Origin of the sequence: Bifidobacterium sp. M0353, assembly GCF_016100645.1 — a bacterium.
Classification (GTDB): Bacteria; Actinomycetota; Actinomycetes; order Actinomycetales; family Bifidobacteriaceae; genus Bombiscardovia; species Bombiscardovia choladohabitans.
Map to the genome: position 1 here is coordinate 347,235 of NZ_JACFSB010000001.1, position 44,289 is coordinate 391,523.

The following is a 44,289-nucleotide window of genomic DNA, read 5'->3' on the forward strand; positions in this document are numbered from 1 at the left end:
TTTTTTTTTTAAGTATATATGCAAAACCCCGGCACCGTTGGTGCCGGGGCAGACGATCAGGTGTTCGGCCTCTTGCCGTGGTTGGCGGCCTTCTTGCGGCGATCCCTGCGCTTGCGTCCGCGCATGCCCATGATTGGACTCCTTTGCTACTGATGAACCTATAAGCCTTGCCGATTATCGCACACCGGGCTGACCTTTGTCGACCAGCTCGGTTGCTCAGACTCTGCTCAGACCTCTTGTGCCCGATACCCCACCTGGGTGGTGTAGACGGCGGCAGGCTGCAGAATGACCAGGTTCCGGCCGGTTCGGAAAGCGTTGGCATAGGCGGTCATGGGCTCCACGGCAACGCCGGCCGGGCGCATGCCTGCGTCGAAGCCGGTCCCGGTGCAGACCTGCCATGAGGTGATGGTCTCATCGCCCCAGAGCTGAATGCGGATGCCGTCCGGCCGGGTGAACCAGGCCGAGCAGGTGCCGTCGTCGTCCCGCTCCACATCGGTCCAGGCATCGTCGAAGTTCGCATCCTCGCCCAGCACAGGACCCTGGCGCAGATCGGTTCGCCCCTGGACGGGTTCGGTGCCGGTGGGTAGCAGCCTGTCCGGATCGACCACCACATGCGTGCGGCAGGGGATGGACAGGGTGCAGGGGGCGTTGTCCTTCTGGATCTGGTCACCTACACCCTGCTTGCCGTTGGCCAGCCAGGGGTGGATGCCGAAGGCCCAGGGTGCTGCATCGTCGCCCAGGTTCAGGGCCCGGGTGGTCATGGTGAGCCCCTGGTCGTCCAGGGTGTAGGTGACGGTGACCACCACGTCGAAGGGGTATCCGCCCATGTCCGGCACCCGCCAGGAAAGGCTGACGGAGTCCTCGGTCAGGGCTTGCAGCCGCCAGTAGGCCCGGTATCCGTAGCCGTGGATGGCGGTGTTCCGGTCGTGTTCGTCGATGGGCAGGGTGTAGGTGTGGCCCTGGAATTCGTAGATGCCATCCTCGATCCGGTTGGGGAAGGGGACCAGCACGTTCCCGTTGCTGCAGGGTACGGTTCCATCCGGGTCAAAGGAGGCCAGCAGGTCCTTTCCCTGGTATTTCAGAACGCGCAGGATGGCTCCCAGCTCGGTCACCACCGCCTCGTAGTCCCCGTGACGGATGCTGTACTGCTGTCCTGTCCGGGGCACGGCCCCGCCCATCATCTCGTTCGTATGCATGCTCCCACTTCCATAGTGCCGTTGATGCTTGGTACGCCACCATCCTAGCGCCTGGGTGGTCTTGGCTTCTTGGTGAAAGAGTGGCGGATGGACTACCGGGGTGCTCTTCGGCTTTCTACCATGGACTTGCATTGTCCGGTACCGTCCGGATTGACATCGATAAGGAGCGGCAGTGGCAGGATTTCGGACCACCGTGTGCGAACAGCCGACCCCACAGGGGCACGGGCGAGTCATCCTGGCCGATCCGCGCGGGTTCTGCGCGGGGGTGGACCGTGCCATCCAGACTGTGCAGACCATCCTGGATGCGGACAACCCCCACCAGAGTCAGGGTCTGCCCCCGGTCTACGTGCGTCGGCAGATAGTCCACAACCGGCATGTGGTCGAGGACCTGGCCCGGCGAGGAGCCGTATTCGTGGATGAGCTGGACCAGATTCCCGACCAGGCCGTCCGTGCCGGGGTGCCTGTGGTCTTCTCGGCCCATGGAATCGCTCCCTCGGTCGTCAAGGAGGCCCAGCGGCGTGGGATGCGTGTGGTTGATGCCTCATGCCCCCTGGTCAGCAAGGTCCACCGGGAGGTCCACCGCTTCGTTCGCGACGGCTACTCGATTATCTACATAGGCCATCGGGGGCATGACGAGGCTATCGGAGTCATGGGGGAGGCCCCGGACCGGGTTCATCTGGTGGAGCATGAGGATGATATTGAGGCTTTGGACTTCGGACCCGACACCCCGCTGGTCATGCTGACCCAGACCACTCTGAGCCTTGATGAGACCGCCGACCTGGCTGCGGCCCTGCGTCGACGGTTCCCCTGGATCCAGGAGCCACCGGGCTCGGACATCTGCTACGCCACCCAGAACAGGCAGCAGGCGGTCAAGCTGGTGGCCGGTCAAGCAGACTGCATGATTGTGGTGGGTTCGGCCAATTCCTCCAATTCGGTGCGTCTGGTCGAGGTGGCCCGTCAGGCCCTGGATGCGCGCTTTCCTGGTCAGGGCGAGATGAGGGCCCACCGTGTCGACGATGCGGGCGAGCTGGACCCGACCTGGCTGCAGGGCATGGATTCGGTAGGACTCACCTCGGGTGCCTCGGTTCCCGAAAATCTGGTTCAGGGGGTGCTGGAGACCCTGGCTGCCCGAGGGTTCACCCAGGTGACCCGGGAACGAGCAGTCGACGAGCACATGCACTTCGTCCTGCCTGCCGCACTTCGTTCAGCACGCGCATCAAAGAAAGTCCCGCAACCACGGGGCTAAGGCCACCGCTCAGATCTTTCAGTCGGTGGCTAAAGGTGCGGTCTTGGCCTTGAGGACACGGATCAGATCCCGAGGGTCCAGACCTAGACTGATGCCGCGCTTGCCGCCGGAGACCATGATGGTGTCGAACTCCAATGCGCCTTGGTCCAGCACGGTCACGTGTTGGGTGCGCTGTCCGAAAGGCGATATACCGCCTAGGACGTATCCGCTCTCTCGTTCGGCCTGGGCCTTGTCGGCCATTTTTGCTTTCTTGGCACCTACAGCGGCCGCCAGGTGCTTGAGGTTCAGGTGGCCGGTCACCGGTACTATGCCGATGACCCGCTCCTTGCCCGTGTCGGCCATCAGGGTCTTGTAGACCGTGCGCGGGTCCAGGCCCAGCTTTTTGGCGGCCTCGATGCCGTACCCCTGGTCCATGTGGTCCGCATTGTGTTGATACTCGTGGATGGTGAAGGGAACCCCCAGACGCTCCAGCTGGGCCATGGCCGGAGTCGCGGCATCCGAGTCTGCCCGCTTCTTCTTGCTCATGACTCCATGCTAAGGTACTGACCGTTCAGGTAGGCTGAGGGGTGTCTTTGGTGCCATTGCGCGGAAAGGGTAGTCCATGACTGCTGTCAATGCCTGGCTGCTCGATGCTGTGACAGGCGGCTGGGGGCTGGCCGTGCTGTTCCTGGCCGCCTTCCTGGATGCCTTGATCATCCCCATACCCACGGAGCTTATGGTTTTGGCCACGGCTTCGGCCTTTCGGGCCTCGGGGCGACCCCTGCCCGTCCTGGTCTTTCTGGTATGTGCCCTGGCCTTCGCGGGCGGCGATGCCTGCACCTATGGGCTGGGGCGGCTGGTCCCGCTGAATCGGCTGGCCGTTTTCCGTGGCGCCGCAGGCAAGGCTGTGACCTCATGGGCCCACCGGGCCCTGCTGCAGGGAGGCGGATTCTTCACACTGGCCTCGCGCTTCGTACCCTCGGGCCGGACCGTGGTCAATCTGACGGCAGGTGCGGCGCGGTATCCGCTCAGCCGTTACCTGCCCCTGTCTGCACTGGCCGGTCTGCTCTGGTCGATTTATATGTGGACCCTGGGGTACCTGGCCGCCTCCTGGCTGGAGAACAACCCTCTGGCCGTCATGGCCATCGGTTTTCTGGCGGGCATGGTCGTCGGGCTGGTCTGCGACCTGGCCATGCGGGCGCTCACCCGGAGGCGCTGAATACAAACAAGGGGCCCGCCCCGTAGGGAGCGGACCCCGTAATCGCTATGGCCGGAGGAACCGGCCGGATGCTCAGTCGCCCAGCTTGGCGAAGTAGAGCAGGGTGCGGATCATGTTACTGGTGAAGCCGTACTCGTTGTCATAGAAGGCAACGGTGCGGACCATCTGATCGTCACCGTAGGTGTTGACATCGGTCTGGGTGGGGTCGAAGATGCCACCGTGGGTGTCGCCGATCACGTCGGAGGAGACGATGCCCTCGTCGTTGTAGCCGAAGTAGTCCTTGCCCTCGAAGGCCTTCTTGGCGGTGTCGTTGATCTCGTCGACAGTGACCTTCTTGTTCAGGATGCAGAACAGTTCGGTGACAGAGCCGGAGGGAACGGCCACACGCTGTGCATGGCCCTGCAGCTTGCCGTCGACGGAGGGAACGACCTTGCCAATGGCCTTGGCGGCACCGGTGGAGTGCTCGATGGTGTTGAGGGCGGCGGCGCGGGTGTTGCGCGGCTTGTTGCCCTTGGGGCCATCCAGCAGCATCTGGGAGCCGGTGTAGGCGTGGATGGTGGTCATGTAGCCGATGCGGATGCCGAAGTTGTCATCCAGCATCTTGACCATGGCGGCCAGGGAGCCGGTGGTGCAGGAGCCGGCGGAGATGATCTTGTCGGAGGGCTTCAGGGTCTCCTCGTTGACGCCGTAGACCACGGTGGGCGTGGTGTCGTCCTTGGCGGGAGCGGAGATCAGAACCTTCTTGGCCCCGGCGTTCAGGTGGGCCTGGGACTTCTCGGAGGAGGTGTAGAAGCCGGTGCACTCCAGCACGTAGTCCACGCCGTCGTTCTTGACCCAGGGGATGTTGTTGGCATCCTTCTCGGCGTAGACCGGGATCTCTTTGCCGTCCACCACGATGGCGGTGTCGGTTGAGGTGACCGACACATTGGTGCCGTCGTCGTGACGGAAGGTGCCCTGGGTGCTGTCGTACTTGAGCAGATAGGCCAGAATGGCCGGGGTGGTCAGATCGTTGATGGCGGCAACCTCGATGTTGGAGGCGTCGCCGCCACGGGCCTGGAGCTCAAAGATGCGCCGGAAGGCCAGACGACCGATGCGTCCGAATCCGTTGATGCCAATCTTTACTGTCATTCAATTCTCCCTTGGAGATTGGCCGTATACAGCACAAAAAATACCGGACCGTATATGGCCGATTACTGATAACATCTCATAGTTTATAGAACCCTGTGTACTTATAGCAAGCGATTACGCGGGTTCTGCCAAGGAAAAAACGAACAAAAAAATTGGTAGGTTTTGTTGTTTGTTTGCGCAACAAAACGATCAGGAATTGTGAGGATTTTCGTTCGTATCGGCCAGCCAATCCTCCCACTGCTGCTGGTGGAATCCGACCAGGACATGCCGGCCGTCCAGCAGGATGGGACGCTTGACCAGCATGCCGTCGGTCGACAACAGTTGCAGAGCCTGCTCCGTATCCATCTGCGGCAGGCGCTTGCTCAGGCCCTGGCTGCGATAGGCCTGACCCGAGGTGTTGAAGAATCGCCGAACGGGCAGGCCGCTCATGTTCAGCCATTCGGTCAGTTCCTCCTGGGTGGGGTGGTCCCCCTTGATGTCTCTCTCGGTGAAGTCCACATTGTGGTCACGCAGCCAGGTGCGGGCCTTGGCGCAGGTGGAGCAGCGGCTGTAGCAGATGAAGAGTGGGTGTTCGGGTGTAGGTGATGCTGTCATAGTTTTCCTTTCCAAGTAGGATTTCAAGTCAAAAGAGGCTCAGGCCAGCCGTCGGGAGGGCCGGGTCTCCAGCGAGCCCAGGTCGGCCTTGGGCACCAGGCTGGTGCTCCAGATCGGCTCGGGCGCCGAAGTGGGGTAGGTGACGAACACGGTTCCCTGCTTCAAGGCTATGTGTGCGGGCTTGCCGGGCAGAAACTCGTTGCTGACGCCGGTCACCTGCTGGTTGGTCATGGTCATGCCGTCCGTCTGGTATTTGAGACCCTGCTCGACCACGCCCAGGGCCTGGTCGTCCGCAGCCAGGACGGAGACCATGGACCTGGGCGGGCAGTCCCAGGCGGGGAAGTCCAGGTTTCCGGGGCCAAGTGCCGTGACCAGCATCCCCTGGCCCCAGAGTTCGGCCCGGCCCCCGCTGGCGGCGATCAGATGGATCAGATTCAGGTTGGCCAGCGTGTGGTCCATACGCCCGCCCAAGCCACCATATATAAGGAATCGTCGGCAACCCCGCTGCCAGCCCACCTTGACTGCGGCCAGCAGGTCAGTGTCGTCCTTTTCGGCGGGCAGGACCCGGCGGGGAATGTCTGTTCGCAGCTTTCGGCTGCCGGCGGGTAGGGAGTCGAAGTCACCCACGACCAGTTCGGGCTCGTCCCCGTGCTCCAGGGCCGGCTCCAGTCCGCCGTCCGCTGCGATGACCAGGGCCTGTCCGCCGCGTGCCGTCTCTTCGCCAAAGTACTGTCCGGCGCCCCAGATCCGGCAGAGCGGCGCCTGGGCCGATTGACCGTCATCCTGCATAAGAGTCTTCTTTCTGCGCTCGCCCATTGGACGCGCCCCCATCATCCCAGACCAACCAGACCGATCAGGAAGGTCAGCCACCCTTGCACCAGGGCCATGTAGGTCAGGGTGCCGCAGGCGATGCTGACCATCATGTTCCGCCAGCGCAGGTGGACCAGGGCTGTGACCAGCAGAGCCAGGGCTTCATAGAGCCCGTGGTCGCCTCCCATCAGGTTGGTGTGCCTCAACGAATAGACCACCAGCAGTCCCATGACGGCGGCGGGCAGCAGGCGTCCCAGCCTGGTCACCAGGGCCGGCGGCCGGCGCCCCTCCGGCCAGATTATGAAGGGCAGGAATCTGGTGGCCATGGTTCCCAGGACCACAATGCCTATGGTGATCAGTTGCTCTGCAGTGGTCATGAAGCCTCCCTTTGGCTGTGGAAGTCCAAGAGGATGAAGATGGCCAGGATGACCACCATGGATGGAATGATGAACCGGTCGGGTCCGAAGATCAGCAGGCAGGCCAGAGAGGCCAGCAGACCGATCAGGGCCGGCAGGCGGGCCTCGGCCTGACGCCACTGCTCCAGGAAGAGGACCAGAAACATGGCGGTCAGCACGAAATCCAGCCCCCTGGTGTCGAAGTTCGCCAGGTTGCCCAGTACGGCACCCAGGGTGGCGCCGCCCACCCAGTAGATCTGGTTGAGCAGGGTTACGAAGAAGAGGTACCAGCCCTTGTCGGTTCCGGCAGGATGAGGATCGGCAGACTCCAGAGCGAAGGTCTCATCACACATGCCGAAGATCAGGTAGGGCTTCTTCCGGCCCGTCCCTCGAAAGACCGGCAGCATGGCCAGGCCATAGAAGAGGTGCCGTGCATTGACCATCAGGGTCAGCATCAGCGCGCCCCAGGGATTGAAGGTGGACATGAGCAGGTCCACGGTCACGAACTCCATGGACCCGGCGTAGATCAGGGCGCTCATGGCCAGAGGGTAGATCACCGGGAACCCGCGGCTGGTCATCAGAAAACCGTAGGAGATTCCCAGCACCAGGAATCCGGCCATGATGGGCAGGGTCCGTGGGAAGGCCGCAGCCAGGGAGCCCAGAATGGTCCCGGCGGACCTCGCGTCTTTGTCGGCATCTTCCTGCGCTCGCTGCATGACCCGCCTCCTGACTTCGATTTGGAGATGGTCATATGATAATCGCCTCTTACGCTGCTGGGGCAAGCCGGTCGACAATGTGAGAAGGCTGTCAAGACGCGACAGGGGCGGAATAGGCGCTCTCCTGCTCCTGTTGAGCCTAGCGAAGGCACAGGCATGCGAGGAGGAATCATGGACAAGAACAAGATTTCAGCCAACAACCCTGCCGCGGTCGTCCTGGCGGGGGGTTGCTTCTGGGGCATCGAGCGGTTCTTCCAGGAGGTGGACGGGATTGTCGACACCCAGGTGGGATACGCCCAGTCCACAGTGCCCAACCCCAGCTATGAACAGGTCTGCAGCGGTGTCACCGACGCCGTGGAGAGCGTGCGGCTGACCTATGATCCCCAGACGGTCAGTCTGCGGACCCTGACCCTGCTTCTGCTGGATCTGATCGACCCCTTCTCGGTGGATCGGCAGGGTAACGACCGGGGTCGGCAGTATCGGAGCGGCCTCTACTGGGATCCCGAGCATCGCGAGCAGGAGGAGCCCGTCTTCCGGCGCGCCTTGGAGGAGCTGGAGCACAGGACCGGCCGTCATCCCGCTGTGCAGGTGGAGGCTCTGATCAACTTCTACCCGGCGGAGGAGTCCCACCAGGACTATCTGCTCAAGAACCCAGGCGGATACTGCCACATCCCGCTGGAGGCCATCGCCAACGCCGCCTCCCGCCAGCGCTACATCGAGCGCATCTGGTCCCTGGACCCTGAGAGCTACGAGGTGACCCAGCACGCGGCCACCGAGCGGCCCTTCGCCAACGCCTACGACGGGGAGTTCCGCCCCGGCATATATGTGGACGTGGTCAGTGGGCAGCCGCTCTTCTCATCCGCGGACAAGTACGATTCCGGATGCGGCTGGCCCGCATTCACCAAGCCCATCGGTCCCGACCTGCTGGTCAACCGCAAGGACTACAAGCTGCTGGGTCGGCCTCGTATCGAGGTGCGGACGGCACAGACCGGCATCCATCTGGGACACGTCTTTGACGACGGTCCGGCCGACCGTGGCGGGCAGCGCTACTGCATGAACTCCGCCGCCCTGCGGTTCGTTCCACGTGACCGGATGGAGGAGGAGGGCTACGGCGACTACCTGCCTCTGGTGGACGGAGCAACCGCCTGACCAGGCCCGGTCCTGAGGACTGTGCTATACTGCTACTCGGCTTGAGAAATCAAGAAAGCGGATGATCCCACCTGGGAGCCTTCCATGGCTTCGGGTTCGACCTGCGCCGGTGACGGTTGGCCGTCATCATGTACGGTGCAGGTATTGGCGGTTTCGTTGCCATATGGCTGTGGCGGCCATGTTCGAAACCTATGGGTTCTTCGCAGGGCAGTGGATGTTGTGGTATTTGAGAAGGAGTCATCATTAGCGACGAACCAAGGATTAACGACGATATACGAGTGTCTCAGGTACGCCTGATCGGGCCCAACGGCGAGCAGGTGGGAATCATTGCGACCTCCGTCGCCCTCAACCTGGCCAAGGAGGCCAACCTTGACCTGGTCGAGGTTGCACCCAAGGCCAAGCCTCCGGTCGCCAAGCTCATTGATTACGGCAAGTTCAAATACAACGAGAAGATCAAGGCTCGTGAGGCGCGCCGCAACCAGAGCATGTCGGAGATTAAGGAGATCCGCTTCAGATTGAAGATCGACGACCACGACTTCGAGGTCAAGGAGGGGCACGTGCGCCGCTTCCTGTCCGCAGGAGACAAGGTCAAGGTCACCATCATGCTGCGTGGGCGTGAGCAGTCCCGACCCATCGGCGGCGTGGAGCTCCTGCGCAAGCTGGCTGATGACGTTGCGGATCTGGGCTCCATCGAGTTTGCCCCCAAGCAGGAGGGGCGCAACATCATCATGACCCTATCGCCCAAGGGCAAGAAGGTCCACACCCAGTCCGAGCAGCGTCGGCGGGGCGGCCAGGCCCGTGCCGAGCGCAAGGCCCGTCAGGCGGCCCATCTGGCTGCCAAGGCCGACAACAATACTTCTCCCAAGCAGATGAAATCCAAGGAGGGCAGCAATGCCGAAGATGAAAAGTAACTCCGCCGCATCCAAGCGCGTCCGGACCACGGGTTCGGGCAAGCTCATGCACGCCGGGACCGGTATGCGCCACAATCTGGAGCACAAGTCGGCCAAGAAGCGTCGTCACCTGTCCACTGACGAGGTGCTCGCTCCGACCCAGTCCAAGAACATGAAGAGGATGCTGGCCCGCTGAGCGGGTGCAGTCGCGTCGAGTGAGATTTTAGAAAGCTGAGGAATATCTATGGCACGAGTCAAGCGGGCAGTCAACGCGCATAAGAAGCGTCGGGTCGTCCTGGAGCGGGCGTCAGGCTACCGTGGCCAGCGCTCCCGTCTCTACCGCAAGGCCAAGGAGCAGCTGCTCCATTCATATACATACAACTTCCGGGACCGCAAGGCCCGCAAGGGCGACTTCCGCAAGCTGTGGATCCAGCGCATCAACGCCGGATGCCGCGCCCAGGGAATCACCTACAACCGCTTCATCCAGGGGCTGCGCCTGGCCGGGATCGAGCTGGACCGCCGTGCCCTGGCCGACCTGGCCGTCAACGACATCGACACCTTCAACGCCATCGTGGCCGAGGCCAAGAAGGCCCTGCCTGCCGATGTGAACGCTCCGGTCGCTGCCTGATCAGCGGACCTGAACACCGTATTGCAAGAACCTCGCCTTTCGCGGGGTTCTTTGCATATTTGACCATTCCCCAGCTGGACGGTAAGTTGATTGACGACAATGATGCCGGGAGCCGCCATGAATGAAGATCACAGCCTAGACGCTTCGGCTGTCTCGGCAGAATCAGCAGGTCAAGCCAGTGCATCTCGTGGTAGCGGTAGATCCAGGCCAGCCAGAATCATTAAGTCGCGCCCTATTCTGCGGTCGCGGGTTTTTCTCTATGTGACGGAGTTCTTCTCGGGGATGGCCGTCATGGCCGCCGAGCTCGGGGCCTCCCGTCTGCTGGCTCCTTACTTCTCGTCCTCCCAGATCGTGTGGACCATCATCATCGGGACCATCATGATCGCCCTGGCCCTGGGCGCCGTTGTCGGCGGTCGCTGGGCCGATAGAAACCCTGACCCGGACAGGCTCTACCTGTGCATCATGGCCGCGGCCGTCTGGATTGCCCTGATCCCCCTGGTCGGCAAGTATCTGATAATCCTGATCTCTGGACTTCTGATTGTGGCTGTCTCCACCAACTTCCTGGTCCTGGCGGCCTTCATCTCCTGCCTGATCATCTTTGTTCCGCCCCTCTTCCTCCTCGGCACCATCACCCCCGGCCTGGTCAAGAGCGCCACCGACTCCCTGGACGACAACGCTTCGGTGGTCGGTCGACTCAGCGCCTGCAACACCGTAGGATCCATCCTGGGCACCTTTCTGCCCACCTTCGTGACCATCCCTGCCGTAGGGACCTTCGTAACCTTTCTGATCTTCTCCGGGATACTGCTCCTGGTGGCCTTGGCCTATTTTCTTTCCTCACAGGTGCACCGCCTGGCCTGCCTGATCGCCACGGTGGCCTTTGTGGTCTCGGCCGCCCTGTCGCCGATGACGGGGTTCGCCTTCTGGGAGAAGGGCCTGACCTACGAGGGCGAGTCCATCTACAACTACCTGCAGGTCAAAACCCTGGCGGACAGAACCATCCTTTCCACCAACGTTCTCTTCGGCGTCCAGTCGGTGACCATGAAGCATCCCGGGATGACCGGCATGTACTACGACACGGCCCTGGCGGCGCCGCTCATGGCTGATCAGGCCCGCTCGGCCTTGATCCTTGGCATGGGGACCGGGACCTACGCCCGGCAGCTGAGGCGGTACTATCCTCGGATGGCCATCCAGGGGGTTGAGATCGATCGGACCATCAGCGACCTGGCCATCAAGTATTTCGATCAGCCCAGCGATATTCCGGTTTCCACCTACGACGGGCGAGCCTGGCTGGCAGCCAGTGGGCAGCGCTACGATCTGATCATGGTCGACGCTTATCAGGACATCACCATACCCTTTCAAATGAGCTCCACCGAGTTCTTCGGCCTGGTCAGGAAGCACCTGAATCCGGGTGGGGTCATGGTGGTCAACATGAACATGATCGACGACGGCCAGGGGTCCATCAATGCAGCCCTGACCAACACCATCACCAGGGTCTTCGGATCCGACGCCATTCTGACGGCCGACGTGCCTCGTACCACCAACCGCGAGCTCTTTGCTCGTCGCCCAGTTTCCGAGGCTTTTGCGGAATCTGGGGGACCCAGGAAGGCGGCGATGCGGGACTATCCTGGTTCTGACCTGCTGGCGGAGGCTGCCTCCAGGGTCAGTCCTGATCCGGATCTGTCCCAGATGATGGAGCAGGTCAGCTCCCGTTTGAGCATGGTTGGGAATGCAAAGGGGAGGGTATTGACCGATGACAATGCACCGGTGGAGTTGCTGGGCATGCACGCCATCGACGGCATCATCAGCAGGGAGGCCGGCCCCTACCGACGCATTCTTCAGCAAGAGGTGATTCAAGGGCTGATCCGTGAGGTCTCCTAGGCGGTTGTCTCAATCCCAAGCGCGTTGGAAGCATGGAAACAGGGGAGCGTAGCGTTACTATGGCCTGAGACCAGCACTGATGAAAGAGAACCGGAGGTTAAGCGGTAGTGGACGGTGATCATCAGGAGGGGCTGACCGCATTGTTGGACCAGTTCCTGGCCTACACCGGTCTGGAGCGGGGTCTTGCACCCGCCACGGTCAAGGCTTATAAGTCCGATCTGACCATGTATATCAACTGGTTGTCCGGCCGCGGCATCACCAGCCTGGAGCAGATCCAGACCGCCGATGTGGAGGGCTTTTTGGCCCATCTGGCCGACGAGAGCCCAGCCAGCCGCTCGCGGAGGATGGCCGCCGTCCATGAATGGCACCGGTTCGCCCTCAAGCAGGGGGTGACCGACCGGGATGTCTCCCGTACCGTCAAGGCTCCTAAGGGAACCTCGGCCCTGCCGGATGTGCTGGACGTGGACCAGGTGACCCGGCTGCTGGATGTGGCCGCCATGGGCGGGTCCAAGGATCCGGTGGTCCTGCGGGACAAGGCCCTGCTGGAATTCATGTACGCCACCGGCTGCCGGGTCTCGGAGGCCGTCGGCACCGATCTGGAGGACATGGACCTTAACGAACGAGTGGTCCGTTTGACAGGCAAGGGCGACAAGCAGCGTCTGGTGCCCATGGGATCCTATGCCTGCCAGGCCATGCAGACTTACTTGAATCTGGGGCGGTCCAGTCTGTGTAATCGGGCCACCAAGGGCAGGGAGCTGCGGGCCGTCTTCCTCAACAAGCGGGGTAAGCGGCTGACCAGGCAGACGGTCTGGCAGGTGGTCAGGGATGCGGGCCGCCGGGCGGGACTGAACAGGCCCCTGCACCCTCACACCCTACGGCACTCCTTCGCCACTCATCTGCTGGAGGGGGGCGCCGATGTGCGTTCGGTCCAGGAGCTGCTGGGCCACGCTTCGGTGACCACGACCCAGATTTACACACACGTCAGCCCGCAGGCCCTGATGGAGACCTACCAGACGGCCCATCCTCGCGCTCGCTGACCCGCCAACCCGCGAATGCGGTCGGAAACTTGATAGGGTAGAGGCATGCCTACGGATTTGTTAGGGCGCGAGTATGAGACGTTCGCTGCCCCGGAGCCTTTGAAACAGCACGGCCCGGCCCGTGTCCTCGCCATGTGCAACCAGAAGGGCGGCGTGGGCAAGACCACCTCATCGATCAACATCGCTGGGGCCATGTGCCAATATGGGCGACGGGTGCTGATTGTGGACTTCGATCCCCAGGGCGCGGCCACCGTGGGTCTGGGCATCAATGCCAACAGCGTGGACAACACCATTTACACCGCCATGTTCGACACCTCCCTGGATGTTCACGAGGTGGTCCGGCACACCCGTTTTGACGGTCTGGACATCATCCCGGCCAACATCGATCTGTCAGCCGCAGAGATTCAGCTGGTCACCGAGGTCGGCAGGGAACAGGCCCTGGCGGCCACCATCCGGCCCCTGCGGCAGGAGTATGACGCCATCATCATCGACTGCCAGCCCTCGCTCGGTCTGCTGACCGTCAACGCGCTGACCGCAGCGGATGGGGTCATCATTCCCGTGGCGGCCGAGTTCTTCGCCCTGCGTGGCGTTGCCCTGCTCATGCAATCCATAGAGAAGGTCCGCAGCCGCATCAACCCAGACCTGCAGGTTTACGGAGTACTGGTCACCATGTACACCAAGACCCTGCATTCGGATGAGGTGCTTCAGCGCATATACGAGGCCTTCAAGGACAAGGTCCTGCACTCCATCATCAGCCGGTCCATCAAGCTGCCCGACGCCACGGTGGCCGGCGAGCCCATCACCATGTTCGCTCCCGAGCACAAGACCGCCAAGGAATATCGGGAGGTCGCCCGGGAGCTGATCGCCCGCGGCATCGTGGCGTGAGCGGATCAGCGGACGGCTTCGCCGTCGACCTGGATGTCTACCAGGGGCCCTTCGACCTGCTGCTGGGCATGCTGGCTAACCGGAAACTCTCCCTGACGGAGGTTTCGTTAGCCTCCATCACCGGGGAGTTTCTGGACTATGTGCGCACCTTGGACTTCAGTCAGGGACTGGACCAGGCCAGCGCCTTCCTGGATGTGGCCTCGGTGCTGGTGGAGGCCAAGAGCGCCGCCCTCCTGCCTGTGGAGGACGAATCCATGCGCGACCAGGCCTCCATGGACGCCCTTCGGGAGCGTGATCTGCTCTTCGCCAGGCTGTTGCAGTATCGGGCTTTCAAGCAGGCTGGACAGGACTTTCGAGCCAGGCTGGCCGCCAACTCGGGCCGCTACCCGCATCCCGGCCATCTGGAGCCCCAGCTGGCTCATTTGCTACCTGATCTGGTCTGGACCTTGAAGCCGGAGGATCTGGCCCTGCTCTGCGCCAACGCCCTGGTCAACGCTCCGGCCTCAGAAGTTCGGCTGGACCAGCTGCACGTGCCTTTGGTTGATCTGAACAAGGAGGCTGACCAGGTTCGCCAAGCCTTGCTGGCAGAGCCCGGTCAGCCTGTGGCTTTCGCCGATCTGGTCGCTTCCTCCAAAGGCCGGGCGCAGGTGGTGGCCCGATTCCTGGCCGTGCTGATTTTCTTCAGGCAGGAATTGATCCAGTACCGTCAGGATGGTCCATACCAGCCGCTCTACCTGCGCTGGATAGGGCCGACCCAGGAGCCGGAAAAGGCCTTGATCAGTGAGGGGGACTTCGCATGAGCCAATCCTCGGCTCCCGACACCCGTCCCGAATATGTGGACTTCGATGTGCAGGACTTTCCCGGCGGGCTGGCCGCCTGTCTGGAGGCCATCTTGGTGGCTACGGACCGGCCGCTGACCGCAGAGGACTTCTCCCGGGTGCTGGCCGTGGACCCGGCACCTGTCAATGCCGCCCTGGAATCGCTGGCCGAGTCCTACAGCGACCGAGGATTCGAACTGCGTCGGACCGCCCGGGGCTGGCAACTGACCAGCCGGGCCGCCTACCAGCCCGTTGTGGCGGCCTTCGTCAAGGACGGTCAGACGGCACGTCTCTCCCAGGCGGCCCTGGAGGCCCTGGCCATCGTGGCCTACCGCCAGCCCATGACCCGTGCCCAGGTGGGTCAGATCCGCGGGGTCAACTCGGACGGGGTCATCCGGGCCCTGCTGGTGCGCGGCCTGGTTCGCGAGGAGGGCCTGGACGAGCAGACCCATGCCGCGCTCTTGGTCACCACCGACCTCTTCCTTGAGCGGATGGGTCTGCAATCCTTGGAGGATCTGCCCTCCCTGGCCCCCTTCCTTCCCGACGAGGACTCGGCCCTGGCCCAGGCCCGCCAGGAGTTGTCCGGCCAGCTTCAGTCCCCGGATCCGGCCCAGGGTTCGCCCCAGGGCAAGGAGCAGTGATCGTCTGTCACACAAGGCGGTTACACTTGTCTCTGTTTGTCCAATTCCTGGACCACGCCAACCGGCAGACAGGCCGGTGGGGGCATGGATAGCATTCACGAGAATGAGGTTTTGATGGCGGTACGCGGCGATATACGAAATGTGGCGATTGTGGCACACGTTGACCACGGCAAGACCACCCTGGTCAACGCCATGCTGCAGCAGTCGCACGTCTTCTCCGAGCGGGAGGAGGTGCCCGACCGGGTCATGGACTCCAACGACCTGGAGAAGGAGAAGGGCATCACCATCCTGGCCAAGAACACCGCCGTCAAGTACACCGGCCCCCTGGCAGCCAAACTGGGCCAGCCCGACGGCATCACCATCAACGTGGTGGACACCCCCGGCCACGCCGACTTCGGAGGCGAGGTGGAACGCGGCATCTCCATGGTCGACGGGGTGGTCCTGCTGGTGGACGCCTCCGAGGGGCCCCTGCCCCAGACCCGCTTCGTCCTGCGCAAGGCCCTGGAGGCCAAACTGCCCGTCATCCTGGTCATCAACAAGACCGATCGGCCCGATGCCCGCATCTCCGAGGTGGTCTCCGAGTCCACCGATCTGCTCCTGGGTCTGGCCCAGGACGTGAGCGAGGAGGGAGTGGACCTGGACCTGGATTCCCTCCTGGACCTGCCTGTGATTTACTGTGCAGCCAAGGCCGGCAAGGCCTCCGTCAATCAGCCCGCCGACGGCGCTGTGCCCGACAACGACGATCTGGAGCCCCTCTTCGAGGCCATCCTGAACAACATCCCCGCCCCGGAGTACGAGGAGGGCGCCCCCCTGCAGGCCCACGTGACCAACATCGACGCCTCCGACTACCTGGGCCGTCTGGGCCTGGTGCGCATCTACAACGGCACCCTGATCAAGGGCCGCCAGTACGGCCTGTCGCGCGTGGACGGATCCATCGAGAACTTCAAGCTGACCGAGATTCTGCGCACCAAGGGCCTGCAGCGTTCCCCGGTGGACGAAGCCGGCCCCGGCGACATCGTGGCTGTGGCCGGTGTGGAAGACATCATGATCGGCGAGACCATCGTCGACCAGGACGATCCCCGCCCCCTGCCCTTGATCCACGTGGACGACCCGGCCGTCTCCATGACCTTCGGCACCAACGATTCGCCCCTGGCCGGCACCGAGGGCAAGGACCACAAGCTGACCGCCCGCATGCTCAAGGACCGTCTGGACCGCGAGCTGATCGGCAACGTCTCCATCAAGGTGCTGCCCACCGACCGGCCCGACGCCTGGGAGGTTCAGGGCCGTGGCGAGCTGGCCCTGGCCATCCTGGCCGAGCAGATGCGCCGCGAGGGCTACGAGCTGACCGTGGGCCGCCCCCAGGTGGTCACCAAGACCGTGGACGGCAAGCTTCAGGAGCCCATGGAGTCCGATACCATCGACGTGCCCGAGGAGTACATGGGCGCGGTCACCCAGCTCATGGCCGATCGAAAGGGCCGCATGGAGACCATGACCAACCATGGCTCCGGCTGGGTCAGGATGCAGTTCACCGTGCCCTCCCGTGGCCTCCTAGGCTTCCGCACCGCCCTGCTGACCGCCACCCGCGGCACCGGCATCTCCTCGTCGATCTCCGCAGGCTATGCCCCCTGGGCGGGCGACATCAAGACACGGCAGAACGGATCCATGGTCTCCGACCGCTCGGGCAAGGCCAGCCCCTACGCCATGCAGAAGCTCCAGGCCCGCGGCGAGTTCTTCGTCAAGCCCCAGTCGCCCGTCTACGAGGGGCAGATCGTGGGCATCAACAACAAGCCCGGCGACCTGGACATCAACATCACCCTGGAGAAGCACATGACCAACATGCGTTCCTCCACCGCCGACGTGCTGGAGACCCTGACCCCGCCCATCGACATGAGCCTGGAGGAGTCCCTGGACTTCGCCAACGATGACGAGTGCGTGGAGGTGACCCCCGAGTCCATCCGCGTGCGCAAGATCATCCTGGACAGGGATGCCTGGTACAAGTGGAACGCCCGTCAGCGCAGGGCCAACAAGAAGTAAACCTTTTCTCACAATCAGCCTTGGTCCGACCCGGCCGCCCCACGGTGACCGGGTCGGACTAGTCTTGAACCCATGAAGTCTCAGGTTTCCAAATCCAAGGACCAGACCGCCTCCCGTTCGATGGGGGAGTCCGGCAAGGTGAGTCCCTTCCGTTGCCTGCTGGGTCTGCCCATAGGCCTGGCGGTGGGCGTGCTGGGAACCCTGGTCCAGCGCTCCGGGGCCGCCCAGGGTCTGCCCTGGGGGATGGTCCTGGCCTATCTGCTGGTGGCCCTGGCCTCCTGGTGGGTCCGCTGCGACAGCGGCACCATGGGTCTGGCCCTGCATCTGGTGGCCTCGACGGTCACGGTCTGGCTGCTCTCCATGCGGGGGCCGGGCGGCGACGTGCTCATGCCCTATGCCAACTTCCCTACATTCTTTGCCAAGTATGCGGTCTTCCTCTGGATGGGCGGGCTGGTCCTGATACAGACCCTGGCCATCTGCCTGCCTGCCTCCTGGTTTGCTGACGGCCCCCTGCGTCGTCAGGGGCGATCGGCATGAGCCAGGTTCCGTCAGTATCACCGGCGACTCCGCCCGATCGTATTCCCCTGCACTTCCTGGGTCCCGAGGGGACCTTCACCCACCAGGCCGCCCTTGAGGCCGCCAACCTCATGGCAACAAGGCTGGGTTGCCAGACGGATCTTAAGCCCTGCACGGATGCGGCTGCCATTGTGGCCGCCGTGGAGGAGGGCCGGGGCTGGGGGGTGCTGGCCTGGGAGAACAACGTGGAGGGCCATGTGGTGCCCAACATGGACGCCCTGATCGACGCTCAATCGGTAGCGGGCTTCGGCATGGTCCGTCTGCCCATCGTCTTCGATGCCTTCGTCCGGTCCGACCATGGCCCCCTGCGCCAGGTCGGCGCCCACCCCCACGGACTGGCCCAGTGCAAGGGCTTCATCAAAGAGACCGGCCTCAATCCAGTCCCGACCAACTCCAACGCTGCGGCCTGCCGTGATTTGGGCCCCGATCAGGTGGCTCTGGGGCCGCGCATCTGCGGGAGCCTCTACGGTCTGGAGACCTACCGGCGTGAGGTGCAGGACTATCAGGGGGCCCGCACCGACTTTCTTGTGCTGGCTCCCCGGGATCAGGCCGCCGGGCTGGCGCGCCGCCTGGCACCGGGCGGGGATTTCGAGTCCATTGTCACTTTTATCCCCCTGAATACCGGGCCGGGCGTGCTGGCCAACCTGCTGGACCGTCTGCGTGATGCGGGCCTTAACATGACCTCTTTCATGTCCCGGCCCATCAAGGGGCACGACGGGACCTACAGCTTCGTAGCCAGCATCGACGCCGCACCGTGGCAGAAGGGTCTGCATCAGGTGCTGGCCGACCTGCTGGAAGGGGGGGACTGGCTCAAAACCCTGGCGGTCCATCCGCGCACCCCGCATCCAGCGCCCCCCATCCGTGAATGGATGCTGCCCAGGGCGGGGGCCTTCCGGGGTGAGGACCCCGATTCCGAGACGATCAGCAAGGAGTTGTTATGGTAGATGAATCCGCGCCCTTCCCACACATGGACCTGTCCGGGCCCGAGCACATGCACCCGATAGCGGGCATGGCCGCCTCGCCGGTGCTGACCTCGGCCCACAAGATCGCCGTTGCGGGACTGGGTCTGATCGGGGGATCGTTGGCCCGCCGCCTGGCCGCCCGGGGTCGGTTCGTGATCGCCTGGAACCATAACGACCGTCCCTATGAGCAGGCCCGCAGCCAGGGAATCCATTGCGTGGACACTCTGGAGGAGCTGGCCAAGGGCAAGGCGGACGTGCTGGTGCTGGCCACCCCCTTGCGGGCCATGCCCGACGTGCTCCAGGCCCTGGCCCCGGTACTGACCCGTGGCACCACCCTGACCGACGTGGGCAGCGTCAAGGGACCTGTCCGCAGGCAGGTCGAACAGGCCGGTCTGGCCGATCGTTATGTAGGCGCCCATCCCATGGCCGGCAGCGAGGGCTCCGGCTATGAGGATTCGGACCCGGCCCTCTTGGAAGATGCCCTCTGGGCCCTCTGCGTCGATGAGCATACGGATTACAGCCGCTTCCTGACCGTGGCCGATATGGTCACCCAGGGGCTGGGCAACCGGCTGATCGCCCTGGACGATGCCACCCACGACCGGGCTGCGGCACTGATTTCGCACATGCCCCATGTGGTGTCGACCGCCCTGGCCAATATGCTGACAAGGTCGCCCGACCGTCGTGTGGCCTCGGCTCTGGCGGCCGGGTCCTGGCGGGACATGACCCGTGTGGCCCTGACCGATCCGGAAAGGACCCGGGCCATGGTGGAGGAGAACGCCGACCAGGTGGCCGACCTTCTGGATGCCCTGGTCAAGAATCTGCAGGGCATGTCTTCCCTTCTGCGGGACCAGGAGCCGGAGGCCGACGAAAAGCGTCGGAGCTTCTTCCTCCAGGCGGACCCCTTCCGACGCTACAAGGCGGCCCTGGGCGACCGGGAGCAGATGCCCACAACTGATCTGGAACTGGATCCGCAGGGGGGCAGGTGGCGGCAGGAGCTGCTGGATTCAGCCCTGCGCGGCGAGCAGGTCTCGGCCTTCCTGACGACCAGCCGGGCCCGGGTGCTGCACCCGCCGGTCATCGACTGAAATTCGGAGGGTCCGGTCTGGGCGAGCGGCGTTCCGGGACCGGCTTCAGCGCCACCATGTCTGCCGCCTTAAGGGTCACGCGCTCCCCGGGACGCGACCCATTGGCCGCCGGATCCCTGTCCAGGATCAGCCGATGCCCGTCCCAGTCGACCACATGCCCTACGTAGTCGCGGAACTTGGGCCTTCCGTCTTGCGGGTCCTGTCCCAGGGCAATCCTGACCACCAGCCGTGCCCCGGCCGGTATGGTTGCTGGCAAACGCATGGCCATCCACCTCCTGGGTCAGTATCGCCTGCGGCTGCGACGAGGGTGTAAGCGCCTAGACTGTATTGCACAGCCAAGTGAAGGGAGTGTCCGTAGTGGACCAGGATCTGCAGGACTTCACCGACTATCTTTCCCGGGTGGCAGGCAAGAGTCCCAACACCGTGCGTTCCTACCGGGCCGATCTGGCGGGCTTTCTGCACCTGATGCACCTGCATGGCATCGATGACCCAGCGCAGATCGACCTGGCCACCATCAGGTCCTGGCTGGCTCACGAGGCAGCCACTCACGCCCGCTCGACCATGGCCCGGAAGACGGCCGCACTGAGATCCTTCTTCGGTTGGCTGAGCAGGCATGGCCGGATTGAGACCGACCCCACCCTGGCCCTGAGCAGTCCCAAGCAGTCCGAGCACCTTCCACGGATCCTGACGCACGACCAGGCCCGCACCCTGATGGATACTGTCGACCAGGATCCGGTCGAGCACCGGGAGGACGAGAAAGTTCAGGCGGCCCTGCAGGTGCGGGACGCGGCCATGCTGGAGCTGCTGTACGCCACGGGCATGCGTGTGGCCGAGCTGTGCGGGCTGGACCTGGATGACGTGAACAGGCGCAGCCGCACTGTAAAGGTCCTGGGCAAGGGTTCCAAGGAGCGGGTCCTGCCCTATGGCCTGCCCGCCGATCGAGCCCTGGATCGCTGGCTGGGGGAGGGGCGGCCGGTCCTGGCGGGCGCAAGGGCCAAATCGGCCCGCAAGGCAGGTCAGGCCCTCTTCCTGGGTCAGCTGGGCGGCAGGGTTGGCCAGCGCCAGGTCCGCAAGGTGGTCCATCAGGCGGCCGGTCAGGCCGGTGTGCCCGACATCGCCCCCCACGCCCTGCGGCACTCGGCCGCCACGCATATGCTGGATGGGGGAGCCGACCTGCGCGAGGTTCAGGAGATGCTGGGCCACTCCTCCCTGCGAACCACCCAGCGCTACACCCACGTCTCCATCGAGCAGCTGCGGGCCCGGTACAGGCAGGCGTTTCCCCGGGCCTGAGATTCGGCAAGTGAGACGAGACCTGTCCTGTGAAACATACTGGTATCAGAATGTGGCGTATCGCAGCCTACACGTCGGTCAAGGAACGGCGGTCAAGAACCTTCCAAGTGTATGCGCGAGAATGAGAGTCGGCTAAGGGGGGAGCAGCAGCAATGAAAAAGGGATCACAGCTTACGCTCGTATCCGCGACCATCTGTGCCTTGGCGCTCTTGGCAAGCGGCTGCGGCAGTGGCAGCGGCACCAACACCGAGGGTGCCGAGCAGTCGTCCGGCAGCCAGGCCAGCAACAACGCCGTGGTCTCGGTCCATGGATGTGAGCCCGCCCAGCCGCTCATTCCCAGCAGCACGGCGGAGAGCTGCGGCGGGCAGGTCGTAAACGCCATCAACTCCAGACTGGTCCGCTTTGACGACCAGGGCAAGGCCCGCAACGATCTGGCTTCGGAGATCAAGGGCAACGACGACATGTCCCAATACAAGATCACTTTGGCTGATGGGCGCAAGTTCTCGGACGGCACCCCCATCACGGCCAAGTCCTTCACCAAGGCCTGGTCCTGGAGCGCCAACGTGACCAACGGTCAGCTGAACGCCAGCTTCTTCGCCAACATCAAGGGCTTTGAGAACCTGCAGAAGCAGGGCGTGCCTGCGGATGCCCAGTTCTCCGGATTGAAGGTCATCGATGACAAGACCTTCACCGTGGACCTCAGCTCGCCCTCGTCCACCTTCCCCATCCAGGTGGGCTACATGGCCTTTGCGCCCCTGCCCGAATCCTTCTACAGGGATCCCAAGGCCTACGGGGAGAACCCGGTCAGCTCGGGTCCCTACAAGTTTGAGTCCTGGCAGCACAACGCCCTGATCAAGCTTGGCAGGAACAGCGACTACGACGGGGAGGTCAAGGTCCAAAACGGTGGCATCGACTACAAGGTCTACACCGACCTTGGTTCCGCCTATTCGGATGTGCAGGCGGGCAACCTGGACGTGATCGACAGGATCCCCACCTCTGCTGTCAAGACCTTCATGACCGACAGCATGGTGCAGAGCTACAACAAGCCCGGATCCGGTCTGCAGATGTTCACCATCCCCACCGCCATGGAGCACTTCGGCCAGGATCAGGAGGGTCATCTGCGCCGCCAGGCCATCTCCATGGCCATTGACCGCAAGATGCTGATCGACAAGGTTCTGGGCGGCCTGGGCGTGCAGCCCACCGACTTCACTGCACCTACCATCCCGGGCTATGCCAAGAGCCTCAAGGGTTCGGACAACATCAGGTACAGCGCCAAGAAAGCCAAGGAGTACTGGTCCAAGGCCGACGCCATCAGCCAGTGGCCGGCCGACAGGACTTTCAGGATGCTCTACAATGCAGATGGCGGCGCCAAGGACTTCTATGACGGCATGGCCAATTCCATCAAGAACACGCTTGGAATCAAGGCCGAGGCCACACCTGTACCCACCTTCAGCGAGTTCCGAGGCAACATCAAAAAGCGCCTCTACAAGGATGCGGCCTTCAGGTCATCCTGGTCACCTGACTATCCATCGCCTGAGACCTACCTGATGAGCAACTTCGCGAGCTCTGCGGCCGACGGCAACGGGTCCAACGACGGCGACTACAAGAATCCCAGGTTCGACGCCTTGCTGCAGCAGGCAGCCAAGGCCCAGGACACCAATGAGGCCAACAAGTTCTTCCAGCAGTCGGAGGAGATCCTCCTGAAGGACATGCCGGCGGTGCCGCTCTACTACGCCAACAACACCGGCGCCTCCGCCAAGAGGGTCCACGGTATGCGTCTGGGTTGGGACGGTTTCCCGATCTTCGCGGAGCTTTCCAAGGACCAGTGATGTCGAATAGCTGCGGCCCCGAGACCGGCAAATGAGATGAGACTTGCTTTACGAAACATCTTCGTACCAGAATATGGCGTATTGTGGCTTACACGTCGGTCAGGGATCCTTGAGGTTCGGTCATCCCGGTGTCCTTGGTTGCAGACGTGATGTTGACACTCGGTAAATATATAAACATAGGAGCAGCAGCAATGAAGAAGGGTTCACAGCTTACGCTTGTATCCGCGACCATCTGTGCCTTGGCGCTTTTGGCCAGCGGCTGCGGCGGTGGTTCAGACACCAAGGGCGCTCAGCAATCGTCCAGCAGCCAGTCGAGCAACAATACCGTCGTTTCGGCCCATGGGTGTGAGCCGGCCAAGCCGCTCATCCCCAGCAACACAGTCGAGAGCTGTGGCGGGCAGGTGGTGGACGCCATCAACTCGAAGCTGGTCCGCTTCGACAACCATGGCAAGGCCCACAATGATCTGGCTTCGGAGATCAAGGGCAACGACGACATGGATCAGTACAAGGTCACCCTGGTCGATGGGCGCAAGTTCTCGGACGGCACCCCCATCACGGCCAAGTCCTTCACCAAGGCCTGGTCCTGGGCGGCCAATGTGAACAATGGCCAGCTGGGATCCAGCTTCTTCGCCAACATCAAGGGTTATGACGATCTGCAGAAGCAGGGCGTGCCTGCGGATGCCCAGCTGTCCGGCCTGAAGGTCATCGATGACAAGACCTTCACCGTGGATCTGAGCTCGCCCTCGTCCACCTTCCCCATCCAGGTGGGCTACACCTCCTTTGCGCCGCTGCCCGAGTCCTTCTACAAGGACACCAAGGCCTTCGGGGAGAACCCGGTCAGCTCGGGTCCCTACAAGTTCGATTCTTGGCAGCACAACACCATGATCAAGCTTCGCAAGAACACCACCTACAAGGGTGATGTCAAGATTCAGAACGGCGGCATCGACTATAAGGTCTACACGGATGTCGCCTCGGCCTACGCCGATGTGCAGGCAGGCAATCTGGATGCAATCGATACCGTCCCCACCTCGGCCCAGAAGACCTTCATGAAAGACAGTCTGGTCAAGGGCTACAACGAGCCCGGCTCCGTCCTGCAGATGTTCACCATCCCCACCACCATGGAGCACTTCGGCCAGGACGAGGAGGGCCATCTGCGCCGTCAGGCCATCTCCATGGCTCTGGATCGCAAGATGCTGATCGACAAGGTTCTGGGCGGTCTGGGCGTGCAGCCCACCGACTTCACCGCACCGACCATCCCTGGCTACTCCAAGAATCTCAAGGGGTCCGATAACCTGAAGTACGATGCCAAGAAGGCCAAGGATGCTTGGGCCAAGGCCGATGCCATCAGCAAGTGGCCCGCTGACAAGAGCTTCCAAATGGTCTACAACGCCGATGGTGGTGCCAAGGACTTCTATGACGGCATGGCCAACTCCATCAAGAACACACTGGGGATCAAGGCCGTGGCCACCCCTGTGCCCACCTTCAGCGAGTTCCGTGGCAACGTCAACAAGCGCGCCTATAAGGATGCGGCCTTCCGGTCGGCCTGGTCGCCCGACTACCCCTCTCCCGAGAGCTACCTGCTGAGTAACTTCGCCAGCTCGGCGGCCGACGGCAACGGGTCCAACGACGGCGATTACAAGAACCCGAAGTTCGACGATCTGCTGAAGCAGGCTGCCAAGGCCAAGAACACCGACGAAGCCAACAAGCTTTTCCAGCAGGCCGAGGAGATCCTCCTGCAGGACATGCCTGCGGTGCCGCTCTACTACGCCAACAACAAGGGTGCGTCAGCCAAGAATGTGCAGGGATTGACTCTGCGCTGGAACAGCTACCCGAACTTTGCGGAGTTGTCCAAGAAGCAGTGATGATCGTGCCGGAAACGGCATAATCCGTCGTCGCTGACCCGGCCGGATCCGCACCAAAGCGGATCCGCGCCCGGGTCTTATGCACTGGCGGCGGATTCGGGAAACCAACCAAAGGAAAGAGCAGTATATATGAAGAAGCAATCGGCCCTGACCATTGCTGGCGCCGGACTGTGCGTCATGGCGCTCACGCTGGGCGCCTGCGGGGGATCCGGCGGATCCGACTCCTCTGCCAAGGGGACCAACGGCGGCAGCTCGAACGCCGTCATCTCGGTCTTCAACCCTGAGCCGGCCAATCCGCTCATCCCCAGCATGACCAACGAGGTGGGCGGTGGCAACCCCATCGACATCATGTTCTCCAAGCTGGTCCGCTTCGACGACAAGGGCAAGCCGGCCAACGAGATCGCCAAGCAGATCAAGGCCAACGAGGACAACACCCAGTACACCGTGACCATCAACGACGGCTGGAAGTTCTCGGATGGCACCCCGGTCACCGCACAGTCCTTCACCAAGGCCTGGTCCTGGGCGTCCAACATCGCCAACAAGCAGCTGGGTTCCAGCTTCTTCGCCAACATCAAGGGCTATGACGACCTGCAGAAGGAAGGCACCCCTGGCGATGCGCAGCTGTCCGGCCTGAAGGTCATCGATGACAAGACCTTCACCGTGGATCTGACCTCGCCATCCTCCACCTTCCCCATCCAGGTGGGCTACACCGCCTTTGCGCCCCTGCCCGAATCCTTCTACAAGGACACCAAGGCCTTCGGCGAGAAGCCGGTGACCGTGGGACCCTACAAGTTCCAGTCCTGGGAGCACAACAAGGCCATCAAGCTGGTCAAGGATCCTTCCTACAAGGGCGGCATCAAGGTCAAGAACGGCGGCATTGAGTTCCGCGCCTACACCGATGCCACCGCAGCCTACCGTGATGTGCAGGCCGGCAACCTGGATGTGCTGGACACCCTGCCTGCCTCGGCCCGCAAGACCTTCCAGACCGACAACACCGTCCAGGCCATCAACGACCCGGGCTCGGTCATCCAGATGTTCACCATCCCGACCTACATGAAGCACTTCGGCCAGGATCAGGAGGGCAAGCTGCGTCGCCAGGCCATCTCCATGGCCATCGACCGGCCGACCATCATCAAGAAGGTGCTGTCCGGAACCGCCAAGGAGGTCCACGACTTCACGGCCCCTGTCATCCCCGGCTATTCAGCCAGCATCAAGGGATCCGACGTGCTCAAGTACAACCCGTCCAAGGCCAAGGAGCTCTGGGCCGAGGCCAACAAGATCTCCCCCTGGGGTGAGGGCGACACCTTCAAGATCGCCTTCAACGCCGATGGCGCCCACAAGGAGATCTACGACGCGGTCACCAACTCCATCAAGAACGCCCTGGGCATCCAGGCTGCGGGCAACCCTCTGCCCACCTTCAGCGAGTTCCGCTCCAACGTGCAGAACCGCAAGTTCACCGACTCGGCCTTCCGCTCCGGTTGGCAGCCTGACTACCCCTCGCCCGAGAGCTACCTGTCCAGCAATTTCGCCAGCTCGGCAGCCAACGGCAATGGGTCCAACGACGGTGACTATAAGAACCCCGAGTTCGATGAGCTGATGGACAAGGCGGCCTCCGCCAAGAGCATCGACGAGGCCAACAAGATCTACCAGCAGTCCGAGGAGATGCTCTTCCGCGACCTGCCCGCAGTCCCGCTTTACTATCAGAACTCCAACGGCGTGGCGGCCAAGAACATCAAGGGATTCTCCTTCACTTGGAAGGGAACCCCCGCCTACTACAACCTCAGCAAGTGAGGTGACGGGAGTCTGAATCCCGCACCTTGAAACTGACACCGCCCGGGCCGGCGCGGAAGGATCCACTCCGCGCCGGCCTTGGTGTTCCTGCACCCCTGTTGAGGTGTGCTGGTAGACTCAAACAAGAATTTTTGCGGCGGCCCCGATCCCCATGCCGATCTCGGTCGCGGATGACAAAGGAGAATAGCCGATGGGAAAATATCTTCTGCGACGTATTCTGCAGATGATCCCCGTCGTTCTCGGTACGACACTGCTGATATACGCGCTGGTCTTCGCGCTTCCAGGCGACCCCGTGGCCGCCATGTTCGGGGACAAGCCGGTCAACCAGGCCGTTGCCGCACAGATACGCTCGGAATACAATCTCGACAAGCCCTTCATCGTGCAGTACGTGCTCTTCCTGAAGAACGCCCTGACCTTGAACTTCGGTAACACCTTCGCCGGCCAGCCCGTCATCAGCGTGATCGGCAGGGCCTTCCCGGTGACCATCAAGCTGGCCCTGATGGCCTTCGTCTTCGAGGGCGTCTTCGGCGTGATTTTCGGCATCATCGGCGGCCTGACCAAGGGCAAGTGGTCGGACAACATCATCCTGGTCCTCTCCCTGCTGCTGATTTCGGTGCCCACCTTCGTCACCGGCTTCATCCTGCAGTACCTGTTCGGCGTCAAATGGCATCTGCTGCCAGCCACGGCCGGGGCCAATCCGGGCTTCATTGACCTGCTCATGCCGGCCATCGTGCTGGGATCGGTTTCCATGGCCTCCATCATCCGTCTGACCAGGACGGAGATCACCTCCAACATTTCCGAGGACTACGTGCGCACGGCCCGGGCCAAGGGCATGAGCAACCGGTCCGTCATCGTGCGGCATGTGCTGCGCAACTCCCTGATCCCCGTGGTCACCTACCTGGGCGCCGACATCGGCGGACTGATGGGCGGGGCCATGATCACCGAGCGCATCTTCAACATCCAGGGTGTGGGCAACACCCTCTACCAGGCCATCCTCAGGGGCGAAGGCACCCTGGTGGTCTCCATCGTGACCATTCTGGTCCTGATCTTCGTCATCACCAGCCTCCTGGTCGACCTGCTCTACGCAGTGCTCGATCCGCGGATCCGGTATGCGTGAGGGAGAGGGACCGACTATGAGTGAAACGGCAATGAACGAGTCAAGCGAACAGAACGAAAGCCAGGCCCGCGTCTACTTCCCCGACCCCTTGCCGGGGCAGGAGCGGTTCGTGGCCCCCATCGACGAGACGCCCCTGCGCGAGGTGGACTCGGTGGATGAGGACGTGCCGCCCACCAGCATGTGGGCCGATGCCTGGAAGACCCTGAGGCGCAACCCGCTCTTCATCATCTCCGCAATCCTGGCGATTGTGGTCATCCTGGTGGCCCTCTTCCCCAACTTCTTCGCCAAGCAGGACCCCATGGCCTGCAGCCTGTCCAACTCCCTGGAACCGGGGAGGGCCGGTCACCCCTTCGGCTTCGACCTGCAGGGCTGTGATGTCTACAGCCGCGTCATCCACGGGGCCCGGACCTCGGTGGCCATCGGCATCATGACCACCATCCTGGTCACCGTCTTGGGCGGCCTCGTCGGCGCAATCGCCGGATTCTTCGGGGGCTGGGTCGACGCAGTGCTCAGCCGCATCACCGACATCTTCTTCGCCATCCCCATGATCCTGGGCGCCATCGTGCTCCTGCAGATGTTCCGTACCTCCACCTCACTGTGGAAGATCATCCTGACCCTGACCCTCTTCGGCTGGGTCAACATGGCACGTATCACCCGAAGCGCCGTCCTGGAGGCCAAGAACCTGGAGTTCAACACCGCATCCACGGCCCTGGGCTCCACGCCCCTGCGCAACCTCTTCCGGCACATCATCCCCAACTCCCTGGCCCCGGTCATCGTCATGGCCACCATGTCGCTGGGCACCTACATCGTCTCTGAAGCCACGCTGAGCTTCCTGGGCATCGGACTGCCCTCCACCGTGGTCTCCTGGGGCGGGGACATCTCGACGGCCCAGAATCTCCTAACTACCAACCCCTCGGTCCTCTTCTATCCCTCCGCAGCCCTGGCCATCACCGTGCTGGCCTTCATCATGATGGGCGACGCGGTCAAGGATGCATTGGATCCCAAGAGCAGAACGGCCTGAGTGGAGGAAGCATGACTGAAGCAGACAAGAACATGACCACCAATCAGGAGAATCAACCCCTGCTCGACGTGCGGGACCTGCAGGTGGATTTCACCGCCGATGGGCGCACCGTCCACGCGGTTCGCGACGCCTCCTTCAACGTCTACCCCGGCCAGTGGGTGGCCATCGTGGGGGAGTCCGGCTCGGGCAAGTCCACCTCGGCCATGGCTGTGCTGGGTCTTCTGCCCGGTACCGGCAAGGTGACCGGTGGCAGCATCCGGCTCAAGGGCCGCGAGCTGGTGGGCCTGGACCGCAAGGACTACGAGGCGCTGCGAGGCTCCCAGGTGGGCCTGGTCCCGCAGGACCCCATGAGCAATCTGAACCCGGTCTGGCGCATCGGCTCCCAGGTCAAGGAGGCGCTGATCGCCAACCACATGGACGTCTCCCGGGAGAAGCGCTCCCGGCTGGCCAAGGCCCTGGCCGGCGACGAAGAGGTGAAGGTAAAGAAGTCCGACGACGAGCTCTTCATCTCCTCCAAGGACCTGCCCGGTCTGCTCGAGGCCGCCCGTCAGGCCCTGAGCGATGCCGGGGTCGCCGACGTGGACAAGACCATGGAGGCCATGAAGGCCGAGTGGGATGTGGGCTCCGAGACCCGCTGGGGCGTGGCCAAGTCCCTGATCGACGCCGGCGTGGATGACGACGCGGCCTGGGCGCTGGCCAAGGAGCATGTGACCGGCTCGGATATGGACGACCGCATCGCCGGCCTGCTGTCGGAGGCCGGGCTGCCCGAGGCTGCCACCAGGGCCCGGCAGTATCCGCATGAGTTCTCCGGCGGCATGCGCCAGCGCGCCCTGATCGCCATCGGCCTGGCCTCCCGGCCCGACCTGCTGATTGCGGACGAGCCCACCAGCGCCCTGGATGTGACCGTCCAGAAGCGGATTCTGGACCACCTGCGCAGCCTGACCGAATCACTGGGTACCGCCGTGCTTTTCATCACCCACGACCTAGGTCTGGCGGCCGAGCGCGCCCAGCACATCGTGGTCATGTACCGGGGCCAGGTGGTGGAGTCCGGGCCCAGCCTGGAGGTCCTGCAGCACCCCCAGCACCCCTACACCAAGCGGCTGGTCCAGGCCGCGCCCTCGCTGGCCTCCCAGCGCATCATCTCCGCCAAGCAGCGAGGTCAGGATGCCGAGGGCCTGCTGGAGCACCATGTCAAGGGCGAGGGCACCCTGGAGCGCAGCGAGCACGTCATCACTGTGGAGCACCTGACCCGCGAGTTCAGGCTGCCCCGGCGCAAGGAGATGTTCAAGGCCGTGGACGACGTCTCCTTCTCGGTCAAGCGGGGGACCACCCTGGCCATCGTGGGGGAGTCCGGCTCGGGCAAGTCCACCGTGGCCAACATGGTCCTGCACCTGCTCAAGCCCACCTCGGGCCGGGTGACCTACGAGGGCCAGGACATCGCCGGTTTCGGCAGCCGTCAGCTCATGGAGTTCCGCCGGCACGTGCAGCCGGTCTTCCAGAACCCCTACGGTTCCCTGGACCCCATGTACTCCATCTACCGTTCCATCGAGGAGCCCCTGCGCATCCACAAGATCGGCAACGCCAAGTCCAGGCAGAAGCGGGTCAAGGAGCTGCTGGACATGGTGGAGATGCCCGAGTCGGTCATGGGACGCTACCCCAACGAGCTCTCCGGCGGACAGCGTCAGCGCATCGCCATCGCCCGGGCCATGGCCCTGAATCCGGATGTGATCATCTGCGACGAGGCCGTCTCCGCCCTGGACGTGCTGGTCCAGGACCAGGTGTTGCGGCTGCTCAACGACCTGCAGGCCGAGCAAGGGCTCAGCTACCTGTTCATCACCCACGATCTGGCCGTGGTCAGGCAGATTGCGGACGAGGTGGTGGTCATGCAGCACGGCAGGCTGGTGGAGCATGCCACCACCGACGAGGTCTTCGACCACCCACAGCGCCAGTACACCAAGGATCTGCTGGACGCCATTCCCGGCGGTAAGCTGCGCCTGGGTCTTGACTAGTCATCCTTTGCACAGACTCACAAGGAAATGAGGCATCATGGGATTGTTCGGTTTCGGCAGGAAACACGCCAAGCAGCGGGCCGAGGAGGACGCCGGGGATCAGAAGGACCAGTCCAAGGAGCTCGACAAGTCCGATCAGACCTCTCAGGAGGACCGCAATGAGACGGCTGCGGAGCAGGATGAGGCCGAGCAGAGCGGGAAGGGCCCCTGGGACAGCACGGATCCCGAGGCCCCCGACACCGATGAGTACCTGGACATCGGCGCCCTGATGCTGCCCTTCCTTGAGGGCAGCGAGCTGAGGCTCAAGGCGAATTCGCAGACCGGCGACGTGCTGGGAGCCACCATCACCTACAAGTCCTCCAGTCTGGAGCTGGAGCCCTTCGCGGCCCCCAAGTCCCTGGGCCTGTGGGACGAGGTCCGGGCCGATCTGCTCAAGGCCAACCCCTCCTGCAAGGAGGTGGACGGTGTCTTCGGCAAGGAACTGACCCTGCCCGTCAAGGTCAAGGGCAAGAACCTGCTGACCCGGGTGGTGGGCATCGACGGACCCAGGTGGATGCTGCGAGGCATCTTCTCCGGCCCGGCAGCCAAGGGCGGCAAGGAGAAGGATGTGCTCGACGGCTATCTGGCCGACCTGGTGGTTGTCCGTGGCGATGAGCCCCTGGCCCCTCGTGACCTGGTTCCCATGCATGCGCCCGTCACCCCCAATCAGCGCCGGGGAGAAGCCGAAGACGCGGAGTCCAAGGACGACCAGAGCGCGCAGATCCCCGGCAAGCCGGAGGGCCCCTTCGACTCGGACCAGCAGACCGAGGTGAAGACCACCCTGTCGCGCGGACCCATGTTCTCGGAGGTCCGCTAAGGCTGTGAAGCAGAAGCATTCCGGGCTGGCGGCGCTGGCCGACGACGATTTCTCCGTCATGGAGGCCATCGGCGGATGGCGGGGGATCGTCGAGTCCCTGCTGCCGGGGCTGGTATTTCTGGTTTTCTTCCTGGCCACCGGCCGTCTGGGGCTGACCGTGGCGGTTTCGGCGGCCCTGGCCCTGGTGCAGCTGATGGTTCGTCTGGTCCAGCGGCAGTCCTTTCTGGGTGCGCTGACCGGTCTGCTTTCGGTGGGCATCTGCCTGGTGGCCGCATGGCTGACCCGGGATGCCCGCAATTATTATCTGCCAGGATTTTTGACCAACGGATTCTGGATCATCGTTCTCGGGGCATCGCTGCTGGCACGGATGCCCGGCATCGGCCTGCTGGTGGAGTACCTGCGCCGGCCTGTGGTCTCAGGGTGGAGACAGTGGCTGGACTCCTGGCGCAGTGAACCGGACCTGGTCCGGGCCTATACCCAGGCCACTCTGGTCTGGATCGCCGTCTTCGCGCTGCGCCTGCTGGTCCAGGTACCGCTCTACCTGGCCGGTTCCGTAGGGTTTCTGGGCGCTGCACGCCTGATTCTGGGCCTGCCCCTGTTTGCCCTGGGCATCTGGATCAGCTGGCTGCTGATCGGCGGGCCCTACCATCGTCGCCAGGCCGACCAGGTTCAGGCCGACCAGGAGGTTCATACCGATCATGACTGAAACCAGGGCTCGTCTGCGCATCGAACGCTATGCCGACCAGGGCCGTTGCGTGAGCCACTTGGAGGACGGCCGGGTGGTCTTCGTCCGCTTTGCCCTGCCCGGGGAGCTGGTTGAGGTCCTCCTGGACGAGCCTCACGGTCGGGCCGGCAGATTCGCCACGGGCGAGGTGACCAAGGTGCTGGAGGCCAGCCCTGACCGACGCGAACCCGTCTGGCCCCTGGCTGGACCCTTGGCCTGGGGAGGCGGCCTGGGTGGTGCCGATCTGATTCACGTCAGCCTGCCCGGTCAGCTGGCCTGGAAGGCTGATCTGATTGGTCAGCAGATGTCCCGTCTGGGCGGGGTGGACGTCCAGGTGCCGGTGGCTCGGGTTCCGGGCGATGAGGAGCTGGGTGGCCTGCACTGGAGGACCCGAATCGAGCTGGTGGCCGACGACCAGGGGCGCCCTTCCATGCGTCGGCGGGGATCGCATGACCGGTTGCCGATTCAGACCATGCCCCTGGCCACCCAGAAGCTGCTGGATTTGGCCGACGAACTGGGCATCTGGGAGGGCGGACTGCCCGCTGGCGCCCGCATACGCCTGGCCGTGCCCCAGCCGCGCGATGGGGGACCGGTTGGCGACAACTACGCCCTGCTGGTGGACGGTCGCCTGAGTAAGGGGAGCCGCCTGCTGACAGAGCGGCTGGAGGCCGGAGGAGGGCCTGAATACCAGGTCCGGGCCGACGGATTCTGGCAGGTCCACCGTCAGGCACCGATTGTGCTGACCAAGGCGGTCCTGGACCAGGCTAGGCAGGCCCTGGATGGGGTCGCCGAACCGGTCGTCTGGGATCTCTACTGCGGATCAGGACTCTTCACCCTGCCCCTGGCCGCTCTGGCCGAAGGACGGGCCCGGCTCCTGGCCGTGGAGGGGTCCGCCAGAGCCATTGCCAGCGCGAAACACAACGTGAAGCAGGCCGGACTGGACCGGGTAGCCCTGCGTCGGGGGGACGTGGCCAAGATCCTGGCTGGCGGTGCGCCCAAGGGGCTGGGACATCCCGACCTGATCCTGCTGGATCCGCCCAGGGCCGGCGCCAAGGCTCAGGTCTGCCGGCTACTGGCCGCCAGTGGGGCGGGGACCATCATCTATGTGGCCTGCGATCCGACCAGCCTGGCCAGGGATACGGCCACCCTGATCTCCCTGGGCTACAGTCCCAAGCACCTCGAGGCCTTTGACATCTACCCGATGACCCACCACGTGGAGACTGTGGCGGTCTTCACCCGCACGGCGGGAAGGCGGCGCTGACATGAGCCGCGCCGGGCAAGTCTTGGCAGCGGTCAGGCGGCTGGCGGGTCTGCTGCTGGCGGTCGCTCTGCTGGCAGGCCTGCCCATGCTGACCGGCTGCGCCCCCAAGGACAGGGCCGTGGGCGACTCCTGGCATGAGGGCACCGTGCCCCACGACGGCGTGGATCGCTCCGACACGCTCGTGGCTTTGATCGGCTGCCCGCAGGAGGGCGTCAAGGACACGGATGCCGGTCTGGACAGCCGCATCCTGGCATCCTTGAAGGCGGAGCGGATGAAGGGCTATTTCTCCTCAGCGCAGTCCACCAGCGATCAGCAGGATGGGGTGCAGGATGCCGTCAACCGCGGGGTCAGCCTGATTCTGATCCGCCGGCCCGGAGCCGGTGACTGGACCCCAGCCCTCAAGGCAGCCCGGAAGGCGGGCATCCCTGTGGTAGAGTTCGCTCAAAGCGCCAAGGCTTGGACCCCTGACCCGGGTAGGCTCTACTATGCGGCTACGGTCCACCCGGTGGATCCTGCCGGGCATCCACGCGCGCCCCTGCTGGCCGACGCCCTGCAGACCATTGTGGACGACGGACCGCATGCCAGGATCATGGCCGTGCGCCTGAGCGCTGAGTGAGAGGGGGCCGAGAATGGGCACAGGCAGTGAGCAAGAGGCGACGGCGGGCACAGGCTTTCCGGTGATCGACCGGCCGGGGCTGAGCTCCCAGGAGGTGGAACGGCTGAAGGCCCAGGGGCTGGTCAACGTCTCCCAGGACCAAACCTCCCGCAGCCTGGGCCAGATCATCCGCGACAACATCTTCACCCTCTTCAACGGGATCATCCTGACCGCCATGGTGGTGGTCCTGCTGACCGGGCAGTGGAAGGACGCGGTCTTCGGCCTGATCATCATCATCAACACCGGCATCGGCGTGGCCACCGAGCTCAAGGCCAAGCGCACCCTGGACGGGCTGTCCATCCTGGTGGCCTCCGACTATACGGTGCGCAGGGATGGGCGCAACCTGACCGTGCCCCACGATGCCATCGTCAAGGGGGATCTGCTCTGGATCCGCTCCGGGGATCAGGTGCCCGCCGACGCGCAGATCATCGACACCTACGGCCTGGAGCTGGACGAGTCCATGCTGACCGGCGAATCGCGCACGGTCAAGCACAAGCCAGGGGACCAGGTCTACTCGGGCTCCACGGCCGTCTCGGGCATGGCCCTGGCCCAGGTGACCGCCGTGGGCGCCGACTCCTACGCCGCCACGCTGACGGCCAAGGCCAAGGTCTACAAGAAGGTCCACTCCGACCTGAACGAGGGCATCAACACCATCCTCAAGGTCATGACCATAGTGGTCATTCCCCTCTGCCTGCTGCTCATCTTCACCCAGATGCGGACCGTGGGCGGTTTCCAGACGGCCCTGGCCACCGGAGCCTGGCGGCAGGCCGTGGTGTCCGCCGTGGCCGGGGTCGTGGGCATGATCCCCGAGGGGCTGGTCCTGCTGACCTCCCTGAACTTCGCCCTGGCCGCCATCCGCCTGGCCCGCCACCAGACCCTGGTCCAGCAGATGGAATCCGTAGAGACCCTGGCCCGGGTGGATGCCCTGAATCTGGACAAGACCGGCACCATCACCGACGGGGGCATCGTCTACGACGACCTGCACCCGCTGGCCGAGGATCTGCCGGCCCGGCAGTTGCGGCAGGCCCTGGTGGACGTCTGCGCGGAGGAGAGCCCCAACGCCACCGGACGGGCCATCCTCAAGGGGATGGACGACCTGCGCCCGGGCAGGGCCGTCAGCCGCCTGCCCTTTTCTTCGGCCCGCAAGTGGAGCGCCGTGACCGACCAGTCCGGAAGAATCTGGTACTTCGGCGCCCCGGAGGTGCTCCTGGCATCCCAGGCGGGCAGCTGGCCCCAGGTGGACCGGCAGGTGGCCGACCTGGCCGACCACGGCTACCGGGTGCTGATGCTGGCCGCCCCCGACGGGTACCCGGGCACCGACCAGCCTGACTACTTCACCAGCAGCCCCGACCTGCCCGGGAACCTCAAGCCCCTGGCCCTGATCACCTGCTCGGAGCACATCCGCGACGACGCTGCCGAAACCCTGGCCTGGTTCCGCCAGCAGGGCGTGCGCTGCCGGGTCATCTCGGGCGACAACCCGGCCACCGTGGCGGCCATCGCCAACAAGGTGGGCCTGACCGGCGACCGGGCCCCCAGGGCCATGGATGCCCGCCAGCTGCCCGAGGACACCGCAGCCCTGGCCGATGTCCTGGAGGACGTGGACGTGCTGGGCCGGGTCCTGCCCGACCAGAAGAAGGCCATCGTCCAGGCCCTGCACCTGAAGGGCCACACGGTGGCCATGACCGGCGACGGGGTCAACGACTCCCTGGCCCTGAAAGAGGCTGACCTGGGCATCGCCATGGGCAATGCGGCGGCCGCCACCAAGGCCGTGGCCCAGCTGGTCCTGGTGGATTCGCGCTTCTCCCACCTGCCCGATGTGGTGGCCCGGGGCCGGCAGGTCATGGCCAACATGGAGCGTGTGGCCGGCCTCTTCCTGGTCAAGACCGTCTACTCGGCCCTGATCTCCCTGGGCGTGGTCCTGACCGGCATCCCCTTCCCCTACCTGCCCCGGCACATCACCTACATCGGCGCCCTGACCATCGGCACACCGGCCTTCTTCCTGGCCCTGGCCCCCAACACCAGGCGCTACCGGCCCGGCTTCCTGAAGCGTGTGGTCACCTTCGCCCTGCCCTCGGGCATCGCCACGGCTTTGATTGTGCTGGCGGCGGCCTGGAGCCTGCCCGGCCTGCTGGGACTGGACCTGGCTCGGCCCGGCGACCTGGGGCGCTGGCGTTCGGTCTGCGCCATCGTCCTCTTCTGCATGGGCGTGCTGGTCCTGACCCAGGTGGCCCGGCCCCTGCGCTCCTGGAGGGGCCTGCTGGTCCTCTTCTTCGCCGCAGCCGGGGTGATCGGGGCCCTGGTCCCCGTTGTGGCGCGGTTCTTCGCCATCAGCCTGCCCACTGGTCCGGCTCTGGCCGCCACCGTGGCCTTCGCCCTGGCGGGTGCCCTGCTCATGGTCCTGGCCGTCCTGGGCTATCCGGCATGCGCACGTTACATAGGCCAGGTAACACATAGGCGCTAAGAATGAACCTCACAAGCACAGATAAGCGTCACTGACGGCCTGGGGTCCTCCCGCCGCCGGTCCACATGGGCGCAAGGGCAGTGCCTGAGCGTCCAAGGAAGGGGTGGTGCATGTCAGAATCCGCACAAGATGCCGGTCGTTCCAAGCTCAAGGTGGGCTCCGAGGAGTTCGAATACTACCGGATCAGCGACCTTCCGGGCATCGACCACCTGCCCTACAGCCTGCGCATCCTGGCCGAGAATCTGTTGCGGCACCAGAACGGGACCACGGTGACCCGGGACCAGCTGGATCAGCTGCTGAACTGGGACCCCAAGGCCCAGCCCGACAGGGAGATCCAGTTCAGCCCCGCCCGGGTGCTCATGCAGGACTTCACCGGCGTGCCCTGCATGGTCGACCTGGCCACCATGCGCGATGCCGTCAAGGCCCTGGGCGACGACCCCTCCCTGGTCAACCCGCTCATCCCCGCGCAGATGGTCATCGACCACTCCGTCCAGGTGGACAGCTCGGGCGTGCCTGGCGCCCTGGAACACAACATGGACATGGAATACCGGCGCAACAGTGAGCGCTACCGCTTCCTGCGCTGGAGCCAGCAGGCCTTCCAGAACTTCCGCGTGGTGCCCCCGGGCACCGGCATCATCCACCAGGTCAACCTGGAGTACCTGGCCCAGGTGGTCATGCGCAGGGACAGGACCAAGGGAGAGGGGCCGGCCCTGGTCTACCCGGACTCCTGCGTGGGCACCGACTCCCACACCACCATGGTCAACGGCCTGGGCGTGCTGGGCTGGGGCGTGGGCGGCATCGAGGCCGAGGCGGCCATGCTGGGCCAGCCCATCTCCATGCTGGTCCCCCAGGTCCTGGGCTTCAAGCTGACCGGATCCATCCCCGAGGGGGTCACTGCCACCGACGTGGTGCTGACCGTGACCCAGATGCTGCGCGAGGTGGGCGTGGTCGGCAGGTTCGTGGAGTTCCACGGCAAGGGCCTGGCCCAGGTCCCCCTGGCCAACCGGGCCACCCTGGGCAACATGAGCCCCGAGTTCGGCTCCACCTGCGCCATCTTCCCCATCGACCGAATCACCCTGGACTACCTGCGTCTGACCGGCCGTAGCGACGAGCATGTGCGCCTGGTGGAGGCCTATGCCAAGGCCAACGGGCTGTGGATGGACCCGGAGGATGCCGACTGCCCCGAGCCCGAGTATTCCCAGGTGCTGGAGCTGGACCTGTCCACGGTGCGTCCCTCCATTGCCGGCCCCCGGAGGCCCCAGGACCGCATCCTGCTGGACCAGGCCCAGCAGACCTTCCATCGGGACCTGAAGGATTACAGCGACCAAGGCAGGGACGCAGACGGCCAGGCCGTGCCGGTCAGGAAGGCCGACGGCAGCGAGTTCAGCCTGCGGGACGGGGATGTGGTCATCGCGGCCATCACCTCATGCACCAACACCTCCAACCCCTCGGTCATGGTGGCCGCCGGTCTGCTGGCCCGCCAGGCCCGGGCCCGGGGCCTCAAGCCCAAGCCCTGGGTCAAGACCTCGCTGGCTCCTGGCTCCCAGGTCGTGACGGACTATCTGAACCGGACCGGCCTGAGCAAGGACCTGGACGCCCTGGGCTTCGAGCTGGTCGGCTACGGCTGCACCACCTGCATCGGCAACTCCGGACCCCTGGACCCGGCCATCCACCAGGCCATCGCCGATCACGACCTGACGGTGACGGCCGTGCTCTCGGGCAACAGGAACTTCGAGGGCCGCATCAGCCCGGATGTGAAGATGAACTACCTGGCCTCGCCGCCCCTGGTGGTGGCCTACGCCCTGGCCGGCAGCATGGACTTCGACCCCTGGCGCGACCCCCTGGGCCAGGACAGCCAGGGCAAGCCGGTCATGCTGGCGGACATCTGGCCCTCCCAGGAGGCCATCGAGTCCGTGGTGGGCACCGCCCTGGACCGGGACATGTACCTGCGCGACTATGCGGACGTCTTCGGCGGGGACGAGCGCTGGCGGAAGCTGGAGGTGCCGGAGGGCGAGCTCTTCCACTGGGATCAGGATTCCACCTACATCCGCCGCCAGACCTTCTTCGATGGCATGAAGGCCCAGCCCGACCCCCTGGAGGACATCCACGGGGCCCGGGTGCTGGCCCTGCTGGGGGATTCGGTCACCACCGACCACATCTCGCCCGCAGGGGCCATCAAGGCCGACGCACCGGCCGGCCGCTACCTGCAGGAGCATGGCATAGCCCCCAGGGACTTCAACTCCTACGGCTCCCGGCGCGGCAACCACGAGGTCATGGTCCGGGGCACCTTCGGCAACATCCGCCTGCGCAACCAGCTGCTGGCCTCGGTGGGACTGGATGTGCGCCCGGGAGGGTTCACCTACGACTTCCTGAACGGCCAGGAGACGACCATCTTCGAGGCGGCGCAGGACTACGCCAGGAAGGGCACGCCCCTGGTGGTGCTGGCCGGCAGCGAGTACGGCACGGGCTCCTCCAGGGACTGGGCGGCCAAGGGCACCCGGATGCTGGGCGTGCGGGCCGTCATCGCCAGGTCCTTCGAGCGCATCCACCGCAGCAACCTGATCGGCATGGGCGTGCTGCCGCTGGAGTTCCCAGCGGGTCAGTCGGCCCAGAGCCTGGGGCTGGACGGCCAGGAGACCTATGACCTGATCGGCGTCGACGCCTTGAACAGCTCCCTGCCCGAGCAGGTCCAGGTGCGGGCCCAGCGGCCCGACGGCAGCAGGGTGGAGTTTGCGGCCAAGGTGCGCATCGACACCCCTGGCGAGGCTGAGTACTACCGCAACGGCGGCATCCTGCAGTACGTGCTGCGTGGGCTGCTGTCCAAGGCCGATCAAGAGGCCTGAAGATACAAAAATCCCCGCCCCCGATGCCAGGGGCGGGGATTTCTTATATCAGTTGCGGTCGCCGACCAGATTCAGGATGTAGAGGAAGAGGTTGACGAAGTCTAGGTAAAGGTTGAGGGCGCAGAGGATGGAGACCCGCTTGATGGCCTCCGGCCCCTGGCTGCGGTAGGTGGCGAAGATGACCCTGGTCTGCTGGACGTCGTACATGGTCAGCCCGGCGAAGAGGATGATGCCGATGGCCGAGACCACGCGCAGGGCCGTGTCGGAGGGGGCCAGGAAGAGCATGACCACCTGGACCAGGATCAGCATGAGCAGGCCGGCCATGAAGATGGACCCCATGCCCAGCATGTTGCGCCGCGTGGTCAGCCCCAGCATGCTGAGGACGAAGAAGAAGCCCGCGCTGATCACCAGGGTCAGCATGATGGAGGGCAGTGAGTAGGTCATGAAGATGGTGCTCAGGGTGAAGCCCATCAGGGCCGCATAGAGGTAGAACATGACCCGGGCGGTGGAGGTGCGCATGCGCATGACCCGGACACTCAGAATCATGGCGAAGGCCACCTGGACCACGGCCATGCCGATCCAGCCCAGGGCGCCCGTGGCCTGCATGAATGCCAGGAGCAATCCGGTCCGGGCTGTCAGGTAGGCGGTCAGGGCGGTGACCAACAGGCCGACGGCCATCTCCGCATAGGCGCGGGACATGGAGACCCGCTCCGCCTTTTCAAAGCTGTATGCTGCGTTGGTGTCGATGGGCGCGCCCATGCCGTAGGGCTCACCGCCCTGCATGGTCGGCATCGGCTGCTGTGTGTACTGACCGTATGGGGCCTGCGGCCGCGGATTCCCGTTGAAAGCCATCTGCTCCTCCTTGTCTTCCCGCCTGTGGCGGATGGTCGTCTTGTTCAATTCTACATGGCCGATTTGGCGGTATAAAGAGTGTTTGCTCTGGCTGGAATCAGGCAGGGACGGCCGCCATGGTGGGGTGGTTGCATGCCCACATCCCGCCGTGGCGGTTGCCCCCTCTCCTGATGTGCCGTCCAGACTTTGCAGGCTGGGCGGAGTGTGGTGGGGGTGCGGGAGGGAAGTGTCGGCTCTCTTGGGGTTTGAGCCTTGATTGGCACGTTTCCTCCCTGCTCCCCCTAGGTGGGCCGGGGGCGGGGGGATTGATACGCCGCCCGGCCGCTCTTACTCGTGCGAAGCGTATAGCAGTTGGTGTTGTTCCCTGCGGTGGCGGCGGGATGCGAGGACCCCGCCCATGCCGGTCATGCCGGTGGCCAGGGCGAGCAGGATGCCCTCCCCTCCGGCCTTGGGGAGCACGCCTGCAGGCAGGTACGTGTATCGGAGGGAGGTGTCGGTCAGGATGCGTCCCGCGCCGCCCATTGCATAGTTGACGCTGACTGTGACCGTACCTGGCTGGTGTGCGGGTGTGAGCACGGTCACGCTGTTACCGTTGCTGACAGGAGCCAGGTTCGTGCCTGGGTCGGTGTCGAATCTGGCTGCAGTGATCACCGGCTGCAGGTTGAACAACACCGACACAGGAACGTTTGAGTCGTCGGTAGTGCCGTCGCCGAGCTGACCATAGCTGTTTTCTCCCCAGGCGTATGCGTATCCGTTGCTGCCCACGGCCAGCGAATGATGGTCTCCGACGCTGAACCGTGTGGCTTGTAGCCCTTTGCTAGCGTCGGCTGGACTGGTGGGGTCGCGCACTGGCACGGGAACACTTGAGTTGCTGGTAGTGCCGTCGCCGAGCTGGCGATACAGGTTCCATCCCCAGGCGTATGCGTATCCGTTGTTGCCCACAGCCAGTGAGTGCTCGCCTCCAGCGTTGATCGCTGTGGCTTTGAGCCCTTTGCTCGCGTCCTTGGGGCTGGTGGGGTCGCGCACGCGCACAGGAACTGTCGAATCTGCTGTGTTGCTGTTGCCGAGTTGGCCATAGTTGTTTAATCCCCAGGCGTAGGTGTATCCGTCGCTGCCCACGGCCAGCGAATGAGAGTATCCGGCGCTGACCTGTACGGCTTTCAGTCCTTTGTTTGCGTCGTTGGGGCTGGCGAAGTCTCGCACGCGCACAGGAAAAGACGAAGAGTTTTTGTTGCTGTTGCCGAGTTGGCCATAGTTGTTTAATCCCCAGGCGTATGCGTATCCGTTGCTGCCCACGGCCAGCGAATGGTGCCATCCGGCGCTGACCTGTACGGCTTTGAGTCCTTTGCTCGGGTCAGTGGGGCTGGCGGGGTCGCGCACGCGCACGGGGAAAGACGAATCTGATGTGCTGTTGTTGCCGAGTCGGCCATTGTCGTTCCATCCCCAGGCGTAGACGTATCCGTCGCTGTCCAAGGCCAGTGAATGCTCGTCTCCGGCGCTGACCTGTATGGCTTTGAGTCCTTTGCTCGGGTCAGTGGGGCTGGCGGGGTCGCGCACGCGCACAGGAACAGAGGAATACGTTGTGGTGTTGTTGCCGAGCTGACCATGCTGGTTGCTGCCCCAGGCGTATACGTATCCGTCGCTACCCACGGCCAGCGAATGCCATTTTCCTGCGCTGACCTGCACATAGGTGAAGTCGGTCGGCACGCCTGCAGGTTTCCTCACTATGTTCGGCGTACTCCGGCTGTTAGTCGTTGCGTCGCCGAGCTGACCATAGGTGTTGTCTCCCCATGCGTAGGCTTTCCCGTCGCTGCCCACCGCCAAGGAAAAAACATAGGTATAGTATTTTGCTCCGCCGACCTGGTTGAATCTGATGCCGCTGGTGCTGTCTGGCGGGGTGATGGTGGTGGTTTCGTGGCCGAGCTGGCTGCCCTTGTCGGGGTTGATTCTCCAGGAGGTGTTGGGGGTTTTGCTGGTCCATTTGGCGGTGAGGGTGAGATTTTCGGTGACGGGCTTGCTGAAGTCGTAAGCGACTTCGTTGATAAACCATCCGTCGAACTGGTAGCCGCTGCGGGTTGGGTCGGGTGAGGGCCGTTGGACTCTCCCGTAGGGATAGGTAACTTGCTGGTCTCCGGGTTTGGGGCTTCCTCCGTCTGTCTTGAAGGTGACCGTGGATGTGGAACTCTGTCGGATGTCCTTCAGAAGCGTTTGGTCTACCGTGTAGTTGAAGCTTCGGGTGAAGGGCTGGCCGTCCTGCCTGCCGGTCAGTGTGATGGTGACTGGTCCGGGCTGGCTTGCTGGCATTTCCGTCTGCCAGGAGCCGTCGGTCTTGTTGAGTGTCAGCGACTGGCCGTCCAGGCTGGCTGATTCGAGAGTGGCCGCCTGGGTGATGTTGACTTTTGCTGGCTTGCCTGGCTGGTTCTGGGTGTTGATGCTCCACTGGTATAGGCTGCCCTGCCTGTCTAGGGCGGTGATCCTGCTGCCTGTAATGGTGGCCTGTGTGTAGGGCTGGCTCCCCTTGTCCGCGCGCGTGGGTGTCTCGCCTGGCTTCCAGGTCCAGATGTGGCCGTCCGTGCCGGTGATGACGGCCTGGTTCTTGTTGGCGGTGATCCGGCTGGCTTTCATGTTTTCCGACAGGCCGGTGGTTGCGAGGCTTGTCTTGCCGTCGGCCAGGTAACAGGCCTGCCCGTTTGCGCCCAGGAGGAGGAACCCCTGGCTGAGGGCTTGGGCTTGGGTGATGCGCATGCCCTGGTCTTGTCTGATGCGTTCGGGCTTGACATTGGCGGTCCTGCTTGTGTTCCAGGTCCAGGCTTGCCCGTCCGCATCCACGATGAGAGTCCGGCTGGGGGAGGCGACGGCCAGTATTGCCTGGGCCTGTCCGGGCAGAACGGTCGTGGCTTGTTCCGTCAATTTTTCGTTCTGACCGTCGGTCTGGCCGGCTTGGAAGGCGTGGACATGTCCCTGCCGGTCCACGGCCAGCAGCAGGCCGTCGTTCATGCTGATGCTGGTGAACCTGGTGTTCTGCTTGGTGTCGAGGATGGCGGGCGTGGATTGTCCGTTGGTCCAGGTGTAGATCTGCTGGTCGGATCCTAATGCGGCCTGCCATTGGCTGCCTGATGCAACCTGCAGGTAGCGGAACCCGTCGGGGGCATGGGCGGGGGAGGGAACCTGCTTGGGTGCGCTGTCCTGTGCCCAGGTGTAGATGCGGCCGTCGCCGGTCAGACCGGTAAACTGGTCCCCTGCGGCTTGGACGCTGACATAGTAGGGCTCTTGCAGGCTGGGTGGGCTGATGGTCACCCGGGTGCCGGAGGCGGGCCCGTGGTCCGGGCTCAGCGTCCAGTCCGTGGCTTTGCTCCATTTGGCTTTCAGGGTTGTGTCCTGCAGGATGGGGGTCTGAAAATCGAAGGGTTGGCCGTCACGTGTCCACCCGTCGAACCGGAAGCCTTCGCGCACGGGGTTGTTTCCCGGAGGGGATGCGAGAGTGCCGGCTTTCACGGTCGCCTGGGTAGGAGTGTTGCCGTCGTCTGGGTCGAAGCGCACCGTGTGCGAAGCTTGACCGTCCGTCTTGCCGGATGGCTTGGTTGTAGAGGAGCTTGTGCTGTTGGTGGCGTCCTTCGGCGTTGACGGGAATGGGCTTGGTGCCGTGGGGTTCAGGGGTGATGCGGTTTGCAGTGGCGAGGGTGAAGGCAGGCGAGTGCTGGTTGTGCTGTTGGGGAGTGTGCCGGGGGTTTGCTCAGCTACGCGAGGAGTCTGACGGGGGGGGGGGGGGGCCGCCCCCCCCGGCCCGCCGGGGGGCGGGGGGGGGGGGGGGCGGGGCGCGCCCGGGGGCGCGCGCGGGGGCGCGCCGCCCGC

39 protein-coding genes are annotated in these 44,289 nt (G+C 64.0%); 28 read left to right on the forward strand and 11 right to left on the reverse strand.

Translation table 11 applies throughout. The features are described 5' to 3' along the window. Window positions 1-56 precede the first annotated feature (56 nt). A complete protein-coding gene (locus H3V04_RS10490; protein WP_099327425.1) occupies window positions 57-131 on the reverse strand; it encodes a 50S ribosomal protein bL37 in 75 nt (24 codons plus the stop codon). Window positions 132-227: 96 nt separating this feature from the next. Then, window positions 228-1,196 (reverse strand): aldose 1-epimerase family protein, encoded by a 969-nt coding sequence (locus H3V04_RS01240; protein ID WP_198186956.1) that lies wholly within the window; start codon window positions 1,194-1,196, stop codon window positions 228-230. A 172-nt stretch (window positions 1,197-1,368) separates the two neighbouring features. On the opposite strand from H3V04_RS01240, the gene H3V04_RS01245 reads away from it, so the two are divergent. After that, window positions 1,369-2,442 (forward strand): 4-hydroxy-3-methylbut-2-enyl diphosphate reductase, encoded by a 1,074-nt coding sequence (locus H3V04_RS01245; RefSeq protein WP_198186957.1) that lies wholly within the window; start codon window positions 1,369-1,371, stop codon window positions 2,440-2,442. 18 nt (window positions 2,443-2,460) lie between these two features. Here the strand turns inward: H3V04_RS01245 and ybaK are convergent, their stop codons facing one another. Next, a complete protein-coding gene (gene ybaK, locus H3V04_RS01250) occupies window positions 2,461-2,967 on the reverse strand; it encodes a Cys-tRNA(Pro) deacylase (protein WP_198186958.1) in 507 nt (168 codons plus the stop codon). Window positions 2,968-3,043: 76 nt separating this feature from the next. Between ybaK and H3V04_RS01255 the strand changes: the two genes are divergently transcribed. After that, window positions 3,044-3,640 (forward strand): DedA family protein, encoded by a 597-nt coding sequence (locus H3V04_RS01255; protein ID WP_198186959.1) that lies wholly within the window; start codon window positions 3,044-3,046, stop codon window positions 3,638-3,640. Between the two features lie 72 nt (window positions 3,641-3,712). Here the strand turns inward: H3V04_RS01255 and gap are convergent, their stop codons facing one another. From gap to H3V04_RS01280, 5 genes are all read right to left on the reverse strand, one after another. Further along, window positions 3,713-4,768, reverse strand: a complete 1,056-nt coding sequence (gene gap, locus H3V04_RS01260; RefSeq protein ID WP_029677985.1) for a type I glyceraldehyde-3-phosphate dehydrogenase — start codon at window positions 4,766-4,768, stop codon at window positions 3,713-3,715. 189 nt (window positions 4,769-4,957) lie between these two features. Further along, window positions 4,958-5,362 carry an arsenate reductase family protein gene (locus H3V04_RS01265; RefSeq protein WP_198186960.1) on the reverse strand — a complete coding sequence of 135 codons (405 nt, stop codon included), beginning with the start codon at window positions 5,360-5,362 and terminating at the stop codon, window positions 4,958-4,960. A 39-nt stretch (window positions 5,363-5,401) separates the two neighbouring features. Next, on the reverse strand, window positions 5,402-6,178 hold the full coding sequence (locus H3V04_RS01270; RefSeq protein ID WP_198186961.1) for a thiamine diphosphokinase: 777 nt from the start codon (window positions 6,176-6,178) through the stop codon (window positions 5,402-5,404). A gap of 14 nt (window positions 6,179-6,192) precedes the next feature. Then, the gene (locus tag H3V04_RS01275) at window positions 6,193-6,549 is read right to left on the reverse strand and encodes a branched-chain amino acid transporter permease (protein ID WP_198186962.1); all 357 of its coding nucleotides are present in this window, start codon (window positions 6,547-6,549) and stop codon (window positions 6,193-6,195) included. Further along, window positions 6,546-7,283, reverse strand: a complete 738-nt coding sequence (locus H3V04_RS01280; protein WP_198186963.1) for an AzlC family ABC transporter permease — start codon at window positions 7,281-7,283, stop codon at window positions 6,546-6,548. The genes H3V04_RS01275 and H3V04_RS01280 overlap by 4 nt, the downstream gene beginning before the upstream one ends. 171 nt (window positions 7,284-7,454) lie before the next feature. Here H3V04_RS01280 and msrB point away from each other — a divergent pair, with 171 nt between their 5' ends. The 13 genes from msrB (at window position 7,455) to H3V04_RS01345 (ending at window position 19,866) form a co-directional block, all read left to right on the forward strand. Further along, window positions 7,455-8,432 carry a peptide-methionine (R)-S-oxide reductase MsrB gene (gene msrB, locus H3V04_RS01285; RefSeq protein WP_198186964.1) on the forward strand — a complete coding sequence of 326 codons (978 nt, stop codon included), beginning with the start codon at window positions 7,455-7,457 and terminating at the stop codon, window positions 8,430-8,432. 239 nt (window positions 8,433-8,671) lie between these two features. Beyond that, entirely contained in the window at window positions 8,672-9,343 is a 672-nt protein-coding gene (gene infC / locus H3V04_RS01290) for a translation initiation factor IF-3 (RefSeq protein ID WP_029676114.1), read from the forward strand. After that, entirely contained in the window at window positions 9,324-9,518 is a 195-nt protein-coding gene (gene rpmI / locus H3V04_RS01295) for a 50S ribosomal protein L35 (protein WP_015021617.1), read from the forward strand. Before infC ends, rpmI begins: the two co-directional genes overlap by 20 nt. Window positions 9,519-9,566: 48 nt before the next feature. Continuing rightward, window positions 9,567-9,950, forward strand: a complete 384-nt coding sequence (gene rplT / locus H3V04_RS01300) for a 50S ribosomal protein L20 (protein WP_110451910.1) — start codon at window positions 9,567-9,569, stop codon at window positions 9,948-9,950. 261 nt (window positions 9,951-10,211) lie between these two features. Further along, complete coding sequence (locus tag H3V04_RS01305; RefSeq protein ID WP_373564637.1) at window positions 10,212-11,828, forward strand: spermidine synthase; 1,617 nt, start codon at window positions 10,212-10,214, stop codon at window positions 11,826-11,828. A gap of 107 nt (window positions 11,829-11,935) precedes the next feature. Next, complete coding sequence (gene xerD / locus H3V04_RS01310; RefSeq protein ID WP_198186965.1) at window positions 11,936-12,865, forward strand: site-specific tyrosine recombinase XerD; 930 nt, start codon at window positions 11,936-11,938, stop codon at window positions 12,863-12,865. Window positions 12,866-12,910: 45 nt separating this feature from the next. Continuing rightward, a complete protein-coding gene (locus tag H3V04_RS01315; RefSeq protein WP_029677993.1) occupies window positions 12,911-13,750 on the forward strand; it encodes a ParA family protein in 840 nt (279 codons plus the stop codon). Next, window positions 13,747-14,550, forward strand: coding sequence for a segregation/condensation protein A (locus tag H3V04_RS01320; protein WP_198186966.1), 804 nt, complete (start codon window positions 13,747-13,749; stop codon window positions 14,548-14,550). The genes H3V04_RS01315 and H3V04_RS01320 overlap by 4 nt, the downstream gene beginning before the upstream one ends. Continuing rightward, the gene (scpB, locus tag H3V04_RS01325; protein ID WP_198186967.1) at window positions 14,547-15,209 is read left to right on the forward strand and encodes an SMC-Scp complex subunit ScpB; all 663 of its coding nucleotides are present in this window, start codon (window positions 14,547-14,549) and stop codon (window positions 15,207-15,209) included. The genes H3V04_RS01320 and scpB overlap by 4 nt, the downstream gene beginning before the upstream one ends. 114 nt (window positions 15,210-15,323) lie before the next feature. Further along, window positions 15,324-17,243, forward strand: coding sequence for a translational GTPase TypA (typA, locus tag H3V04_RS01330; protein ID WP_045935231.1), 1,920 nt, complete (start codon window positions 15,324-15,326; stop codon window positions 17,241-17,243). 72 nt (window positions 17,244-17,315) lie between these two features. Next, window positions 17,316-17,780: an alcohol dehydrogenase gene (locus H3V04_RS01335; protein ID WP_198186968.1), complete on the forward strand. Its 465-nt coding sequence runs from the start codon at window positions 17,316-17,318 to the stop codon at window positions 17,778-17,780. Beyond that, window positions 17,777-18,763 (forward strand): prephenate dehydratase domain-containing protein, encoded by a 987-nt coding sequence (locus tag H3V04_RS01340; protein ID WP_198186969.1) that lies wholly within the window; start codon window positions 17,777-17,779, stop codon window positions 18,761-18,763. The genes H3V04_RS01335 and H3V04_RS01340 overlap by 4 nt, the downstream gene beginning before the upstream one ends. A gap of 65 nt (window positions 18,764-18,828) precedes the next feature. Further along, window positions 18,829-19,866 carry a prephenate dehydrogenase/arogenate dehydrogenase family protein gene (locus H3V04_RS01345; RefSeq protein ID WP_198187481.1) on the forward strand — a complete coding sequence of 346 codons (1,038 nt, stop codon included), beginning with the start codon at window positions 18,829-18,831 and terminating at the stop codon, window positions 19,864-19,866. On the opposite strand, the gene H3V04_RS01350 is transcribed toward H3V04_RS01345, so the two are convergent. Next, entirely contained in the window at window positions 19,856-20,128 is a 273-nt protein-coding gene (locus tag H3V04_RS01350; RefSeq protein WP_198186970.1) for a DUF6725 family protein, read from the reverse strand. The genes H3V04_RS01345 and H3V04_RS01350 overlap by 11 nt on opposite strands. Before the next feature lie 95 nt (window positions 20,129-20,223). Here H3V04_RS01350 and H3V04_RS01355 point away from each other — a divergent pair, with 95 nt between their 5' ends. From H3V04_RS01355 to acnA, 13 genes are all read left to right on the forward strand, one after another. Further along, window positions 20,224-21,156, forward strand: a complete 933-nt coding sequence (locus H3V04_RS01355) for a tyrosine recombinase XerC (RefSeq protein WP_198187482.1) — start codon at window positions 20,224-20,226, stop codon at window positions 21,154-21,156. Window positions 21,157-21,308: 152 nt separating this feature from the next. Beyond that, complete coding sequence (locus H3V04_RS01360) at window positions 21,309-22,985, forward strand: ABC transporter substrate-binding protein (protein ID WP_198186971.1); 1,677 nt, start codon at window positions 21,309-21,311, stop codon at window positions 22,983-22,985. Between the two features lie 191 nt (window positions 22,986-23,176). After that, complete coding sequence (locus H3V04_RS01365; RefSeq protein ID WP_045935235.1) at window positions 23,177-24,847, forward strand: ABC transporter substrate-binding protein; 1,671 nt, start codon at window positions 23,177-23,179, stop codon at window positions 24,845-24,847. Between the two features lie 129 nt (window positions 24,848-24,976). Then, window positions 24,977-26,638 carry an ABC transporter substrate-binding protein gene (locus H3V04_RS01370; protein ID WP_198186972.1) on the forward strand — a complete coding sequence of 554 codons (1,662 nt, stop codon included), beginning with the start codon at window positions 24,977-24,979 and terminating at the stop codon, window positions 26,636-26,638. A 190-nt stretch (window positions 26,639-26,828) separates the two neighbouring features. Further along, on the forward strand, window positions 26,829-27,755 hold the full coding sequence (locus H3V04_RS01375; RefSeq protein ID WP_024627150.1) for an ABC transporter permease: 927 nt from the start codon (window positions 26,829-26,831) through the stop codon (window positions 27,753-27,755). Between the two features lie 31 nt (window positions 27,756-27,786). Beyond that, window positions 27,787-28,776, forward strand: coding sequence for an ABC transporter permease (locus H3V04_RS01380; protein ID WP_045935237.1), 990 nt, complete (start codon window positions 27,787-27,789; stop codon window positions 28,774-28,776). 11 nt (window positions 28,777-28,787) lie between these two features. After that, on the forward strand, window positions 28,788-30,785 hold the full coding sequence (locus tag H3V04_RS01385; RefSeq protein ID WP_198186973.1) for an ABC transporter ATP-binding protein: 1,998 nt from the start codon (window positions 28,788-28,790) through the stop codon (window positions 30,783-30,785). 37 nt (window positions 30,786-30,822) lie between these two features. After that, window positions 30,823-31,641 carry a DUF3710 domain-containing protein gene (locus tag H3V04_RS01390; protein WP_198186974.1) on the forward strand — a complete coding sequence of 273 codons (819 nt, stop codon included), beginning with the start codon at window positions 30,823-30,825 and terminating at the stop codon, window positions 31,639-31,641. Window positions 31,642-31,645: 4 nt separating this feature from the next. Then, a complete protein-coding gene (locus tag H3V04_RS01395) occupies window positions 31,646-32,347 on the forward strand; it encodes a DUF3159 domain-containing protein (RefSeq protein WP_198186975.1) in 702 nt (233 codons plus the stop codon). Continuing rightward, window positions 32,340-33,626 carry a class I SAM-dependent RNA methyltransferase gene (locus tag H3V04_RS01400; protein ID WP_198186976.1) on the forward strand — a complete coding sequence of 429 codons (1,287 nt, stop codon included), beginning with the start codon at window positions 32,340-32,342 and terminating at the stop codon, window positions 33,624-33,626. Before H3V04_RS01395 ends, H3V04_RS01400 begins: the two co-directional genes overlap by 8 nt. Before the next feature lies 1 nt (window position 33,627). Further along, complete coding sequence (locus tag H3V04_RS01405; protein ID WP_198186977.1) at window positions 33,628-34,242, forward strand: substrate-binding domain-containing protein; 615 nt, start codon at window positions 33,628-33,630, stop codon at window positions 34,240-34,242. Window positions 34,243-34,255: 13 nt separating this feature from the next. Further along, window positions 34,256-36,742, forward strand: a complete 2,487-nt coding sequence (locus H3V04_RS01410) for an HAD-IC family P-type ATPase (protein ID WP_198186978.1) — start codon at window positions 34,256-34,258, stop codon at window positions 36,740-36,742. A gap of 110 nt (window positions 36,743-36,852) precedes the next feature. Beyond that, window positions 36,853-39,585, forward strand: a complete 2,733-nt coding sequence (acnA, locus tag H3V04_RS01415) for an aconitate hydratase AcnA (RefSeq protein ID WP_198186979.1) — start codon at window positions 36,853-36,855, stop codon at window positions 39,583-39,585. A 48-nt stretch (window positions 39,586-39,633) separates the two neighbouring features. Here the strand turns inward: acnA and H3V04_RS01420 are convergent, their stop codons facing one another. Both H3V04_RS01420 and H3V04_RS01425 read right to left on the reverse strand, forming a co-directional pair. Further along, window positions 39,634-40,437: a Bax inhibitor-1/YccA family protein gene (locus tag H3V04_RS01420; protein ID WP_198187483.1), complete on the reverse strand. Its 804-nt coding sequence runs from the start codon at window positions 40,435-40,437 to the stop codon at window positions 39,634-39,636. A 327-nt stretch (window positions 40,438-40,764) separates the two neighbouring features. Continuing rightward, complete coding sequence (locus H3V04_RS01425; protein WP_198186980.1) at window positions 40,765-43,977, reverse strand: InlB B-repeat-containing protein; 3,213 nt, start codon at window positions 43,975-43,977, stop codon at window positions 40,765-40,767. Window positions 43,978-44,289 lie beyond the last annotated feature (312 nt).

Excerpts from the sequence above, each read along its gene's own strand:
- H3V04_RS01385 (WP_198186973.1), top strand. The coding sequence starts at position 28,788 with ATGACTGAAGCAGACAAGAACATGACCACCAATCAGGAGAATCAACCC.
- H3V04_RS01315 (WP_029677993.1), top strand. The coding sequence starts at position 12,911 with ATGCCTACGGATTTGTTAGGGCGCGAGTATGAGACGTTCGCTGCCCCG.
- H3V04_RS01345 (WP_198187481.1), top strand. The coding sequence starts at position 18,829 with ATGGCCGCCTCGCCGGTGCTGACCTCGGCCCACAAGATCGCCGTTGCG.
- H3V04_RS01255 (WP_198186959.1), top strand. The coding sequence starts at position 3,044 with ATGACTGCTGTCAATGCCTGGCTGCTCGATGCTGTGACAGGCGGCTGG.
- H3V04_RS01390 (WP_198186974.1), top strand. The coding sequence starts at position 30,823 with ATGGGATTGTTCGGTTTCGGCAGGAAACACGCCAAGCAGCGGGCCGAG.
- H3V04_RS01420 (WP_198187483.1), bottom strand. The coding sequence starts at position 40,437 with ATGGCTTTCAACGGGAATCCGCGGCCGCAGGCCCCATACGGTCAGTAC.
- H3V04_RS01275 (WP_198186962.1), bottom strand. The coding sequence starts at position 6,549 with ATGACCACTGCAGAGCAACTGATCACCATAGGCATTGTGGTCCTGGGA.
- H3V04_RS01270 (WP_198186961.1), bottom strand. The coding sequence starts at position 6,178 with ATGGGCGAGCGCAGAAAGAAGACTCTTATGCAGGATGACGGTCAATCG.
- H3V04_RS01375 (WP_024627150.1), top strand. The coding sequence starts at position 26,829 with ATGGGAAAATATCTTCTGCGACGTATTCTGCAGATGATCCCCGTCGTT.
- rpmI (WP_015021617.1), top strand. The coding sequence starts at position 9,324 with ATGCCGAAGATGAAAAGTAACTCCGCCGCATCCAAGCGCGTCCGGACC.
- H3V04_RS01365 (WP_045935235.1), top strand. The coding sequence starts at position 23,177 with ATGAAGAAGGGTTCACAGCTTACGCTTGTATCCGCGACCATCTGTGCC.
- H3V04_RS01350 (WP_198186970.1), bottom strand. The coding sequence starts at position 20,128 with ATGCGTTTGCCAGCAACCATACCGGCCGGGGCACGGCTGGTGGTCAGG.
- typA (WP_045935231.1), top strand. The coding sequence starts at position 15,324 with ATGGCGGTACGCGGCGATATACGAAATGTGGCGATTGTGGCACACGTT.
- H3V04_RS01265 (WP_198186960.1), bottom strand. The coding sequence starts at position 5,362 with ATGACAGCATCACCTACACCCGAACACCCACTCTTCATCTGCTACAGC.
- H3V04_RS01360 (WP_198186971.1), top strand. The coding sequence starts at position 21,309 with ATGAAAAAGGGATCACAGCTTACGCTCGTATCCGCGACCATCTGTGCC.
- H3V04_RS01240 (WP_198186956.1), bottom strand. The coding sequence starts at position 1,196 with ATGCATACGAACGAGATGATGGGCGGGGCCGTGCCCCGGACAGGACAG.
- H3V04_RS01335 (WP_198186968.1), top strand. The coding sequence starts at position 17,316 with ATGAAGTCTCAGGTTTCCAAATCCAAGGACCAGACCGCCTCCCGTTCG.
- H3V04_RS01380 (WP_045935237.1), top strand. The coding sequence starts at position 27,787 with ATGAACGAGTCAAGCGAACAGAACGAAAGCCAGGCCCGCGTCTACTTC.
- H3V04_RS01410 (WP_198186978.1), top strand. The coding sequence starts at position 34,256 with ATGGGCACAGGCAGTGAGCAAGAGGCGACGGCGGGCACAGGCTTTCCG.
- rplT (WP_110451910.1), top strand. The coding sequence starts at position 9,567 with ATGGCACGAGTCAAGCGGGCAGTCAACGCGCATAAGAAGCGTCGGGTC.
- H3V04_RS01370 (WP_198186972.1), top strand. The coding sequence starts at position 24,977 with ATGAAGAAGCAATCGGCCCTGACCATTGCTGGCGCCGGACTGTGCGTC.
- H3V04_RS01340 (WP_198186969.1), top strand. The coding sequence starts at position 17,777 with ATGAGCCAGGTTCCGTCAGTATCACCGGCGACTCCGCCCGATCGTATT.
- H3V04_RS01400 (WP_198186976.1), top strand. The coding sequence starts at position 32,340 with ATGACTGAAACCAGGGCTCGTCTGCGCATCGAACGCTATGCCGACCAG.
- gap (WP_029677985.1), bottom strand. The coding sequence starts at position 4,768 with ATGACAGTAAAGATTGGCATCAACGGATTCGGACGCATCGGTCGTCTG.
- ybaK (WP_198186958.1), bottom strand. The coding sequence starts at position 2,967 with ATGAGCAAGAAGAAGCGGGCAGACTCGGATGCCGCGACTCCGGCCATG.
- H3V04_RS01405 (WP_198186977.1), top strand. The coding sequence starts at position 33,628 with ATGAGCCGCGCCGGGCAAGTCTTGGCAGCGGTCAGGCGGCTGGCGGGT.
- msrB (WP_198186964.1), top strand. The coding sequence starts at position 7,455 with ATGGACAAGAACAAGATTTCAGCCAACAACCCTGCCGCGGTCGTCCTG.
- H3V04_RS01280 (WP_198186963.1), bottom strand. The coding sequence starts at position 7,283 with ATGCAGCGAGCGCAGGAAGATGCCGACAAAGACGCGAGGTCCGCCGGG.
- scpB (WP_198186967.1), top strand. The coding sequence starts at position 14,547 with ATGAGCCAATCCTCGGCTCCCGACACCCGTCCCGAATATGTGGACTTC.
- acnA (WP_198186979.1), top strand. The coding sequence starts at position 36,853 with ATGTCAGAATCCGCACAAGATGCCGGTCGTTCCAAGCTCAAGGTGGGC.